This window comes from Rhodococcus sp. BP-160 (assembly GCF_019836205.1).
Lineage (GTDB): Bacteria > Actinomycetota > Actinomycetes > Mycobacteriales > Mycobacteriaceae > Rhodococcoides.
On record NZ_JABUEK010000004.1, the window covers coordinates 287,698 to 342,817 of the forward strand.

The following is a 55,120-nucleotide window of genomic DNA, read 5'->3' on the forward strand; positions in this document are numbered from 1 at the left end:
TCGAGGTTGTGCCAGTTCACCTGCGCAACAACTGAACACGGGGTGCTGAAGTACGCGACCCACGCTGTCGTCACCAGGGCCGTACCAGGTCGATCGTGCGGAGTGCGAGCATTCGACGTCAGTTGCCCCGCACACTCGATGCCGTTGAACTCCCCGAGCGTGAACGTCTGGCCGGGGAACATCGTGAAGTCCTGATGGTCTGCCGACGCCGTTCCCATCGTCGTTCCGACGGCGACCGCTGCGGACACGGCAACTACCGCTCCTCGAGCCGCCCATCGCCGTGAAGCACTGCCGCGTGGTGTCGCCATGAACCGACCTTCCGTTCGGGTATGCGTCCCCACGGACCGTAACAACGGCGACGGCCATTACTCATAAACATCCCATAACGATCGTTTCGGGTACGAATGGTCGAGTGGGACACGTGGCGAAGACCTTCAGCGGACGTCGTCACGTCCAGCGACACTTGATGGGCACTCGAGTACTACTTCATGTCTGTGCCAGCTCGCAGACGACCCCGGAGTGATCGCTCAGACGCAGGTCACCCGTCGTTCCCGGCCACGTTCGCAATGCGACACAGTCCACATTCGACGCTATGTGATCGATGAGCTGGCCGTCATCGGTCGTCCCAGCCGTGTGGCACGTCCACCGCGTCATCACTTCGGCGAGACGGTCCGCAACCAGAATGGGCTGCCTCGCACGCGGGATCTTCTGATTGAAGTCACCGGCAACGATGACCGGTACAGACGCCTCGAAACCGTTGACCAGATCCTCGATCTGGTCCAGACACGCAAGGTGTTCGGACCACGGCGCGGCGTCGCGGCGCCCAGTGCTGACGTGAGCGCGAGACCAGGGAATGCACACCGCGAGCAACCGGACCGCCCCGATGGGTGTGTCCGTCAATGCGGTCACGACACGTCCGGCGCCACCACCGCTCTCGATCCGAATCACGTCCGAGAAGGGCTGCCGGGAGTACGCCAATACTTTGCGACGGTCCGGTTCGATTGCATATCCCCAGTCGCCGCCATCGAGGGTGTACCCGTCGTCTGGGAGGAGACCGCGACGTCCCTCCGTCACGACGAGAATGTCGGCTGTCAGTCTCGCCAGACGGTCCCGCACCGTTGCACCTCGTCGACCGCGCGTGGTCGCCCACTCGACGTTCCAGGTGGCGACGGTGGTTCGGGTAGTGCTCACGCGGTGCAGCCTAGAAGGCTCGAATATGCAGTGGATCTTGGCACGCACACGTGGATGTCACGGCCTCTCGCTCTCTGCATCAGCCCACGATCAATACATCCAACCGCCTAGGCCCGTGGACCCCCTCCACCCTGTTCAGCTCGATGTCACTGGTCGCACTCGGCCCACTGATGAACGTCAGCGGCCGCGACGCATCGAGCACCGCGAACGCCTGCGGCACCGTGTCCACCACCTGCTCCGCCCTGACGATGCAGATGTGGTGATCGGGCACCAGCGTCAACGCTCGTCGCCCCTGGGCCTCGCCCGCGTCGAGCACGATGGTCCCCGTCGCCGCGATCCCCACCCTGCAGCCTGTGACGACAGCGTCGACGGCATCGAGTTCCTTCACCGACAGACCGTCGTCAGGCACGGTCGTGACTCCGTCGACCCACGCCGACGGCACGTCCGCAGGAATCACCACGCGCGCCCCGTCGGCCAACAATCCACGAATGGTCGCCGCGATCTCCGACTCCACCACCCGATATACCTGCGCCCGGTAGTCGTCGACCGTCTCGGCGAACCGCTCCACATCACCGCCGCCCGTCAGCGCAGCCCGGTCGTAGTCGCGCGGAACCTCGACACCCGTCGCGCCACCCTCGGTGGCCGATCGGATGCGTCGCAGAATCTCCGCCTTGGCACTCATGCGTCGTCCTCGTGTGTTCGTGCCCACCACTGGCGGAACGTCTCCTTCGGTGGCGCCGGCATGTCGCGGCTCGTCGTCCACAACGACCCGGGGAACGGAAGCGACTCGATGTGCCCCTTCTTGCCCGCCAGCAGTCGTCCGACTCCGGCGGCCTTCTCTGCCATCCCGAACCGCTTCGGCGAGTTCATCGCCCACCCCGCAGCCCGCATCGCGATCTCCTGACCGCCAGGAATCCCGCCGCGTTCGGAGTCGACCTGCTCGGCGCGCAGATGCACCAGGATCTCCGGGATATTGATGCGTACCGGGCACGCATCGAAACACGCCCCGCACAGTGACGACGCATACGGCAGTGAGGCATTGGGGTCGTCGTGGCCGGTCGTGCCGGTGAGCTGCGGCGAGAGGATCGCACCGATCGGGCCCGGATACACCGACCCGTAGGCGTGACCGCCGGTCCGCTCGTACACAGGACACACGTTGAGGCACGCGCTGCACCGAATGCAGTGCAGCGCGGCGCGACCCACCTCGTCGGCAAGCACGTTGGTCCTGCCGTTGTCGATGAGCACCAGGTGGAAGTTCTGAGGTCCGTCGCCCTCGTGCACCCCGGTCCACATCGAGGTGTACGGGTTCATGCGCTCGGCGGTCGACGACCGCGGCAGCAGTTGCATGAACACCTCCAGATCCGCGAACGTCGGCACCAGCTTCTCGATGCCCATCAACGTGATGAGGGTGTCGGGCAGCGTCAGACACATCCGCCCATTGCCCTCGGACTCGACGACGGCGAGCGTGCCCGTCTCGGCGACACCGAAGTTGGCGCCACTGATCGCGACCTTCGCCGACAGGAACTTCCGTCGTAAATGCTCCCGTGCGGCCATGGCCAGTTCGCGCGGCTCGTCGGTGATGGCCGGGTCGACACCGGGCATACGGCGCAGGAAGATCTCGCGAATCTCCGCGCGGTTGCGATGGATCGCGGGAACCAGAATGTGGCTGGGCTTGTCGTCGCCGAGTTGGACGATGAGCTCGGCGAGGTCCGTCTCGATCGCGGCGATCCCCTCGGCCTCGAGGTACTCGTTGAGCCCCGTCTCCTGGGTGGCCATGGACTTCACCTTGACCACCTCGTCACTGCCCGTGGCCTTGACGAGGTCGGTGATGATGCGATTGGCCTCGTCGGCGTCTCGCGCCCAGTGCACCACTCCCCCGCGGGCGGTGACGTTGGCTTCGAGCTGGTCGAGAAGCTCCGGCAGCCGTGACATCACGTCGGTCTTGAGGGCACTGCCTGCGAGGCGCAGCTCCTCCCAGTCGTCGCACTCCGCAACAGCACCCAGCCTCTTCTCACGAATGGTGCGAGTGGCGGCCCCGACGTTGCGGCGCATCTGTGTGTCCTGCAGTGCGCGCTTGGCGGCCTTCGGGAAGCTCTCCTCGCCGCGAATATTCCCGATACCGGGCGAGCCCAGGAACGTTGTCATCGTGCCTCCGTCGATGCCAGGATCTCCGCCAGGTGCACAGTTTTGACGCCGGTGCGCAGGCGGGACAGTCCACCACCGATGTGCATGAGGCAGGACGAATCGCCGGCGCTGCACACCTCGGCTCCGGTGGACAGCACGTTGGCCATCTTGTCCGAGAGCATCGCTGTCGACGTCTCGGAGTTCTTCAGCGCGAACGTGCCGCCGAAGCCGCAGCACGACTCGGCACCGGGCAGCTCGACGAGCGTCATCCCGCGCACGTTGCGCAGCAGTTCGAGGGGTTTGTCGCCGACCCGCAGCATCCGCAGCGAATGGCACGTCGGGTGGTAGGTGACCCGGTGCGGGTAGTACGCGCCCACATCGGTGACACCGAGGACGTCGACGAGGAGCTCGGACAGCTCGTACGTGCGGCCCGCGATGCCCTCGGCACGCGTGGCCAGGTCCTCGTCACCGGCTCGGCGCGCGACCATCGCGTGCTGGTGCCGCACCGACCCGACGCACGATCCCGACGGTGCGACGGCAACGTCCCACGTGGCGCGCTCGAAGACCTCGACATGGTGGCGCACCAGTGGCGCAGCCTCTTTAAAGTATCCGGTGTTGACGTGCATCTGACCGCAGCACGTCTGATCCGACGGGAAGACGACGGTGTGGCCGAGCCGTTCGAGCAGTGAGACGGTCGCCTTCGCCGACTCGGGGAAGAGAGCATCCGCCAGACAGGTGGCGAACAGAGCGATCCGCATGGAGCCTCCAGAGCGTGTGGTCTGACCACAGTAACCCCTGTGGTCGGACCACACCAGCTATTCTCCGACAATGCGCGCACACGAGGTGGTTCTCCACCGCATCGAACAGGACCTGGCGGCGGCCCGACTCCGTGTCGGCGACCGACTGCCGGCCGAGCGCGCACTCGCGGAGGAGCTCGGCGTCGGCCGCAGCTCGGTTCGCGAGGCCATTCGCGTCCTGGAGGCGATGGGCGTCGTGAAGACGTCGGTCGGGTCCGGCCCCGACGCGGGAGCAATCGTGGTGGCGGACCCTGCCACATCCATCGGCTCGGCACTGCGCCTGCACATGGCCACGCAGTTCCTGCCCATCGCGGACGTGGTGCAGACGCGCGTGCTCCTCGAGTCGTGGGCGCTACGCGAAGCCGCGGCACGCACCCCCGACCTCACAGCCATCGACGAGCTACTCGACCGAATGGACGACCAGAGCCTCGAACCCGATCAGTTCCACCGCCTCGACGCCGAGCTGCACGTACGGTTCGCCGGGCTGGCCGGCAACGTGCTGATCGAGGCGATGATGACCTCGCTTCGCGACTCGATTCACGGCTACGTCATGGACGCCGTGCCGATGCTGGACGACTGGTCGTCCGTCGCCGTGACGCTCCGATGCGAGCACCGTGGCATCGTCGACGCGCTGCGCCGGGGCCACGGCGCGAAGGCCGCCACCCTGGCGCGCGAGCATATCGAGGGGTTCTACGGGCTGATGCGGCTCGACTGAGTCACCGCATCGTGCGCCCGGCCGACCCCAGCATCTCCGTCGCCTCGACCACCCGTGCGGCCATGGCGGTCTCGGCGGGCTTGCCCCACGACCGCGGGTCGTAGGCCTTCTTGTTGCCGTAGGCGCCGTCGACCTTGAGCACCTGGTCGTACTTGCTGATCATGTGCCCCGCGATCGACCGGGTGAAGGCGTACTGGGTGTCGGTGTCGATGTTCATCTTCACCACACCGCTACGCACGGCGGACGCGATGTCCTCGGCGCTCGAACCGGACCCACCGTGGAACACCAGGTCGAACGGCTTGTCCTTGCCCGAGTCGGCGCCGATGACGGTCTGGATCTCGTCGAGGATCTCGGGGCGCAGGTGCACGGAGTCGGGGTTGTAGACGCCGTGGACGTTGCCGAAGGTCAAGGCCGTCAGGTAGCGGCCGCGCTCCCCCGCGCCCAAGGCAGCGATGGTGGCGCGGGCGTCGTCGACGGTGGAGTACAGCTTGTCGTCGATCTCTGCGGACACGCCGTCCTCCTCGCCGCCGATCACACCGACCTCGATCTCCAGGAGCGTGTTGGCTCTGACCGACTCGTCCAGCAGCTGACGCGCGATGGCGAGATTCTCGTCGAGCGGAACGGCCGACCCGTCCCACATGTGCGACTGGTACAGCGGATCCAACCCGCGGGCCCGACGCTCGATCGAGTCGGCCAGCAACGGACGCACCCAGTCGTCCAGGTTCTCCGCGGGGCAATGATCGGTGTGCAGAGCGATCGACACGGAGTAGTGCTGTGCGACCTCGTGCGCGTACAGCGCCAGCGCCTTCGACCCTGCGAACCGGTTCTGAACCTTGTTGCCCGACAGATAGAGCGCCGTCCCGACCGACACCTGGATGATGCCGTCGCTCTCCGCCTCGGCGAAGCCCTGCAGAGCGGCGTTGAGGGTCTGCGAGCTGGTGACGTTGATCGAGGGGTAGGCGAACCCGCCCTCCTTGGCGCGGTCGAGCATCGCCACGTACTGGTCGGGAGTTGCGATCGGCATGGTGAGTCCTGTCCTGGTGAGGGTGAATCAGGCTGTGAGGTGAATCAAGTTGTGGCGCAACCGCACGAGTTGCGGTGATGGAACGTGGTCGGCACGTACACGTGTCGCGGATCCCCGGTGTAACCGTCGATGCGCTGCAGCAACATGTCCACCGCCGTACTGCCCAGCCTCACGACGTCCTGTCCCGACGCCGTCAGGCGCGGCTCGAACAGGTCGGACCACTCGAAGTCGTCGTAGCAGACGAGGGCGACGTCGGACGGGATGGAGAAACCGAGGCCACGAAGCGCTTTCATGGATCCGATCGTCATGGAGTTGTTCATGGTCACGATCGCGGTGGGACGGTCCGGCCGCGTCATCAGCGCCCGCACCTCGCGTTCCGCGACGTCGACGCTGGACCGGCCGTCGAGCACCAACTGCGGGTCGACGTCGATTCCGCGATTCGTCAGTGCCCGTTCGTATCCCGCGTAGCGCTCGACCGAGGACGAGATGCCGGCCAGCCCGCGCACCACGGCGATGCGTCGGTGACCGAGATCGAGCAGGTGCTCGGTCAACTGGTACGCGGAGTGATCGTTCTCGGGGCCGACCTGATCGCACGCCACGTCCAACAGCCGGTCGATGAGGACGAGCGGGGTACCGGTGCTCGTGATCGCGGGGATGGTGTCGAGCTCGGAACCCGATGCGGGCGCGAGGATCATCCCGTCGACCTGACGGTCGAGAAGTGAATCCACCACGCGCCGTTCCGAGACGACGTCGTCGTGCGAGTCGCCGAGGAACATGACCAGCCCCGCGTCCGACAACATGGATTCGATCGTGTGCACGAGGCTGCCGAAGTACGGGTTGGTGAATGCCGAGATCGACAGGCCGACGGTGTGCGTACGACCCGCGGCCAACGACCGGGCGACGACGTTGCGGCGGTACCCGATCTCGGTGATCGCGGTCTCGACGCGTTCCCGCGTCGACGCGTTCACCTTCCGGGTGCCGTTGAGGACGTGCGAGACCGTCGACACCGACACGCCCGCGCGGCGAGCCACGTCGTCCATGGTCGCCATGTCAGGCCGGTCGCCGAGATGCAGTGCTCATCGAAGACGCAGCACTCGATCGGCACGCACGGCCGTCGAGGTGATGAGCTCGGCGTTGCGCTCGTCCGATCCCAGTGCCCAGAACGCGGCCTGCTCCGGCGTCTTGCCGTACGCCTCGTGGCGTCGGACAAGCCGGTCGTGCCGAACGTCCGTGTCGGGGGCCAGGAACCACACCTCGTCGATGTGGGCGCGGGCCCGAGGCCAGGCGTCGATCTCCATCAGCAGGTAGTTGCCCTCGGTGACCACCAGAGGCACGGACGGCAGCACCGGAATCGCCGACCCGATCGATTCCTCGATCTCGCGGCGGAACCGAGGCGCGTACACGATGGGCCCGTCGGGCGTCTGCCGGCGGACGGCCTCGATGAGCCGGGCATAGCCGTCGTCGTCGAAGGTGTCGTGTGCACCCTTGCGGTCGAGCCGCCCGAGATCGATCAACACCTCGTTCGCGAGATGGAAACCATCCATCGGTGCCAGCACTGCACGGTCGGTCCCGAGCGCCTCCACCAGATCGGCGGCGACGGTGGACTTGCCCGCTCCGGGCGCTCCGGTGAGGCCGAGAATGCGGCGCTGCCCCGGAATCGCCAGTGCACGTGCCCACTCGACCAACTCGTCGAACGTGGCGTCCTGCACACTCTGGCCGCTCATGACGGTCACCGCTTTCGGGTCTGGTCGGAAGGAAGATCCCGCAACCAGGACCGAGGTCCCACCACGGAACAGCGAAGTGCGGCCACGCGGGCCGACCGATCGAGGCGCTCGTTCATGCCGCTCTCGGCTCGCGTCGAGAAGTACGAGTAGGCCCCGTGGAACACATCTCCGGCACCCAATGTATCAACCGCTGTGACGGCCGGGACGTCCACGGAACCGGACGAACCACCGGTCCACCACCGGATCGGCCCACCTCCGTGCGTCGTCACGATGGTGGGAACACCGATCGCGACCAGCGCTGCGGCGGTGGCGTCCGAGCCGTCGGTGTCGGGCATCCGGAAGTCGGCGGAGCACACCATGTCCGAGACCCGGGGAGCGAGTTCGGCCATGATCGGCTTCCACCGTCCGGCGTCGACCACCGCCCGGATGCCGTGGGCGGCGGCACTCTCCGCCGCTGCTCGCGCCATCCGGGGGTGATGGCCGTCGATCAGGACGACGTCGGCCTCGGCGATCACCGCGTCCAGGTCGGCCGGTGGTGCCACCTCGGACGCGACCGCGTCGAGCGACACCACCGATCGATCACCCGTCGACTCGATCACCGACACCGCCGAGACGGGCACGGGCCTTGCCGTGCCCGCCGCGGCGTCGATCACCTCGACGCCGTACCGGTCGAGGTCGGCCCGGACCAGCCCGGCGACAGGATCGTCGCCCAGTGCGGTCACCAGGATCGCGCGACCGCCCAGCGCGGCGAAGGTGACGGCAGCATTCGCTGCCGGCCCTCCCGCCGCGACGAACTGATCCGTCGACGTGATCTTCTCGTTGACCGCCGGTGGTGCCTGGATCCGGTGAATCACGTCGAGCGTCGCCAAGCCTACGAAGACGCCGAGCGACGTCGATGTCATGACAGCCCGGCGCGTTCCGACTCGGTGGGCTCGGTGGCACCGGTCATCAGAGCCACCACCTCGGACATCGTCCGTTGCTTAGGATCGACGACGCCGGCGCGCTGCCCCAACCGATGGATGTGGATACGATCGGCCACCTCGAACACGTGCGGCATGTCGTGCGAGATGAGCACCACGGGGATACCGCGATCACGGATCGACCGGATCAGGTCGATCACCATGCCCGATTCACGCACGCCCAGTGCCGCAGTGGGCTCGTCCATGATGATGACGCCGCGACCGAAGGCCGCTGCGCGAGCGACGGCCACACCCTGACGCTGACCACCGGACAGCGTCTCCACGGCCTGGTTCACGGACTTGATGCCGATCTTGAGGTCGGCGAGGTGCTGCGACGCCTCCTCCCGCATGCGCGGCATGTCGAGCCGCCGAAAGAGGCTGCCCATCACGCCCTTCCGCTTGATCTCGCGTCCGAGGTACAGGTTGGACGCGATGTCGAGCGCCGGGATCACCGCGAGGTCCTGGTAGACGGTCTCGATGCCGGCAGCGCGCGCGTCCCGCGTGTTGCGGAACGACTGGACCTCGCCGTTCATCAGGATCTCGCCCGAGTCCGGGACGACCGCCCCGGCCAATGCCTTGATGAGACTGGACTTTCCGGCACCGTTGTCACCGATGACCGCGAGCACCTCGCCCGCTCGGAGCTCGAAGTCCGCTCCGTTGATGGCGGTGACGTTGCCGTATCTCTTGACCAGTCCGCGCGCTTCGAGAACAGGTGCGGTGCTCACTGTGACCTCCTGCGTGCGAACTGATCGACAGCCACCGCGACGATCACGAGGATGCCGGTCGCGATGTTCTGATAGAGACTGTCGACACCGGCCTGGGTGAGTCCGTTGCGCAGCACGCCCACGATGAGCGTGCCGACCAGAGTTCCGACGACGCCGCCGCGGCCGCCGAAGAGGCTGGTGCCGCCGATGACCACCGCGGTGATGGTCTCGAGGTTGGCGTTCTGATACGCGTTCGGATCCGCATTCGGGATGCGTCCCAACGCGGCCCACGCCGCGATGGCCGCGATGACGCCCGTGACGATGTAGACGGAGAACAGCACCCGCCCGGACTTGATGCCCGACAGGTCCGATGCCTGCGGGTTACCGCCGACGGCGTAGATGTGCTTGCCCCAGGATGTCTGGGACAGGGCGTACCACATGACGATGTAGACGAGGAGCATCGCGACCACGCCGTACGTCGTCGCGAAAGCCCCGATCTTGAACGACGTTCCGAGGAACGTGAGCGGGCCCTCCTCGACGCGGTACGTCTCGGAGCCCGCGAGCAGCCGGGTGGCCGCCTGGATCGCGGTGAACGTGCCGAGCGTGACGATGAACGGCGGCAGCCGCAGCACGGTCACGAGCCCACCGTTGATCGCACCGAACGCGACGCACACCAGGAGCGTCGATCCGAGGGCGACCACCGGGCCGTTGGCCCCCGCGCTCTGCGCCATGACGATGGTGCCGAACACGGCCACAGCACCGATCGAGAGGTCGATGCCCGAGGTGAGGATGATGAGAGTCTGTCCGACGGCGAGGATTCCGACGACGACGGACTGCTGGAGGATCAGGGAGACGTTCTGCGGATTGAGGAACGAGTCCGAGAGTGCGCTGAAGACGATGATCGCGAGGATCAACGCCGCCACCGGGCCGAGCAGCGGTTCACGCAGGATGTTGCTCGCAGTGAACCGGCTCGACACCGACGGCCGCGCTGTCGCAGGTGCGGCAGTGCTCATGGAATCGATCAGCCCCAGCAGTTGGCTTCGGCCCAGGTGGTGTCCTGGGACTCGAGGCCGTCGACGGGCTTGTCGGTGATGAGCTGCGAGCCGGTGTCGTTGAAGCCGCTCGGCTTGGTGCCGTCCTTGGCGAACGTCACGACGGCCTGCACACCCTGCTCGGCCATCTTGGCGGGGAACTGCATGACCGTCGCGCCGATCTTGCCGGACTTGACGTCGGCGACACCGGTGCAGCTGCCGTCGATCGACCCGATGGTGACCTGCGCGGTCTTGCCCGCGGACTGGATCGCCTGGTACGCACCCGCGGCCGCAGGCTCGTTGATCGTGTAGAGCGCGTTGGTCTGGGGTGCGCGCTGGATGAGGTTCTCCATCGCGGTCTGCGCCTTGGTCTGATCGCCGTTGGTGTTCTCCTGCCCGACGATCTCGGGCGAGCCGTCGGTGAGGCCCATGCCCTCGAGGAATCCGTCGTGACGGAAGGTGTCGACGGTGCCACCCGCGGTGCCGTCGAGCATGATGACCTGCGGCGCCGTCGTGCCGAGCGCTGCCTTCACCCACTTGCCCTGGCTGACGCCGGCGGCCTTGTTGTCGGTGGCGAAGGTGGCGTCGACCGCATCCTCGGGGTCGGTCGCGGTGTCGAGCGCGATGACGACGACGCCGGCGTCGCGTGCGTTCTGGATCGCGTCGAGCACGCCGGTGGAGCTGTTCGGGGTGATCAGGATTCCCTTGACACCCTGCCCGACCATGTTCTCGATCGCGGAGACCTGGCCCTCGTTGTCGCCGTCGAAGGCACCGGCCAGAGCGATGAGCTCGGCGCCGTCCTTGTCGGCCTGGGCCTGCGCCGCTTCGCGCAGCTTGACGAAGTACGGGTTGGAGTCGGTCTTGGTGATGAGCCCGACCTTGACGCTGTCCGAGCTGGAGCCGCCGCACGCGGTCAGGCCGAGGGCCAGCGAACCGGCCATCAGGAAGGTGCCGAGTGCGAGCGTGCTTCTGCTGCGATTTTCGAACATGTGGACTCCCTTGTCCCCATTGCGACGCCGACCGCATCGCGTGATGGCGGGAGCCTATGGGGGAGGAAAGCGCTTGCGCATGCGTTTTCGCGAAACTCGCACCGACCTTGTTCGGAATCGGACAAATCTGGCTAGCGCGGGGTCGCTGGCTCCGGCAGCGTCATTCCGCGCTGTCCCATCACCTCGCGGAGACGGTCCGGGTAATCGGTGATGATGCCGTCGACACCCATGTCCATCAGTGCCGCCATGGTCGCGGGATCGTCGACCGTCCACGGGACGACGCGGATGCCGTCGGCGTGCGCGGAGGCCACCATCTCCGGTGTCACGACGAACTCGAAGTCCGCGTCGCCCACGGCTCCCTTCTGCGGAATGCCCTGCACCGGCGAGAGGGCGTAGGCGCCGAACGAGCGCACCGCCGCGACCGGATCACCCTCGAACTCGTCGATGTCGAGGCCGCCCAACCATGGGGAGGCTCCCGGCTGGCCGACCTCGAGGAAGTCCGGTTCGGTGAGGGCGACCAGGCGCACCGACGGGTCCGCCTCCTTCACGGCGAGCAGGGTGCCCCAGTCGAAGCTTTGGATGGTGGTGCGATCGAGCAGTCCGGCTGCCCCGACGGAGGCGAGCACCACGTCGACGAACTGCTGACGCGGCGCCGTCTCGCTGGGCGCTGCCGCCTCCACCTTGGTCTCGATGTTCAGCTGCACGGTGGACTCGTACGCGTTCACCAGCGCCAGCACCTCGTCGAGCGTCGGAATGCCGGCATCAGTCGCCACGCGCTGATCGGGATGGCCGTCGAGCTGCGCCACACCACAATTGAGCGTTCGCACCTGCGCCAGTGTCAGGGTGTTCACGTACCTGCCGACGTAGGGGAACTCGGGATCGCCGTCGGTCGCGGGCCGAGTGTCACGGCACTTCGCGTCCGACACCTTCCGGTCGTGCGTGACGACGGCGATGCCGTCCTCGGTGATCTGGGTATCCATCTCGAGGGTGGTGACGCCGAGCTCGAGGGCGTTGGTGAACGAGGCGAGCGTGCTCTCGGTGACCAAGCCGAGGCCGCCGCGGTGCGCCTGCAGGTCGAAGCCGTCGAGCGGTTGCGCGGTCTCGGTCTCCTGCCCGGAACAGGCCGCCAGTGCCAGGCACATCGAGACGGTCAGCAGCCCTCGTCGCATCGCCATGACGACCACGCTAGGGCGCCGAGGTGAACGCCCGATGGCTCAGTGGGCGCGCCAGGACGGATCGGTCGACCCCCGCACCACCAGCGACGGATCGAAAGTGAGCTGCCGGAACTCGTGGTCGCCGGACGTCGACACCTGCTCCAGCAGCAGTTCGGCTGCAGCGCGGCCCAATTCGGCTCGCGGCTGCGAGATGGAGGTCAGCGGAACGGCAGCACCGGCGGCGTAGTCGATGTCGTCGTAACCGACGATGGCCAGCTCCTCCGGTACCCGGACACCACGGTGCACACATTCCTGCAGCACTCCCAGCGCAAGCAGGTCGTTCGCGCACACGACGGCGGTCGGCGGGTCGTCCGTCATGTCGAAGATCTGCGCGGCCGCGCGGGCACCGGCCTCGATGGACAGCGAGGTGGCCCACACCGTCGACATCCGGGTGCTCGCGGACTCGGCGACCGCGGTGAGGGCACCGGACCGTCGGTCACGGACCTGACGAATGCTGTCCGGGCCGCCGACGTACACGAGGGTGCGGTGCCCCAAGTCCATGAGATGCCGTGCAGCCAGACGTCCCCCGAGAACATCATCGACCGCGACGGACGAGCGACCCGGCGCGCGCGAGCCGCGATCGAGGAGCACCACGGGGGTGCCCTGGCGGTCGAGGTTGTCGAGCATCGGCACATTCTCGCCGACCGGGCTGAGCAGAATCCCCTGCACGCGTTGCTCCATCAGCAGCCGCAGCTGGCGGTTCTCGCGTTCCTCGGACTCCCCACTGCCGACGATGACGGTGAGCAGATCGTTCCCGTCGGCGACCGATTCGGCTCCGGCCGCGACGTCGAGGAAGAACGGGTTGCGGGCGTCGAGGACCACGACGGCGAGCATGCGTGACTGGCCGGCCCGGAGCTGGCGAGCCGCGTCGTTTCGCACGAAACCGAGCTGCGCGATGGCCGCCTCCACACGCTCACGGGTGGCGGCGGAGACCATGTCGGGTTTGTTCAGAACGTTGCTGATGGTGCCCATGGACACGCCGGCGAGAGCGGCGACCTCGCGCATACTCGCGGCCACGGTCACATCCCTCCTGCTCACCACGGCACCCCACCGATGTGCACATTGAATCGGTTTACTCGACGTGACGCAACCGATGTCGATCACGCACACCTCGACGCCGCCTCGTGACGAGAGGACAGCGGCCGTGAGCAGATCGTCGCAGCTGACAGCGTCAATGGTAACAATCCGATAACGCTCAGCCGTGATCCGGGTCACGGGGTTGACCAGTGGCCCCGGTCACTTCTATGTTCAGCGAGCTTAATGAACCGATTCAATTCGAGCGGTTCGGCCCGACGGAGGTCCCATCCATGAGCGTCCCCAGTGCGACGACGCCCAGCGCAGTTCCCCTGCTCGAAGTCCGTGACGTCACCAAGTCGTTCGGAAGCGTCGCCGCCGTCTCCGGTGTGTCGTTTCCGCTCTACGGCGGTGAGGCGCACGCACTCGTGGGCGAGAACGGTGCCGGCAAGTCCACCATCGTCAAGATGCTGGCCGGTGTGCACAAGCCGGACACCGGCACGCTGCTCTCGGGCAGCACCCCGATCACGCTCGACTCCCCCGCCGCCGCGAAGGCCGAGGGCATCGCCGTCATCTACCAGGAGCCGACGCTCTTCCCGGATCTGACCATCGCCGAGAACATCTACATTGGCGCGCAGCCCACCTCGCGCGGCCGAATGATCGACCGCGGCGCCATGAACACGGCGGCCGAGGCGCTGTTCACCCGCCTGGGCGTACCGATGGATCCGAACCGGCTCGCCAGCGGGCTCTCCATCGCCGACCAGCAGCTCGTCGAGATCGCCAAGGCCCTGTCGGCCGAGGCGTCGGTCATCGTCATGGACGAGCCCACCGCCGCCCTGTCCGGCAACGAGGTCGCGCGCCTGTTCACGGTCGCGCGCTCACTGTGCGCCGACGGCGCCGCCGTGCTGTTCATCTCGCATCGCTTCGAAGAGATCTTCGACCTCTGCCAGCGCGTCACCGTCATGCGCGACGGACGCCACATCTCCACCGCGCCGCTGGCGGGACTCACCGTGGACGATCTGATCAGGCAGATGGTGGGCCGCGAGCTCGGCGCGCTGTTCCCCAAGCTCGACGTCGAGCCGGGCGCCGTCGTTCTCGAGGTCGAGAACCTCACGCGGGCCGGGGTGTTCACCGACGTCAGCTTCCAGGTGCGCGCCGGCGAGATCGTCGCGCTGGCCGGCCTGGTCGGTGCCGGACGCTCCGAGGTCATGCAGGCCGTCTTCGGAGTGGACCCCCGCGACTCCGGCATCGTCAAGGTACGCGGCAAGGAGCTGAAGTCCGGCAGCCCGAAGGCTGCCATGCGCGCCGGTATCGCCCTCGTGCCCGAGGATCGCCGCCAGCAAGGCCTCATTCCCGAGATGTCCATCGAGCGCAACGCGACGCTGACCCGCTCGGCGGCGCTGTCCCGCTTCGGTTTTCTCGTCGGCGGCGGCGAGCGTCGCTCGGCCTACGAATGGACCCGCACGCTGCAGACGAAGTTCTCGCGCATCAGCGACCCCGTCGGCACGCTGTCGGGCGGCAACCAGCAGAAGGTGGTGCTGGCGAAGTGGCTCGCCACCGAGCCGATCGTTCTCATCGTCGACGAGCCCACCCGCGGCATCGACGTCGGGACCAAGGCCGAGGTGCACAAGATCATCTCGCGACTCGCCAGTGAGGGCGTGGCCGTCGTCATGATCTCGTCCGAGCTGCCCGAGGTGCTGGGCATGGCCGACCGCGTGCTCGTCATGCGTGAGGGCCGCATCGCCGCCGAGATCGACCGCGACCACGCCACCGAGGAATCGGTCATGTTCGCCGCCATGGGATCGGAGTCCGCAGCATGAGCATCACCATCCAGCCCGCCCCCGCGGCCGATCCTCTGAAGCCCGTCGCGCCGGACGGCGGCTCCCTCGTGGAGAAGATCCTGCGGATGCGCTCTCTCGGCATCCTCGGTGCGCTCGTGGTCCTCGTTGCCGTCACCGCGGCGACCAACAGTTCGTTCCTGTCCGGTCAGAGCGTGCGTGACCTGATGCTCGCCGCGTCGATCATCGCCGTGCTGGCCGTCGGCCAGACCGTCGTCATGATCACCAAGAACATCGACCTGTCCGTCGGATCGGTCCTCGGACTGTCCGCCTTCGCGGCGGGGTCGGTCATGAAGGCGGGCGCACCGATCGTGCTCGGCATCCTCGCGGGCATCGTCGTCGGCACGCTGTGCGGAGTGTTCAACGCGCTGCTCGTGCGCTACGGCGGCGTCCCCGCACTGGTGGTCACGCTGGGCACCATGTACATCTTCCGCGGCATCGCCTTCTTCTGGGCGGGTGGCGAGCAGATCACCGCCGACGAGATGCCCCGCTCGTTCCTCGACCTGGGCACGGCCGCGGTGCTCGGAGTGCCGACCCTGGTGATCGTCGCCGTCGTCGCCCTCGTCGGTGCCGGCGTCTACCTGGCCCGCTACCGCAGCGGCCGCGACCTCTATGCCATCGGATCCAACGGCCACGCAGCCGAACTCGCCGGAATCGCGGTGGGCAAGCGCACCCTCGGCGCCTTCGCCTTCTCCGGTGCCATGGCCGGCATCGCGGGCGTCATGTTCGCCGCGCGCTTCGGCACCGTCGACGCCGCAGCCGGAACCGGCTACGAGCTCAACGTCATCGCGGCCTGCGTGGTCGGCGGCGTGGCCGTCGTCGGCGGTGTCGGCACCGTGTGGGGTGCAGCTCTCGGTGCTCTGCTGCTCACCACCATCAACAGCTCGCTCCCGGTCCTGCAGATCGACCAGTTCTGGCAGCAGGCCATCGTCGGCGCGCTCATCCTCGTCGCCATCGCGGCGGATCGCATCGCGGCCGTGCGTGCCGCCCAGCAACTTCGGAAGAGGAGCGCTCATGTCGAGTGATCTCGCCACCCGTCCCGATGCCCCCGCACCAACGGTGCAGCAGGGCGGTCGTATCCGGGAGCTGCTGGCCACCTGGGACACCGCGATCATTTTCCTGACCATCGTCGTCGTGCTCGGCGCGTCGGTCATGAACCCGGACTTCGGCAGCGCCACCAACTTCACGTTCCTGGTGCTCGACCTCGCGCCGATCTTCCTCATCGCCCTGCCGATGACGCTGATCATCGTCACCGGCGAGATCGATCTGTCCGTCGCCAGCACTCTCGGTCTGAGCGGCGCTGCGATGGGGTGGATGTGGAACAACGGCTTCACCATCGAGGCCATCGTCCCGATGTGCATCCTGCTCGGCGCGCTGCTCGGAGCCCTGAACGGCTTTCTCGTCGCCACGCTCGGACTACCGTCGCTCGCCGTCACCATCGGTACTCTCGCGCTCTTCCGCGGACTCGCCTTCGTGCTGCTCGGCGACACGGCTGTGTCCAACTTCCCCCGGGCCTACACCTCGTGGGTCACCGGCACGCTGGGCGACTCCTCGATCCCCAATCTCGCCGTCCCGCTGATGTTTCTGGCAGTGATCTTCGGCGCGGTGCTGCAGTTCACGTCGCTGGGCCGCAACATCTACGCCACGGGCGCCAGCGCCACGGCCGCGAAGTTCGCCGGCATCAACGGCAACCGCATCAAGTTCTGGCTCTACGTCGTCGCCGGAGCGGTCGCCGCCCTGGCCGGTGTTCTCTGGAGCCTGCGGTACTCGAGTGCCCGCGCCGACAACGGTGCCGGACTCGAACTGTCCGTCGTCGCCGCGGTACTCCTCGGTGGCGTCTCCATCTTCGGAGGCAAGGGGCGGCTCGTCGGCGTCCTCGCCGCCGTCGTCCTCCTCGCCGCGCTGCAGAACGCGCTGCGTCTCGAGGACATCTCCAACGAAGCGCTCACCGTCGTCACCGGCGTCCTGCTCATCGTCGCCGTCCTCCTGCCCAACCTGATCAAGGCCGTCCGCACCTCGTCGGACCGCCGCAAAGCCGTCGCACGACTCTGATCCACCCCCTTCCCGAAAGGTCCACCATGTCCCGCACCTCCCGGCGCCTCGCGCTGGCGCCGTTGGCCGGCATCGCCGCACTGTCACTCATCCTCACCGCCTGCGGTGGCACGACGCAGGAGTCGGCTTCCGAGTCCTCCGACAGCGGAAGCCGCGTCACCGGCACCGCCAACCCCGACGCCGAGATCCAGGACGGCCTCAAGATCGGCTTCCTACCCAAGCAGCTCAACAACCCGTACTCGGACATCGAGGTCGCCGGTGGCGAGAAGGCCGTCGGCGAGTTCGGTGGCGAGTACAAGCTCGTCGGCCCCAACGACGCCAGCGCATCGTCGCAGGTGTCCTACATCAACACCCTGATCCAGCAGAGCCAGGACGTCATCGCGATCGCCGCGAACGACCCGAACGCTGTGTGTCCCTCGCTGAACCAGGCGCGCGACGCCGGCGTCAAGGTGGTCACGTTCGACTCGGACGCCTCCAAGGACTGCCGCGACCTGTTCATCAACCAGGCCACCACCGAGGGCGTCGGCGAATCGCTGGCGAGGATGACCAGCGACCAGATCGGCGGATCCGGCAAGATCGCCATCCTGTCCGCAACTCCCAACGCCACAAACCAGAATGCCTGGATCGAGGTGCTGAAGGAGCAGCTCGCCTCCAACCCGGAGTACAAGGACATCGAGCTCGTCACCACTGTCTACGGCAACGACGACGACCAGAAGTCCTTCCAGGAAACCCAGGGTCTGCTGCAGACCTACCCGGACCTGAAGGCCATCGTCTCCCCCACCACCGTCGGCATCTCCGCTGCCGCCCGCTACATCTCGGGCTCGTCGTACAAGGACAAGATCGTCCTCACCGGACTCGGCACGCCGAACCAGATGCGTGAGTACGTCAAGAACGGCACCGTGAAGCAGTTCGCGCTGTGGGATCCCACCGACATCGGCTACCTCGCCGCCTACGCCGGTGCAGCCCTGTCGTCCGGTCAGATCACCGGCGCCGAAGGTGAGAAGTTCACCGCGGGCGAGCTCGGCGAGTACACCATCGGCGTCGACGGCGAACTGGTCCTCGGACCGCCCACGGTCTTCGACTCCGCCAATATCGACCAGTACAACTTCTGACATGTACCGGTACTGCTTCACGCTGCAGCTCAGGCCGGAATCGGTTCCCGAGTACTCCCGTCGTCACGCCGAGGTGTGGCCCGAGATGCTCGAGGCGCTGAAAGCGAACGGCTGGAACAACTATTCTCTGCACATCCGTGACGACGGCCTGATCGTCGGCTACGTCGAAAGCCCCGATCTGGGCGCGGCGCAGGCAGCGATGAGCAGTACCGACGTCAACGCACGGTGGCAGGCCCAGATGGCTCCGTTCTTCACGGGCCTCGGGTCTGCCACCCCCGACGAAGGATTCGTGCTGCTGCGCGAACTCTTCCACCTCGAGACTCAACTCCGCGAAGGTCACCCATCATGAGCACCACAGCAGTTCAGGACATCTCGGCCCTCGCCGACTTCGGTATCGAGGTGCCCAGCTGGGCCTACGGAAACTCCGGAACCCGCTTCAAGGTCTTCTCCACCGCCGGCGTGCCCCGCACTCCGTTCGAGAAGGTGGCCGACGCCGCCGAGGTCAACCGCGTCACCGGCGCAGCCCCCCGCGTCTCGCTGCACATTCCGTGGGACAAGGTCGACGACTACTCCGCGCTCGCCTCGTTCGCCACCGAGAACGGCGTCGCACTGGGAGCCGTGAACTCGAACGTCTTCCAGGACGACGACTACAAGCTCGGGTCACTAACCAACGCCGACAAGCGAATTCGTGCCAAGGCCGTCGCCCACCACCTCGAGTGCATCGACGTCATGCGGGCGACCGGCTCGAAAACACTCAAGCTGTGGCTTCCCGACGGCACCAACTACGCCGGGCAGGACTCCATCCGCGCGCGCCAGGACCGCCTCGCCGAGTCGCTGCAGGAGATCTACGCCGGCCTCGACGACGACCACACACTGCTCATCGAATACAAATTTTTCGAGCCGTACTTCTACACCACCGACATCCCCGACTGGGGCACGTCGCTGCTGCACTGCCTCGCCCTCGGAGACAAGGCGAAGGTGGTCCTCGACACCGGGCACCACGCGCCGGGCACCAACATCGAATTCATCGTCACGCAGCTCATCCGGCAGAACAAGCTCGGCGCCTTCGACTTCAACTCCCGCAACTACGCCGACGACGACCTCATCGTCGGTGCCGCGGACCCGTTCCAGCTGTTCCGCATCATGCACGAGATCGTCGCCTCCAATGCCCACCTCCCCTCGTCGGGCATCAACTTCATGCTCGATCAGTGCCACAACATCGAGCCGAAGATCCCCGGTCAGATCCGGTCCATCATGAACGTGCAGGAAGCCACGGCGAAAGCGTTGCTCATCGATGCGTCGGCTCTCGAGAAGGCGCAGATCGACGGCGACATCCTCGGTGCCCACGCGGTGCTCATGGACGCCTACAACACCGATGTCCGCGGGCTGCTCGGCGATCTGCGGGAATCCCGCGGCATCGACCGTGACCCCGTCGCCGCCTTCGCCCGCTCCGGTTACATGGAACGCGTCGAAGCCGAGCGCGTCGGCGGACAGCAAGCGAGCTGGGGAGCCTGACCGGCTCCGCCCCTTCATACCCCTCGACAGGAAGAACACTCTCGTGACGACGATCGACGATCTGATCGCCCGGTCCAACAGACTCGGCGCCGATGCGCGCAACACCAACTACGCGGGCGGCAACACCTCCGCGAAGGGAACCGAGACCGACCCGGTCACCGGTGAGGACGTGGAACTGCTGTGGGTCAAGGGATCCGGCGGTGACCTGGGCACGCTGAAGCCCGCCGGGCTCGCCGCGTTGCGACTCGACCGCGTCCGCGCACTGAAGGACGTCTACCCCGGCGTCGACCGCGAAGACGAGATGGTCGCCGCCTTCGACTACTGCCTGCACGGCAAGGGCGGTGCGGCACCGTCCATCGACACCGCGATGCACGGACTGGTCGAAGCGGCTCACGTCGACCATCTGCACCCTGACTCGGGCATCGCCCTCGCGACCGCCGCCGACGGGGAGGAGCTGACGCGCAAGTGCTTCGGCGACCGTGTGGTGTGGGTGCCGTGGCGACGCCCGGGCTTCCAGCTCGGCCTGGACATCGCCGAGATCGCCGAGAAGAACCCGCAGGCCATCGGGTGCATCCTTGGAGGACACGGGATCACTGCCTGGGGCGCGACCAGCTCCGAGAGCGAGGAGCGGTCGCTCGAGATCATTCGCACCGCCGAGCAATTCCTTGCCGACCACGGTCGCTCGGAGCCCTTCGGATCCCCGCTGACGGGCTTCGAAGCATTGCCAGCTGACGACCGCCGCACGCGTGCGGCAGCGCTGTTCCCGCTGATTCGCGGGCTCGCGTCGACCGACCGCCCGCAGGTGGGCCACTTCGACGACAGCGACCCCGTCCTCGACTTCCTCGCCTCGTCCGAGCACCCGCGCCTCGCCGCACTCGGAACGTCGTGCCCCGACCACTTCCTCCGCACCAAGGTGCGCCCGATGGTGCTCGATCTCCCGACGACTGCATCAATGGAGGATGTGTCGGCTCGACTCCGTGAGCTCCACGTCGCGTACCGAGAGGACTACGCCCGCTACTACACCGAGCACGCCGAGGCCGACAGCCCCGCGATGCGCGGCGCCGATCCCGCCATCGTGCTGATCCCCGGAGTCGGCATGTTCTCCTTCGGCGCCAACAAGCAGACCGCCCGCGTCGCCGGCGAGTTCTACATCAACGCCATCAACGTGATGCGCGGAGCTGAATCCGTCTCGACCTACGCCCCCATCGACGAGCGGGAGAAGTTCCGCATCGAGTATTGGGCACTCGAGGAGGCGAAGCTCGCCCGGATGCCCGCACCCAAGCCGCTGGCCACCCGGATCGCACTGGTGACCGGTGCCGCGTCGGGCATCGGCAAGGCCATCGCCCAGCGTCTGGCAGCCGAGGGTGCGTGCGTGGTGATCGCCGACCTCGACGCGTCGAAGGCCGCGGCAGCCGCCGCCGAGATCGGCAATTCGGACGTGGCCGTGGGCATCGCGGCCGACGTCACCGACGAAGGACAGATCGCAGCCGGGTTCGCCGATGCCGTGCTGGCTTTCGGCGGTGTCGACCTCGTCGTGAACAACGCGGGTCTCTCCATCTCAAAGCCGCTGCTCGAGACCACCGTCAAGGACTGGGATCTGCAGCACGACGTCATGGCGCGCGGATCCTTCCTCGTCTCCCGCGAGGCGGCTCGCATCATGATCGAGCAGGGACTGGGCGGCGACATCGTCTACATCTCGTCGAAGAACTCCGTGTTCGCCGGACCGAACAACATCGCGTACTCGGCGACCAAAGCGGATCAGGCCCATCAGGTTCGGCTACTGGCCGCCGAGCTCGGTGACCACGGGATTCGCGTCAACGGCATCAACCCCGACGGCGTGGTCCGCGGTTCGGGCATCTTTGCCGGCGGCTGGGGCGCCAAGCGTGCCGCGGTCTACGGCGTCGACGAGGAGAAGTTGGGCGAGTACTACGCGCAGCGCACGCTGCTCAAGCGCGAGGTGCTGCCCGAGCACGTCGCCAACGCCGTGTTCGCGCTGACCTGTGGCGAACTGACCCACACCACCGGGCTGCACATCCCGGTCGATGCGGGTGTCGCGGCCGCGTTCCTGCGCTGATGGGGGCATTCGCGGCGGTGGATCTGGGGGCGTCGAGCGGTCGAGTGATGCTGGGGCGCGTGGTCGACGGTCGAGTAGATCTGACCGAGATCGCGCGGTTCGAGAACCGTCCTGTGCGCCTCGGTGGATCGCTGCACTGGAACATTCTCGCGCTGTACCAGGGTGTGCTCGACGGATTGCGGTCGCTGGTCGACCGGTTGGACGGCGAGCCGTTGACGTCCGTCGGCATCGACACGTGGGCGGTCGATTACGCCCTCCTCGATACCGACGGGCGCATGCTCGGCGTCCCGTTCCACTACCGCGACTCCCGCACCGACGGTGAGCACGAGGACCTGTTCTCTCGCAACGGCATTGCTTCGTTGCCATTCAATACGGTGTACCAGCTGCTGGCCGAGACGCCGGAGATACTGGGGATTGCGCAGCGGCTCCTCATGGTCCCGGATCTGTTGGCGTACTGGCTCACCGGCGTCGCTCGAGGCGAGGTGACCAATGCGTCGACAACCGGGCTCCTCGACCCGCATGCCCGCGTGTGGGATCGCGACTCGATCGCGTCACTCGGCCTGAAGGCAGACCTACTGCCGGATCTGGTCGCACCTGGAACGACGATCGGGCAGCTATCCCCGGACGTCGCGAACATGATCGGTGCCGACGCGTCGGTGGTCGCGGTGGGAACCCACGACACAGCGTCGGCCATCGTGGCGGTTCCGGCTGCGACACCGAACTTCGCGTACATCGCGTCGGGCACCTGGTCGCTGGTGGGAGTCGAAACGCAGGAGCCTGTGGTGACGTCTGCGGCCCGAGACGGGGGGTTCACCAACGAGGCGGGTGTCGACGGCACCGTGCGACTGCTCCGCAACGTCATGGGTATGTGGTTGGTGCAGGAGTCGTTGCGGCAGTGGTCGCGTGACGGTCTCGAGCTGTCCCTCGGCTCCTTGCTCGACGAGGCTGCCGGTCTCCCTGCGTCATCGGTCATCGACCCCGACCTCCCCGTGTTCCTGCCGCCGGGTGACATGCCGACGCGCATTGCCGCCGAGTGCCTCGCGGCCGGGGTGCCGGTTCCGACGTCACCCGCTGCGTTCGTGCGCTGCATCGTGGACAGCCTCGCGGCGGCATACGCCCGGTCGGTGGCGCTGGCCGGAAACCTTGCAGGCATCGACGTCGAGGTGGTGCACATCGTCGGAGGCGGTTCGCAGAACGCGCTGCTGTGTCAGCTGACCGCTGATGCCACCGGGCTGCCGGTGGTCGCGGGACCGGTCGAGGGATCCGCCCTGGGCAACGTGCTGGTGCAGGCCCGGGCGGCCGGTGTGGTGAGCGGCGGTCTCGCCGACCTGCGGCGGGTGGTGCGGAACTCGTTCGAGTTGGTGGAGTACCTGCCGCGACGGTGATCGTGTGCAGTGATCCGCGCTCTCCGCGGATTACTGCACAGGTTCCGTGGTGCGGAATTGGTTCGAGTTGGTCGAGTACGTGCCGCGGTTCCCCTGGTTAGGGAGTATCGGCCGAGGTTGCGGCGTCGATCCAGACCTGCAGGTCATCGTCGGACTCCAGTACTGACGCGTTCACCGAGATCCACCCCTGTCCCATGGACCTGCCCGCGCCCATCTGCGCACGACGAGCGCCCGGGCGTCCGACGTAGTCGTCATCGCGCTCGCGCGGTACTCGGACCAGCAAGGCGCCGCCGCCGTTCCCGACGGACACGACCATCTTCCCGTCGACCATGAACGCAAGACCGCCGAACATCGCCTTCTCGGTCACCGCCGATGCGGCGGACAGCGCCGCGCGAACCCGGTCTTCGAGGTCGGCGTCACGAGCCATGGGGAAACTGTACGACGCCTCCCGACGTGTCGGAAGGTGCGCGGAGCCGCGGAATGCGCGGGTGAGCGCACCGTCGCGACGAATGCGGTGTAGAAACCTTCGCCTAGCGACGCTTTCTGCACCGGATCTCACAGCAGTCCGCTCCGAGTCTCGAACGGGCCGATCGTGTTGTCCCACGTCATGCCCTGCGCCTCGAGCTCCGCAAGGCGTCGCTCACCCTTTTCGGTGATGTTCGCACGAAAGACTTCACACCAGACCAGGTCTTCACGTTTCGTAGCGTGCAGGTAACCCTGACTGGTCCCGTGTCCCTCTGCGATTCGGCGCATCGACTCGTCGATGTCTACGTTCCACTCTTCCCACCCGACGTCGTTGTTCGCCAGCGCTCCGAACGTCATCAACCCGGACTCAGCGAACCAACGAATGACGCCGGCAACGGTGTCGATCGTGGTGTTCCATCCCCGGAAACCGGAAACCATGGCCACGAAGCCCCACAGCGGCATCCAGTCGTCATCGAGTTCGTCGAGCAGTCGAAACTCCAGGCCCTCTTCGACATTCATCGCACATGCACCTTGATCACTTGAGTACCTTTCGGCTTCACGATGTCGATCACTGATCCCCCAGACTTGCTGTCGACTCGCAACTGGATTCCCGTACCGTCCGGCAATTCGTATCGCTCGATAATTTTGACACTGTCACCTGTTCCGACCGCCCTACCCTGCTCAGTGAGTTCGTCGAATACGGTTCGTACGTCCTCTTCCGACTCCACTTGTCTGTTGACACCGCGTCGGCCCGGCTCCGTCAGATCGTTCAACACGTCGTCGACACCCGCCGCATCGACCGGCCCCGCATCCTGGAAGAAGCTGTCCGGCAGCGCGTCGTGGATCGCATCCCACGCGTCGATGCCGAACCGGTCGACCAGTGCGAAGGCCATCGCGCCGACGGACAGCACTCCGGCCGCGATCATCGCGTGCACGGCCGCCTCCACCGCCCAGGCCAGGCCGATCGCGAGGGGAACGAAGCGCCGTGGTTCGCCGTCGAGAAGTGCAGCGGACGCGTCGTCGATGGACCGGGCGGCGGACTCGTCCGCGTCGATCAGCGCCTGCACATGCGCCGCAATGACCCCCGTGTGGGAGACACCGTTGCTGACCACCGACCAGTCCGGTGCGACGAGGCAGCCGTCCGCCTCGGCCACGACGACAGCGTCGAGGAGCGCCTCGCGAGCAACGGCGATGGCAGAAGCACCATCCACTACAGCGCGCTCCAGCACCCGAAGCTGAGTCGTCCGACGTTGCGCTGCAGCAAGATCCCGTCCGAGGCGTTCACAGCAGCATCGCCTGCCGCACCCTGCCACGCCTCGCGCAGATCGACGCGGCTCCTGTCGATTGCCGCCGCGCGAGAGTCGAGAACTGAGGCGCCGTCACCGATCCACGTCGCGTCGATCCGGACGGCGTCGGGATCCCACGACGCCACCACCTCACGACGCGGCGCGAGTTCAGCGACCTCCATGCCCGACCCCCTCGAGTCGAGCAGCGTTGGCCGAGTCCGCGTCGGCGTACCCGACGGCAGCGACATCCAGCGATCGCGCTGTCGCAGAGAAGCCCGCGACGAGATCGTTCAGTGCCGAGACGGCTCGCTCTTCCGCTCGAGCGAGTGCGGCCGCGGTCGACGCACCGGGGAGCGCGACCACACCTCGCGGCGCTACACCGACCTGCTCCGCCTCACCGAGCACAGCTCGGCTCGCGGCCCGCACGGCCCCCACATCAGCGACGACGAACATCGTTCCCACCCCCTCGCGGGGTAGGACGCGTCAGTCGCGCAGCCCGTTCCACTGTCAGCGTTTGCGCTGTTCACGCCGCATCAGGCGTAGTGTTCGCCGTATCGGAGCCATTTGGTTCCCTTGATCAAGGGGCTGACACCATGGCTGACAAGTCTCCGCGCAACTCGATGACTCAGAAATCGGGCAAGTCGCTGAAGGAAAAGCGACTCGACAAGAAGACGAAGGCCGCGGGGAACATCGCCGCCGACGACGCCTCCGCCGCGGTGAACAAGAAGAAGCGCTGACCACCCGGTAGCGACTGACCACGCGGGGTACACCGTGGGATGAGCGAAGAAGCGCGCCGTAACGACGGTGACAACGACGGTCCCGTCGAGGAGGAGCTCGAAGAGAGCTTCGACTCGGTGGTCACCGAGGGTGCCGAGCGTCTGCACCGCACCGTCCGAGCCGTGATCGTCACCGGACTGTTCGGCGGACTCGAGGTGGCGCTGGGCGTGATGGCCTACCTCGCGGTGCTGGACGAGACGGGCAGCCACCTCCTTGCCGGACTGGCGTTCGGAATCGGGCTCGTCGCAATCTATCTCGCGCACAGCGAGCTCTTCACCGAGGACTTCCTCATGCCCATCGCCGCGGTGGTCTCGAAGGACGGCACCCCGGCACAACTCGCGAAGCTCTGGATCGGCACTCTTCTGGCCAACCTGGTCGGCGGGTGGGCGGTGATGTGGCTGGTCGCGCAGGCGTTCCCGCAGTGGCTGATGGTGCTGTCCGAATCGGCACACCATTTCGTCGACGCGCCCTTGAACACACAGTCGATCTGTCTGGCGATCCTCGGCGGCAGCACCATGACGCTACTGACCAGGATGCAGCAGGGAACCACGTCGGACGTCGCCCGCATCATCGCGGCCATGGCGGCCGGCTTCCTGTTGGCGGGGCTGCAGCTGTTCCACTCGATCCTCGACTCGCTGTTGATCTTCGGCGCGATTCACGCCGGCGCGGACGTGGACTACCGGCAATGGATCGAGTGGTTCGGATACACGGTCGGTTTCAACATCGTCGGTGGAGTGATGCTCGTGACGGTTCTTCGCCTGGTCCGTACCAAGGAGCTGGTGAAGGAGGAACGCCGGTCGTGAACCGTCAGGTGAGCTCACTGAAGCGCTCGGTGTCGCGCACCTGACCCGAGACGATCACCATGTCGTCGGCCTCGATCACGGTGTCGGCCGTGGCATAGGTGAAGCCTTCGCCCGGCCTCTTCACAGCCACGACGGTCACCTTGTACTTGGTACGCACGGCAGTGTCTCCGAGCCGATGGCCGACGAGGAACCGAGCGGGAGTCGTCTTGACCATCGCGAACCCGTCATCGAACTCGATGTAGTCCATCATGCGACCGCGCACCAGATGCGCGACGCGCTTGCCCATGTCGTGTTCCGGCCGCACGACGTGGCTGACACCGATCTGCGTCAGGATCTTGGCATGCGCATTGCTGATCGCCTTGGCCCACACGTTGCCGACCGACAGGTTGATCAGCGCGGAGGCGGTGAGCAGACTTGCCTCGAGATCGGACCCGATACCCACGACGGCGCGATCGTATTCATGCACCGACAATTGCCGTAGCGCTTCCTCGTCGGTGGTGTCCGCGACGGCGGCATGGGTGAGACGATCGGAGACCCGCTGCACGACGGCCTCGTCCGAATCGATGCCGAGCACCTCGGCACCCTGCGCCATCAGTTCGAGCGCCAGGGACTTACCGAAGCGCCCGAGCCCGAGGACCACGACGACGTCGGATGACGGCTTCTTAGCCAATGAACGGCCTCTCTGTGGGGAGTGTGTATCGCCGATCGCGTTCGCGCGCCGCCAGCGCACTCACCAGTGTGATGGAGCCGATGCGGCCCAGGTACATGAGGACGACCAGTATCAGTTGCCCCCACCCCGGCAGTTGCGCGGTGATGCCTGTCGAGAGTCCCACGGTGGCGAAGGCCGACACCACCTCGAACAACAGGACGTCCAGGTCGAACGGGGTCGCGGCGAGAAGGACCACGACCGGCACCATCACCAGCGCAACGCCGACGAGGGCGACGGTCAAGGACTGACGCTGCACCCGCGAGTCGATTCGTCGGTCGAAGACCGTGACCGAGCGATCGCCGCGTACCTCGGCGATGATGACGAACAGCAGAATGGCGAAGGTGGTGACCTTGATGCCGCCCGCGGTTCCGCCACTACCGCCGCCGATGAACATCAGCACGTCGGTGACGAGCAACGTCGCGTTGTCGGCGTCGGCGTAGTCGATGCTGTTGAAACCGGCGGTTCGCGGCATGATGCCCTGGAACGCGGCCACCAGCAGCTTGCCGCCGACTCCGCGCTCGGACAAAGTGTTCGACCATTCCAGTACGAGTACCAATGCGGGGCCGAGCACGAGCAGGACCGCTGTGACCGTGACCGTCAGCCGCGTGTGCAGCGTCCATCGTCGACGAGTGCGTCCCCGAACGTGTCGGGCCACCTCGAAGAGGACGGGGAAGCCGATGCCGCCCAGGACCACGGCGACGAGGAGCGGCACACAGATCCACGGATCGGTGGCGAAGCTGATCATGTTGTCGCTGAACAACGCGAAGCCGGCGTTGTTGAACGCGGACACGGAGTGGAAGATGCCGAGCCACACGGCCCGTCCGAGCGGCTCGTCGTAGCCGACGGCGAAACGGCCCGCCAGACACGCCGCGACCGCCGTCTCGATGAGAAGGCTGGTCCTCACGACACCCACCACGACGCTCCGCACGTCGCCGAGTCCGGACGTGCGGAGTTCGGCCGCCGCATTGAGACGTCCGCGAAGACCGATGCGGTCGGCAAGGACGAGACCCACCAGCGACGCCATCGTCATGATGCCGAAGCCGCCGATCTGGATGAGCGCGAGAATGACGCCTTGACCGGCGCCGGACCAGTGCGTGGGAGTGTCCACCACGATCAACCCGGTCAGACACATCGCCGACGTTGCGGTGAACAGGGCGCCCAGCAGATCCGTGCTCTTGCCGACCTGCGTCGCCGCGGGCAGCAGCAGGAGAACAGTGCCCACTGCGATGGCGGCGGCGAAACCCAACGCCACCAGGCGCAGCGGGGTCAGCACGGCCTTCGCGGCCCGACGAGGTGCCGGGCTCGAGCTCATCGTCACCGGAGGCACGTTACTGCAGCGCTGCGCGCACCCGCTGCAGACTGCAGCGGGTGCGCACCTCGGCTCTCAGCCGCCGACTCCCACGCGCACGTCGGGAGCCCCGAGCCGTGCGGCATCGGCGGTCTCGTCGTCCGGCTGCGCCTGCGATTCACGCTCTGCCGCAACGCGCTTGCGGTAGTGCTCGATCTCGTCGGACACGTGCTGCTCGTCCCACCCGAGGATGGGTGCGACCAGTCCGGCGACCTCGGCTGCGGCAGCTTCGCCGCGGTCGGCCAACTCGATCGACACGCGGATGCGCCGCGTCAGGATGTCGTCGAGGTGCTGCGCACCCTCGTGGCTCGCGGCGTAGACGGCCTCGGCCTTGAGGTAGTCGGGTGCGTTCTCCAGCGGCTTGCCGAGCTCCGGGTTCTGATCGATCAGGTCGAGGACCTCACCGACCAGGGTGCCGTAGCGACCGAGCAGGTGCTCCATGCGTCCGACGCGCATCCCTGCGCGGTCGGCTGCGAGCTGGCGCGCGTTCCAGGCGCCGTAGTACCCGTCGGCACCCACGAGCGGGATCTTCTCCGTGACGCACTCTGGAACCTTGCGCTCCATATTGTGCACCGCGGAGTCGACCGCGTCCTTCGCCATGACCCGGTACGTCGTGTACTTGCCGCCGGCGATGACGGTGAGGCCACGTACGGGGCTGGAGACAGCATGCTCGCGGGACAGCGTGCTGGTGGAGTCGGATTCGCCGTACAGCAACGGACGCAGACCGGCGTAGACACCGACGACGTCCTTGTGGTCCAGCGGATCCTGGAGCAGCTTGTTGACGTGCCCGAGGATGTAGTCGATATCGCTCTTGCTGGCCGCGGGATGCGCCAGGTCGAGCTTCCAGTCGGTGTCGGTGGTGCCGATGATCCAGTGGCTCCCCCACGGGATCACGAACAGCAGCGACTTCTCGGTGCGGGTGATGATGCCCGTCGAACTGTTGATGCGGTTACGGGGCACCACCAGGTGCACGCCCTTGGACGCGCGAACCTGGAACTGCCCGCGACCGCCGACCATCTCCTGGACCTCGTCGGTCCACACACCGGCAGCGTTGATGACCTGCTTGGCGTGGATCTCGAACGACTCCCCCGACTCGAGGTCCGTCGCGACGACGCCGATCACGCGGTCGTCCTCACGCAGGAAGCCGGTGACGCGAGTGCTGTTGGCGCACAACGCTCCGTAGGCCGCGGCAGTGCGGGCGATCATCATGGTGTGGCGGGCGTCGTCGACCTGGCCCTCGTAGAAGCGCACGGCACCGCGGATGGCGGAGCGCTTGCCCGACGGGAAGGATTCCAGCGTCTTCTTCTTGCCCAGGTGCTTGTGGTGCGAGGGCACACCGCGGCCGGCACCCATCACGTCGTAGACGCCGATACCGAGGCCGACGTACGGCCGGTCGATCAGCTTCTCGAGGGGGTAGATGAACGGCACGGGGCGGGCGAGGTGCGGGCACAGGTCGTTGAGGACCAGCGACCGCTCCTTGAGCGCCTCGAAGACCAGCGCGAAGTTGAACTGCTCGAGGTAGCGCAGGCCACCGTGGAACAGCTTGCTGGACCTGCTGGACGTCCCGGCGGCGTAGTCACGCGCCTCGACCAGGCCGACCTTCAGGCCGCGGGTGACCGCGTCGAGGGCAGCTCCGGTACCGACGACACCCCCGCCGATGACCAGAACGTCCATCTCCTCCGTGGCGAGACGTCGGAGTGCTTCCTTGCGTGCTTCGGGGCTGAGAGCTGTTGTGGTGGAATTCATTCGGCATCGACCCAATCGAGTGTTCGTGTGACGGCTTTCTTCCAACCGGCGTAGAGCTTGTCTCGCTCCGCGTCATCCATGGACGGTGTCCATGTCTTGTCCTCGGCCCAGTTCTCGCGGATCTCGTCCTCGCTCGCCCAGAAACCGACGGCCAGGCCCGCTGCGTACGCCGCGCCCAGTGCGGTGGTCTCGGCGACCACCGGCCGGACGACATCCACGTTCAGAATGTCGGACTGGAACTGCATCAGCAGCTCGTTCACCACCATACCGCCGTCGACCTTGAGCACCTCGAGGTCGACGCCCGAATCGGCGTTCATGGCCTCGATGACCTCGCGGGTCTGGTAGGCGGTGGCCTCGAGCACGGCCCGCGCCAGGTGGCCCTTGTTGACGAAACGGGTGAGTCCGACGATGGCGCCGCGGGCGTCGGAGCGCCAGTGCGGGGCGAACAGACCGGAGAACGCGGGCACGAAGTAGGCGCCGCCGTTGTCGTCGACGGAGCGAGCGTCGGTCTCGATATCTGCTGCGGTGGAGATCATTCCGAGGTTGTCACGCAGCCACTGCACGAGCGATCCGGTGACGGCGATGGAACCCTCCAGGGCGTACACCGTCGGCTGGTCGCCGATCTTGTAGCAGACCGTGGTGAGCAGTCCGTTCTTGCTCATCACCTTGTCGGTGCCTGTGTTCAACAGCACGAAGTTGCCTGTGCCATAGGTGTTCTTCGCCTCACCGGGCGACAGGCACGCCTGACCGAACGTGGCGGCCTGCTGGTCGCCCAGGATGCCGGCGATGGGAACACCGCTGAGCGAACCGCGCTCGCGGACATTGCCGTACACCTCGGAGGAGCTGCGGATCTCGGGGAGCATGGACATCGGGATGCCCATGTCCGCACAGATGCCCTCGTCCCAGGACAGGGTGTCGAGATCCATCAGCAGCGTGCGCGAGGCATTGGTGGGATCGGTGTAGTGCAGACCGCCGTCGACACCGCCCGTCATGTTCCACAGGACCCAGGTGTCCATGTTGCCGAAGCACAGCTCGCCGGCGTCGGCCTTCTCCTGCGCGCCCTCGACGTTGTCGAGGATCCACTTGACCTTGGGGCCCGAGAAGTAGGTCGCGAGCGGCAGGCCGGTCTTCGCGGTGTACTTGGTGGCGTCGCCCCCGCCGAGCTTGGTGACGATGCGGTCGGTGCGAGTGTCCTGCCAGACGATCGCGTTGTAGACGGGCTTGCCGGTGGCGCGCTCCCACACCAGCGCGGTCTCGCGCTGGTTGGTGATGCCCACGGCCGCGATGTCCGACGGGGTGAGGTCGGCCGCGGCGAGTGCGCCGGCGGAGACGCTGCGGACGTTGTTCCAGATCTCCACGGCGTCGTGCTCGACCCATCCGGCCTGCGGGAAGATCTGCTTGTGCTCGCGCTGATCGGCGGCGACGACGGTGCCCTTGTGATCGAAGATCATGCACCGAGTCGAGGTGGTGCCCTGATCGATCGCTGCGACGTAACGGGTTTCGGTCATGAGTGGTTCCCCTGGGTAGTGGAGTGGACGATCATGCGGACTTCTCGGGCAGACGGCTGGGCTCTTGCTCGTCGTCGCCGTCGGGATCGGCCGGCAGGAACCGACCCACCAGGTTGTCGTACAGCAGGACGCCGATGGGGCCGCCGATGATGGGCCCGAGGATCGGCACCCAGAAGTAGAGGCTGCCGTACTGATCTCGCCATGCCCCACCGTATCCCGTGATGAACGACGCCAGGCGGGGTCCGAAGTCACGAGCCGGGTTGATCGCGTAGCCGGCGTTGGTGCCCCATGCGAAGCCGATGGCCACGACGATGAGTCCGACGATCAACGGGGCCATGTTGGACAGCGGCGGGCTGTTGCGCGAGTCGGACACGGCGACGATGAGGAATAGCAGGATCGCGGTACCGATGATCTGGTCGATCAGCGCGGAGCCGAGGCTGACGGGCAGCGTGCCGTTGCCGGGCAGCGTCGAGAAGATCGTCTGCGTCGCGGTGGTGTGCTCGGGATCGATCGCGTTCAGCATGTCGTTGTAGTTCCACCGCACCAGCAGCGCGGCGACGAAGGCACCGAGAGTCTGCGCGAGCGCGTACGGCGCGACCTTCGACCACGCGAAGCCTCGGAACAACGCGAACGACAGCGTCACAGCCGGATTGAGGTGCGCACCGGTGGCGCGGCCGGCGACGTAGATGCCGAACATGACGCCGAGGCCCCAGGCCCAGGCGATCGAGTCGTGGTCACCGAGGCTCCCGGACTCACCGCCGGAGACCACCTGCGCCACGACGCCGGCACCGAACAGAATCAGAATCATCGTTCCCGCGAACTCGGCTGCCATCTCTGCGGGCAGCCCCCACTTCGCGCGTTTGTCCGTCACGCCATCTCCCTCGTGTTTGTGATCCAGGCCATAAAGAGCAACTGGGAGCCATGCTAGGTGACATGCACGTTGTCGCAAACCGCGTGCACATATGTGCAATTCGGACCGGATCGCGATACCGCGGCGGTCCCGATGTGGTTTAGCGTGGGCTCATGTCGGAGCTGCAGATGATCTACGGGGAACACCTGCTCCCCGACGCGACGGATCCGCGCACGATCGACGCGGTGCAGGCGGCGCGGCTCTACTACTTCCAGGACTTGACGATGGCCGCGATCGGCCGCGAGATGGGCGTCTCCCGCAGCACGGTCTCCCGCCTCATCACCTTCGCCCGCACGTCGGGACTCGTGGAGATCAAGATCAGCACCGCTCTCGGCCAGGCACCCGGGCTCGAGCGCGCCTTCGCCGATCGGTACGGCGTCCGTGCCCACGTCGTGCCTGTTCCGGAGACCGTCAGCGACGTCGATCGCCTGGACCGGGTCGCCATGTTCGCGGGCCGCCTGCTGACGACGTTCTTCGCCTCCGACATGGTCATGGGCGTCGCGTGGGGCACGACGGTGAGCGCGGTCAGTCGACACCTCGCCCCGAAGCGCACCCACAACTCGCACGTGGTTCAACTCAACGGCGCAGCCAACACGCGCACCACCGGAGTGTCCTACGCGACGGACATCGTCCGCACTGTCGCCGACGCGTACGGCGCTCTCCCCCAGGGCTTTCCGGTTCCCGCGTTCTTCGACTACCCGGAGACTCGGCAGATGCTGTGGCGCGAACGCAGCATCAAACGCGTGCTCGACCTGCAGGACCGGATGGACCTCGCCGTGTTCAGCATCGGCGTGCACGGCGGCGCTGTACCGAGCCACGTCTACAGCGCGGGTTACCTGGAGAAGTCGGATCTCGAGGAACTCGACCGGGACGGTGTCGTCGGCGACATCGCCACCGTCTTCCTCCGCTCCGACGGCAGCTACGACCGCATCGCGCTGAACGAACGTGCAAGCGGCCCACGCCTGGACCGACTCAAAGCCGTGCCGCGACGCGTGTGCATCGTCGCCGGCGAGTACAAGCTCACCGCGCTGCGAGCGGCCCTCGCGGGAAAGATCGTCACCGATCTCGTGATCGACGACCTCAGCGCGGCGACCCTGCTGCAGGCGTAGGTCAGCCCTCCTTCTTCGTTCCCGGCAGGATGCCCGCGGAGATGACGGCCTTGACGTAGGGGCGCGCGGAGGAGATGAGCTCCTCCGCGTCGTCGACACCGCGCCACGCGGCGGCGGCCATCGCATCAGTGCGGTCCTCGATGTGGCGGTCGAGTGCGACACCGTCGTCCGTCAGCGTCTCGACGCCGTCGGCTGTCGTGACGAGACCGCGCGCGGCGAGACGCTCGGCCGCCGAGTCCCACTGCTCGTCCGACCACTCGCGCGTCAGCTGGGTGATGCGACGCCCGAGCACCCGACGAGCACCGGGCTCGGGGTGCTGGGCCTCGTGGAAGACACCGGCCTCCGTCGGATCGAGGTCTGCGTCGAGGAGAGCCGCGAGGTGGCCGTCGCCGCGCCATTCCCGCAGAACCGCGATGGCGTGCCACAACTGCAGGTGCGGGACGTCGGGCGCCGACGACTGATGCCATGCTGCGGACAGTGGGCGGCCGGCGAAGGTGAGCGTGTCGCCGATGCCGTGCAGGCGGTCGGCCAGCGACGTGAGGCCCGGGTCGGACACCGACTCACCCAGCGCACCTCCGAGGACGGTGTCCAGCGCGTCCCATCGGCGCCGAGCCACGGTGTCGAGGCCGGCGGCGATCGCCGCGGGCCAGGAGCGCTCGATCAGCGTGGTGTTGAAGCTGTAGAACGCGGCGGCGACCACCCCGGCGGCACACGGCCCCATCGGCTCGGCGCGCGAGCCCACGTACCAGGCGTGTCCGTCGAGACCGGTGTCCCGGCCCGCCGCTCCGAGTTCGAGATTGAAGTACGCCGAGATGTGGAAGGGCTCGAACGTGCGGTACGCGGCGCGGGCATGGGCGGCTGCCGTGGAGTCGGTCATGGGTCGAACCTACTGGCTTCGAGCACTCACGGACTGCGATCTCCTACCGGAGTAGGAGACCATCCTCCCACCCGAGGGTGGCGGAGGACATGACCTCCTCCGTTCGGCGTCCCGGAAATACGTCCGTCGCACGACGACGTGAGTCGCTCCAGCGAGCACAGTGGTTGCCATGCCGATGACACGAGAGAACGAGACGACGGTCGCACTCGATCCGCGAGGTCGTTCCTTCGTCGTGGTCCTCCCCGACGATCCCCGTTCGGACGCAGTCGCCGCCGCTGTCGGTCCCGTTGCGACGCACGAGGTCCGACACCCTAGCGGCCGTCCCCTGCTGCTCGCTCACACCACGACCGACCGTATCGTCGAGGGACGCACACATGACGGAGCCCTCGCCGTCGTCGGCCGGTCCGACGCGACGGTCGGCGCTCTGCAGCGAATCCTGTTCGGTGCCACCAGATCCGAGGACCTGGCCGCCGCGTCGAGCGCATTCCACGGCAGCCATCTCACCATCGGGTCCATGAACGGCGAGATCTATGCGTCGGGCACCGCGATGGAGACGCGGCGGCTCCACTCCGCCGTCGTCGGTGGCATCACGATCGTGTGCGACCGCGCCGATGTGCTCGCCGAGATCGGCCGATTCGACCTCGACGACGACTCGCTGATCCTCGCGCTGGCCGGCACCCTGCCACACCCGTGGAATCGGTACTCGATGTGGACGGGCGTGACTCCTCTTCCGGGAGACCAGTGCGTGATCGTGGACGCGACCGGACGGGCGCGCCGGGGAACATGGTGGCATGCTCCGGACGCGGTACTCGACCGCGAGGAGGGGGCACGACAGCTCCGTACGGCGCTGCGGGACAGTGTGTCCGCACACATGACCGGAGCTGAGGGAACCGCGGTCGATCTGTCCGGAGGTCTCGACTCGACACCGTTGTGCTGGTTCGCCTCCCGCGAACCAGGAGGTGTGCTCGCCCGCACGATGTACAACGACGATCCCGGAGGCACAGAGGACCTGCAGTGGGCGCGGAAGGCATTGGCCACCATGCCCGGCGTGCACACACACCTGACACTGTCGACCGACGACCTCCAGGACTTCTACGAGGGAATCGACCGGATCGACGCCCCGCTCGACGACGTCACCCAGGCGGCGACGGCCGGGCCGCGGATCGTCGCTCTGCTGCAGGACGATCGCGCCCGCGGGCTGACCACTCACCTCACCGGGCTCGGTGGTGATCACATCCTGCGTGGGCTGCCCTGCTGGGACCACACACTCGCACGCACCCGCCCGTGGGCAGCCTGGCGGCGAGCGCGGTCCGAACACGTTCCCGCCGGTGTCTCTCCCCTGACGACGTTGCGCGAGCTGCTCGATCGGCGGTCGTACGACCGCTGGCTCAGGGACTCGCTCGCCGCGGCACTGGACCGTTCGAGCACGAGAAGCGCACCGGGTCTGAACGACTGGTCCGCTCCGGCGTCGCTCCCACCGTGGTTCAGCGACGACGGCCGCGCCCGTCTCCGCGAGCTTCTCGCGCATTCGCCCGCACCACTGGGCGCCACGAGGGCGGACCACGCCGACCTGTTCTACGTCCGCGACGCGGCCCGCCTGACACGGGGAACCGCTCAACTGGGACAGCCACTCGGCGTCGCCTACGAATCACCGCTGCTGGACGATCATGTCGTCGAGGCGACGCTGGCCGTGCGCCGAGACGAGCGTGACACTCCGCTGGAGTGGAAGCCGCTCATGAAGGCCGCGATGCGCGAACTTCTCCCCGACGAATACCTCCTGCGCACCAACAAGGTCGGCGGCGGACCGCAATCGGTTCGCGGGTATGCAGCGCACCACCATGCCCTGGTCGCGCTCGTCGAGGATGCCCACCTCCTCGACACCGGGATCATCGACAGTGCCTCGTTCAGGGGCACGAGCGCACCGAGTGAGCGAGAGGCGCCGCCGCCGCACATCCATCCTGCTCTCAATCTCTCGGTCTTCCTTCGCAACCGAACGGCGACGCTCGAGCGCGTCACCGTCTGACACCCCGTTCCGCACACCGACGAGTAGGAGTTACGACGATGCTTCGCACCCGACGACCGTCCGTGACGGCCGTTCCCACCGAGTTCGGCCAGGTCCTCCTCGACCGGCGCAAAGGTCGGTACTTTCACCTGAACGGCACGGCGACCACCATCGCGGACAGCCTGCGCGGCGGAGTCGGCATCGAGGACACGGCTCGCGAGATCTCGCGGCGATACGAGATCGACGACGCCACGGCGCGAACCGATGTCGAGACCGTCGACGCGCAGCTCCGAGAGGCGGGCCTGCTGTGAGTGACGTCCTCCCCCGCACACCTGCCGATCTCCACCTCCTCGAGCGAGTCGCCGTCGGGACCGCGGTGGCGCTCGCCCGGATGCTGGCACACGCATCGCCGGACACGACGCGGCGCATCCTCACTGCGACGGCCCGGGGCGCGCGCCCCGCGTCGTATGCGGATGCACGCGACGCCCGCGACGCCGTTCTGACGGTCAGCGCATTCTGTCGTGGCGGTTCGTCCTGCCTTCCGCGCTCGCTCGCCACCGCGCTCGTGTGCCGCACTCGCGGAACGTGGCCGGACTGGTGCGTCGGAGTCCTGACGGCGCCGCCGTTCACCGCCCACGCGTGGATCGAAGCGGACGGCCGCATCGTCGACGAACCCATGTCCGGTGCAGATTTCGCGACGTTCTTCCGCGTCCGATCCGGCCGTACCGAGCCGGACCACCCCACTGTTCCGAGGGCCTCACAGCAGGCCGCGTAGGAACCCACAGACACGGTGGCGGAACCGATACCGCCATCGGACGTGGTGAGCCACCGCGGTTCACCATGCACGATCGAACACCCCGGAAAGGAGATTCACCATGACCGACCGTTACGAGACCCCCACGATCGTCGATCTCGGCGAATTCCGCACCGAGACCGGATACGGAATCGGCGGCCAGGCCGAGGGATGGAACCCGATCGCCGATCGCAAGAACTGACCACACGCTCACACCGATCCAGCACACGAGAAGGAGACACTCATGATCAAGACCTACCAGGCACCCGTCGTCGCAGACCTCGGCCGCTTCCAGGACGAGACCGGCGAGTTCATCGGCCCGAACACCGAGGCCATCCTTCCGTTCGAGGACCACTCCAAGGAGTGACCACGTTCGAGCGGACCCCTGACGGGGTCGTGTAGCACGGGTCGGGAATCCGGATGCCGTCCGGATTCCCGACCCGCTTCCCCTCTCCGGATCGACGGAAGGCCCAGCGATGACCCACCCGACCGCGCTTGCACTCGCTCGTGACGAACGGCTCCCGCTGACACCCGACACTCGCGAGCCGGCTGTGCTGACCCGCGACCTCCGCATGCGCTACGGCGACACGGACGTGCTGCGCGGAGTCGACCTCCGCATCGAGGCCGGTGAGGTCACCGCACTGCTCGGACCGAACGGTGCAGGGAAGACCACCACCATCGAGATCCTCGAAGGAATCCGACGCCGGTCGAGTGGCGACGTCCGCGTGCTCGGCATCGATCCCGACGACGCCACGGAAGAGTGGCAGTCGCGTATCGGCGTGGTACTCCAGTCCTGGCGCGATCATCGACGCTGGCGCGCGGGCGATCTCCTCACACACATCGCGTCGTACTACCGACCCTTCGCACGGCGGGACCGCGCCACGCCGTTCGAGCCGGACGAGCTCCTCGACGCCGTCGGCCTCACGGACAAGGCGACCACGCGAGTCGGGCGCCTGAGTGGCGGCCAGCGGCGCCGACTCGACGTCGCCATCGGCTTGGTGGGGAACCCGGAACTTCTGTTCCTCGACGAGCCGACCGTGGGCTTCGATCCCGAAGCGAGACAGGAGTTTCACGCGCTGCTCCAGTCGATCGCCCGCACACGGGACACGGCCGTAATACTCACGACGCACGATCTCGCGGAGGCGGAGCTCCTGTCCGATTCGGTGGCGATCCTGGTGGGCGGGCGGATCGTCGCGCGCGGCAGCACCGCAGACATCGCCCGCGAACACGCACGTGGAACGAGGGTGACCCACAGAGTCTGCGGTGACCTCCGATCCACCGTCGTCGACGGGGACGCGACCGACCACGTCCGCACCCTGCTGCGCGACTCCCGCATCACCGACCTGGCGGTACGACCCCGGTCACTCGAGGACGCGTACCTGCAGATGATCGACGCACTGGACGAGAAAGGATCGCCGGCATGATCATGTCTGTCGCACGCATCGGCTTCGACCGTGGCCGCGAGGAGTTCCGTCAGGGTCTGCCTCTCGTCTTCAACTACGTGTTCTTCCCATCGGTGGCGCTGGTGGTGATGTTCTTCCTGCGGGGTGTCAGGCTGGGCGACTCCGGTGCGTCGTTGAGCACCTACGCGATACCCGGGATCCTTGCGATCAACGTGGTGTTCAGCGGTCTCATGGGACTGGCCACCATCCTCATCACCGAACGCGAGGACGGCACCCTGCTGCGCGCACGGTCCCTGCCCTACGGCATCCACGCCTACCTGATCGGGAAGCTGGTGTCACAGACAGCGATCACGCTCGTGACGGTCGCGGTGATCATCGCGGAGGCAACACTGCTGTTCGGCGGGTTCGTCGCCACAGATCTGTCGAATCTCGCTCACCTCCTGTGGATCCTGCCGCTCGGGCTGGCCGCGACCCTGCCCTTCGGTGCCGCGCTGGGGGCGGCCGTGAAGAACCCGCGAAACCTCAGCTTCGTCTCACTGTCGCTCATGGGTGTGGTCAGCGTGTCGGGTGTGCTGTATCCGCTTGGGCAGCAGGCGCTCTGGATGCAGTGGCTCGGACAGGCCACCCCGCTGTACTGGCTGGGACTCGCGTTCCGCGGCGGACTTCTGGGCGACGGCGCCGCCTCGGCGGAGATCGGCGGAACCTGGCGGTTGGCGGAAACCGCTGCGGTGCTCGGAGTTTGGAGCATCGTGGGAACGGGCACGGCGGTACTGGTGCTGCGACGTACCTCGCGCCGACGGGGCGGCAGTCGAACGAGCAGGCCGCGTCACTCCTCGCCTGCCATCACCCCGGCCTCGTAAGCGAACACGACACATCGGATGCGGTCTCGGACCTCCAGTTTGCGGAGGATGTGGCCGACGTGAGTCTTGACCGTCACCTCGGCGATGACCAGCTCGGCGGCAATCTCCGCGTTGTTCATACCCCGCCCGATCAGGGTGAGGACGTCCCTCTCCCGTTCGGTCAGCGAGTCGAGCTTCGCAGAGCGCGCCGCCGACGCGGACGGTGTCGCCCGCGGCGTCTGCGATGCGAGCAGTCGGCGCGTCATCTGGGGCGAGACCACCGCTGTGCCGGCATGGGTGGAGACGATGGCGGCGAGTAACGACTCCGGTGGGGTGTCCTTGAGAAGAAAGCCGCTCGCACCTGCCATGATCGCGTCGTAGACGTAGGTCTCGACTGCGAAGGTGGTGACTATCAGCACTTTCGGTGCGTTCTCCATCTCGACGATCTTGCGGGTGGCGTCGATGCCGTTCATCCCGGGCATGTCGATGTCCATCAGGACGACGTCGACCTCGCCGGGCATGTCACGGACGACGGCCACCGCGTCGGCACCCGCGGACGCCTCCGCCACCACCGTGGTGTCCGACCCCGAATCCACGATCATGCGCAGACCCGCCCGCACGAGCTCACTGTCGTCGACGACGACCGTGCGGATCATCGGGCCGCTCCGGCCGCCACGGAACTGCAGGACGGCAGAACCACACGCAGTGCGAAACCGCCGGTGCCGGAACGGGCGACGGCGACGGTACCGCCGAGGGACGAGACCCGCTCACGCATCCCGCGCAGGCCGTAGCCTCCGGTCTGTGTGGACGACGCCCCGCACCCGTCGTCCTCGACCGTCACCGCGAGCGCCCCGTCGCCGCTCACGACGGCGACTGCGACCTCGCTGACATGGTCTCCCGCGTGCTTGTGAATGTTGGTCAGCGCTTCCTGCACCACCCGAAACGTGGTCTCTTGCACATCGACCGGTACGGTCCGCGGATCTGCGGCCAGATCCAGGGTCACGGTCAACCCCGACGCGCGCGCCCGCTCGACGAGCGATGCCACATCACAGAGCCGCGGCGCGCTTCCCGCGCACCCGTCGTCCCTCAGCATCGTCAGGACGGTGCGGAACTCGTCGAGTGACGTTCGGCAGTGCTCGGCGATGGTGCGTACCGCGCGGCGATGCACCGGGGAGAGGTCGCCGGCCCGTCCCATTCCCTCGGCCAGCGTCAGCACACCGGCGAGACTGTGCGACACGACGTCGTGCATGTCCCGAGCGATGCGTTCGCGCTCCTCGGCGGCAGCGAGTCGAGCGAGGTGGACCTTCTCCCGCTCGAGTTGTGCGGCGCGGTCCGCCAGGGTGTCGCGGTAGGCCCGGTCCACCGCCGCGCTCCTACCCCACGTGTACGCGGCGCACGTCGCCGCGCCGACGGCGGCGAGCGGGACGATCACGTCACGTACCGAATCGCCCCACACGATGCCGCCGATCACGGCCCCGACGAGGACACACCCGGCGCTGACGAGTGCGGATCGCTGCGACGCGTACAGGGCGACAGCATGGACACCGGCGAGCAGCACGAGATCGGCCGGCACCGGCCCGCTCAGGAAAGCCAGCTGAGCCGCGCCGGCCGAGGCCATGATCGCGAAAGTCGTGCGTGGCCGGACGTGGGACCAGATCCAGGGGAGACACAGGCCGACGGTCACAGCGAGGGCGACCACGGTTCGATACCCGTTCCAGATCGTGCCGACCGACACTGCCGACGAGTACAGACACAGCAGTACCGCCACCGCTGCCCGCGCGCCCGTGTGGTCGCGATCATGGACATGGCTGCGGCCCTGCAGTGGTCCCCCGGTCACTCAGGAAGTATAAGAAACCTTTCGGTCGGCTGCTACCCGAGCGTGTGTCGGGCCGTCACTCGCGGGTCAGGAGAGGAGCCCGTCGACGAGACGTCGCAGATCGGAATTCTGCGTGATGGCCGGGTCGACGACCATGACAGTCCAGAACACCGCCGCAACGATGCACACCGCGGTCACCACGAGGGCGACGACGAAACCGGTCGCCGTCGCCCCACGCCCCGGGTCACCGGGCACGGTCTCGTGCAGGCCACGCCATCCCGCGACGATCCCGACGACACCCACTGCGGCCGAGACGAAGCCGCCCAGGGGGACGAACACGAGAACGGGCAACGACACGAGGGCGATCGCGGCGCAGACGAGCGCTCTGGTGGCGCGGGCACGCGCGGCCGGTGCTGTCCGATCGGCATCGGGTGCGTTCCGTGTGTACATGACGTCTCCTTCGTGTCGATGAATCGGTGTGTGTCGAGTCAGGTCATCGCGTGTGCACGTCGCGGCGATCGAGCAATCGGGTCGTGGCCGCCACCAGGACCCCCGTGAGCAGAACGGCGGCAGTGACCACTGCGGTGGCTGCGCCGGTCGTCAGCGCCCCGGGGTCACCGAAGGCACCCGACGCGAGCTGGCTCGCCCGCGTGGTCACGGCGTAGGGAAACACGAACACGGCAGCGTGCCACTCGGCCGTCATCGCGACGACGGCAACACCTGCACCCACCATCGCCACCGCGATGGGAGCGGCGAAGGACCTCATCGTCATCGACAACGTCGACTGCAGTGCAGCGAGTGGGATCACGGCGATCGCGGTCAGTGCACCGACCGCGACGTACTGCGTCGGCAGCATGCCCGGCAGCCCGAACACCAGCTTGCCGAGAATCACGACGGCCACCAGTTCCACTGCCAGCATCGCAATTCCGAGCAGTGCCACCGCGACGGTCTTGGCCACCACGATGCGTCCAGTCGGTGTCGCACTCGCCATCAGCGCGTTCCAGTTGCCACCTCGGTGTTCCGGTCGCCACACCAGCGATGCCAGCACGGCGACTCCGAGCGCGAGGGGGAAGAGTCCGAAGAAGACGGTGGTCCGGAGCCACAACGTGTTCCAGCCGTCCTCGAGACCGGCGCCGGACGCCGCGGTGTTCACGACGCCGAGTGCCGCCATGACGAGTGGGAGGACGACCACCACCGCCCACACCTGAGAACGTTTGAGCTTGAGCACTTCTGCCCCCAGAATCTCTGCATAGCGCATGATCTTCATCCCTCCTGCCGGTCGAGCCGACGAGTCGCAAGTGTGAACACCACCGATGCGAGTACCGCGAGGACAGCGACGCTGCCGTAGGAGGGCGTGAGCGTGACCACCGCGTCGCCCTGGTAGTCCGCGGACGCGATGAGCGACCAGTACCCCCACGGGGTCAGGTGCGCCGCCCACACAGGCAGCCCGAACGAGCACAGCGCGACGACGGTGCCGACGATGCCGTTCCCCAGCGCGACGAGTTGATTGTCGAAGCGCGCCGAGACCAGCACCTGCAGGGCCAGCACCGCCAGCGCGACGACGAGAGCGGACACGGTCTGACCGAGCCACAGTCCGGCGGGCGGTGTGTCCGAGATGCCGCCGAGAACTCCGAGTGCGAGAGCGCCGATGCTTCCGAGGGAGGTCGCGACGACCACGTGCACCGCCGTGCACCAGAACTTGGCGCGGCACAGTCGCCCGGGTGTCACACCCGACGTCCGCGCGAGCAACCACCCGTTTCCCTGATGCTCGATCTCCACTGCGCGGCTGGCGATCACCGCGATGAGCAGAGGAGACGCGAGGGGAAGTGCCAGCGACAGTCCTGCAAGGGGAAGGCCCCATGTCAGCGGTTCCCCCTCACCCTGTGGGGCGCCGCCGAGCATGCCCACCATCGTCAGGGCGATGATTCCCAGCGCGAGCGCGGCACTGACTACGCCCAGGCGCAGGTGGCGATACTTCGCGAACTCGTTGCGCACCGACGACGTGCCGGACGTCGTCGACGGTGACAGTGTCGTGGTCACAGCCGACCCCCGCTCGTCAGGTTCATGAAGACGTCCTCGAGGGACTGCTCGTCACGGCGCACGCCGTACACGCCGGCCCCCGCCCCGACCAGGTCCTCCACGACACGCGCCGTCGTGCGATCGTCGATACCCGTCACCCGAACGGTGTGGCCGTCGACACGGGTCGGAAGCTTCTCTCGCAGAACCGCTCCGGCACGATCCGGGTCGACGGTGTCGATCAGCACGTCCGGTGTGGCCGCGCTCGTCAGATCGGAACGCGATCCCTGGAAGATCATGCGCCCGCCACTGAGAATCCCGAGTACGTCGGCGGTCCGGTCGATCTCACCGAGTAGATGACTCGACACCATGACAGTCACTCCGTGTGACGCCAGATGACGCAGGAGCTCACGGATCTCCTCGATTCCTGCGGGGTCCAGTCCGTTCGTCGGTTCGTCGAGGACCAGCAGGCGCGGTTCGCGTGCGAGCGCCATGGCGATACCGAGGCGTTGCTTCATGCCCAGGGAGTAGTTGCGGACCTTCTTGTCGAGCTGGTCCTGCAAGCGCGCCGTCCGGACAGCCCGGTCGATCTGGTCCGCGCGCAGTCCGAGACTGCGCTGGACGACGCGCAGATTCTCCGCACCCGTCAGGTGCCCGTATCCCGGCGGTGCCTCGATCAACGAACCGACCTGCGCGAGCTGGTCGCGTCGCGTCTCCCGCGTGAGAGGGCGGCCGAAGAGTGATATCTGACCCGACGAGGGCGTCACCAGCGACAACAACATCTTCATCGTCGTCGACTTACCCGAACCGTTGGGCCCGAGGAAGCCGTAGACGCAACCCTCGGGAATCCGCAGGTTCAGGTCGTCGACGACGGTGGTCGATCCGTACCGCTTGCCGAGGCCCTGTGTGTTGACGATGTCCATGACCCACACTCTGCCGACGGTGGGCGCGAAAATCGTCAGTCCGGGGGCGGATATTCGGAGGTATACCTGAGTAGGAGATCAGGCCGGACAGTGCATCGGCCAGGGCGTCGCATCAGCGGGGGCGCTGCATCAGTCCGGCCTCGTACGCGACGATCACCGCCTGCGTCCGATCGCGCAACCCAAGCTTGGCGAGGATCCGTCCCACGTGTGCCTTGACGGTCACCTCGGAGACCCCCAGCGACGCGCCGATCTCGGCGTTCGACAGCCCGGAGGCGATCGCGTACAGCACCTCGGTCTCCCGCGCGGTCAACTTCTCGAGGTCGGCCGACCTGGTGAACGACGGCGCCGACCCTCGGGTCACGTGTTCCACCAGGCGCCGCGTGGTCGACGGTGCCACGACCGCGTCGCCGTCCCGGACGTGGCCGAGCGCGGCGACGAGTTCGTCGACCGGGCCGTCCTTGAGCAGGAAGCCGCTCGCGCCGCACCGCAGCGCCTCGAAGGCGTACTCGTCGAGGTCGAACGTGGTCAGTATCAACACCTTCGGAGAACCGTGATTCTGGCAGAGTGCACGCGTGGCGGCGACACCGTCCATGACGGGCATGCGCACGTCCATCACGACGACGTCCGGCTTCGCCGAGCGTGCGACCTCCAGGGCTTCCCGACCGTTCGACGCCTCGCCGACCACCTCGACTCCTCGGGACTGCAGAACCATGCGCAGGCCCGTCCGGACGAGTTCCTGGTCGTCGACGAGGACGACACGCATGGTGGTCACCTCGGCACCGGCAGACGCGCGTGGACGCCGAACCCGGAGTCCGTGGGGCCGACCTCGAGGTCCCCTCCCTGAGCCTCGACTCGTTCGCGCATCCCGATCAATCCGAGTCCCCCGGTTCCGGTTCCGCTCTTCCCATCGTCCACCACGCGAATGTCGACTCCGTCGTCGTTCCAACACAGCGACACACGAACATCGTGCACCTCGCCGGCGTGCTTTCGGACGTTGGTGAGTGCTTCCTGGATCACACGGTAGACGACCGCGGCGGCACCCGCACCGAGCTCGCGCGGTGTCCCTTCGTCCACCCGTACGACCGGGATGCCCACGGCGCGTGACTCGTCGAGCAGCGCGTCGATTCGATCGAGACCCGGTTGCGGGCCGACGGGGTCGTCGTCGGATCTCAGCACGGTCAGCATGGACCGCATCTCACTCATCGCACCGCGGCTGGTGTCGCGCACCGAGCGCATCGCCTCGGCCGCACGGTCCGGATCCGCGTGAGCGATCGATGCCGCACCCTCCGACAGCAGCACGATCGCACTGAGACTGTGCGAGACGACGTCGTGCAGTTCTCGTGCGATGCGGGTGCGCTCACCCAGAACGGCCATGCGGGTGCCGGTCTCGCGCTCGCGCTCGGCCTGCGCCGCACGCTCCTCCAGAGACTGCACGTACAGGCGCCGGGTTCGGGCCAACGTGCCGATGAGCCACGCGACGGCCATGGTTGCGACGAACAGTCCGACGTCTCCCGGCGACAGGTCGTTCGCCTCTCGGTCCGGCAGCGTCACGAGAAGAGTCCACCCGGCAGCGACGACTGCCGCCGGTAGCGAGATCTGCCAGGCGCGAGCGGACGCGACGGCGAACAGGGAGAACACCACCATCACGTCCGCCACCAGGGGCCCGAGGCCGAGGAGTACCTGCAGGTGAGCTGCGGCGATCACGACGGCGAAAGAGCCGACAGGATGGCGACGACGCCACACGAACGGCAGACACAGCCCCACCGGCACGATCAGCTCGAGGGGACTCGATGTGCCCTGAACCGGCAGGTTGTAGGCGAACACCGCCGCGGCGATCGCGATGTCGGTCGCGCGCCGTCGTCGTCCGGATGTCGTCTCCGTCGCCATCGGTCTCGACACTACGACATGGGCACTCACGACGAACGCCGTGCGCCCCTACCGAGGTGCACGGCGTTCGCCAGCGTCGAGTGCTCAGGACGCCGAGGCCTCCAGTGTCGTCTGTCCGCCGGTGTTCTCGGACTGCGCGATGCTGATCTTGCGCGGGGCGGCACGCTCCGACAGCGGGATGTGCACGGAGAGAACACCGTTGTCGTACGACGCGGTGATGCGCTCGGTGTCGATGCCGTCACCCAGCGCGAGCTGGCGACGGTAGGTGCCCGTGAAGCGCTCCGAGGTGAGCCACTGCCGGGAGTCGCCGCTCGGCGCCGAACGGTGGGCCGTCACCGTGAGGGTTCCACGGTCGACGTCGAGGTCGATCGAGCCCGGATCCACACCGGGGAGGTCCGCGTCGAGGACGTAATGGTCGTCGACCTTGTACAGATCCATCGGCATGAACCGCGGCGAACGGTCGGTGCCCGACCCGGCTCCCAGCAAGCTCGAGGTCACGGCGTCGAGGTCACGGAAAGGATCGAAGCGAAGCACAGCAACACACCTCCTGTATCTCGTGGACACCGAGCCCATCATGCTCGGCTCCTCTGTGCGTGACACCGAATTTAGCACTCTCCACCCGAGAGTGCCAAGTACCCTCCAGAAAAATTTCTGGCCGAAGTTGCTCTCGCAGTGCAGGACTGGTCGACGGTAGGTGCGGCCCCCTCACGGCGACTACGCTGAGGGAAGTGCGCGAAACGGACACCGCCGTTTCCGGAAGAAAGGCCTCCCATCCATGGCGATCGACTACACCAAAAGGCCGTCCACCCCCGCCCCGACAGCGGGCGGTGTCAATCTGAGCAAGGTGACGCTGTCGAAGGCCGCGCCGACGGTGAATCTGGCCAAGAAAGGCGAGAGCCAGGGCGCGATGCGCGTCAACCTCAACTGGTCGCAGGGCGCGGCCGCACCCGAGCCGAAGAAGAAGGGCTTCCTCGCGAAGCTCGCCGCCGCGTCGTACGGCACCGGCGGCGTCGACCTCGACCTCGGCTGCCTGTACGAGCTGGCCGACGGGTCGAAGGGCGTCATCCAGGCGCTGGGCAAGAGCTTCGGCGCCCTCGAGAGCGCACCGTTCATCCAGCTCGACGGCGACGACCGCTCCGGATCCGTCACAGGCGGTGAGAACATGCACATCAACCTCGCGCGGCCCGACGCCTTCAAGCGCATTCTTATTTTCGCGATGATCTACGACGGCGCCCCGAACTGGGCCGCGGTCGACGGCGTCGTCACGCTGTTCCCCACCAGCGGCCCGCAGGTGGAGGTGCGTCTGGACTCCGACAACAACTCCGCCCGCATCTGCTCCATCGCGCTGATCCAGAACACCGGCCAGGGCATCACGGTCACGCGCGAGGTCGAGTACATCCAGGGCAGCCAGGCGGACCTGGACAAGAAGTACGGCTGGGGCATGCGCTGGGCAGCCGGGCGCAAGTAGCCGGTCACGCGGTCAGGCACCGCACGAAGTTCTTCACGCTCGCCGTCTCGTGTCGGCCCTCGACCCGCACGAGCGAGATGGTCCGCTCGACGGTCGGTGACAACGGGGCGTGACGCAGCCCCGCGAACTCCATCATGGGCAGGACCAACTGCGGAACGGCGGTGACACCGAGACCCGCCGCGACCAGACCGGCGACCGCACCGACGTTCTGCGCGTGCATCACCGGCCCCGTGCGGACGTCGGCGTCGCCGAGCGCACGGGCGACGGGTCCGGCGATGCTGCTCTGGGACCCGAACGCGATGAACGGCTCGCCGGCCAGTTCCGCCCAGTCGATGTGCTCCCGGCCGTCGAAGGGGTGGCCGGCTGCGAACGCACAGTGAAACGAGTCCGCGGTGAGAGTTCGGTGGACCAGTCCAGGTTCGGTCGTCGGCGCCGAGACGAGTGCCATGTCCACGGTGCCGGTCAGCAGGGCGGTCAGCGCTTCCTGACGCAGCCCGTCACGGATCTCGAGTAGAACATCCGGGTGGTCGCGGCGGAACTGCACCACATAGGGCGGAAGGAAGGTGGCGGCGAGCGAGGGCAGGCAGGCGACCGACACGGTGCCGCGATCCCCAGTGACGAAACGGCCGATCTGCGCGAGCCCCTCGTCGAAGTCCTGCACCATCTTCCGGGCGTATTGCGTCACGGCGACACCGTCGGGTGTCACGACGACCCTGCGCGTCGTGCGCTCGAACAGCGTGACGTCCAGTCGGCGCTCCGCCTCTGCGACCGATCTGCTGAGCGAAGACTGCACCATGCCCAGTGCCGACGCTGCGGCCGTGAAGCTCTCGTGGTCGGCAATCGCGACGATGCAACGAAGGTGCGTCATCCCCAGGTTGAGGTTCACCCGCCAAGTCTATGCATGGGCGCCATCAATGCATCGGCAATTGATATTGGACTTGCAATTGTGATGTGAGCAACATGTGACGAAGTCCTTGTAGGAGGTCACATGGTTGCCGCGCTCGGCTTCGCCACGATCATCACGTTTCTGGCCTTGACATTCACCCGCCGGGTGTCGGTGTTGGTCGCACTCGTGCTGGTACCCATCGGTTTCGCGCTGGTCGGCGGCTTCGGCGCCGACCTGGGCGACATGATCGCGGAGGGGCTGATCAAGGTCGCGCCGGTCGCGATAATGATCGCCTTCGCGGTGCTGTATTTCAGCCTGATGGTCGACCAGGGGCTTTTCGATCCCGCGATCCGCCGCGTCGTGCGGTGGGCCGGAGGCAGCCCCACCAAGATCGCTGTCGGCACCGCGGTGCTCACCCTCATGGTCGCTCTCGACGGCGACGGCACCTCGACCTTTCTCATCATGGTGTCCGCGATGCTGCCGATCTATCAGCGCATCGGCATGCGGCCGCTCGCACTCACCGGCATCATCGCCCTGTCCGCCGGCATCATGAACATCATCCCGTGGGGCGGCCCGACGGTGCGCGCCATGGCGGCCCTCGACGCGACGAGCGCCGACATCTTCACGCCCGTCATCCCGGCCATGGCCGCGGGCATCGTGTGGGTGCTGTTCTCCGCGTTCATGATCGGCCGCATGGAGAGCAAGCGGATCGGCGCCCTGACGGAGACCGCCACGCCCGTGAAAGCCGGCCCCGGTACGCCCCATGTCGACGACTTGCCGGTCCGCGCCACAGTGCATCCCGCCGTCATGGCATTCAACGTCGTGCTGACACTGGTGCTGCTGGTCATCCTCCTGTTCCAGTTGGCCCCGCTGCAGGTGGCGTTCGCCATCGCCTTCGCCCTGGCGGTCCTGGTCAACAAGCCGAGGTGGTCGGCGCAGCAGGAAGTGTTCGCCAAGCACGGCGGCAACGTCACGATGGTGGTCGTCATGATCCTCGCTGCGGGCGTGCTCACCGGAGTCCTCAACGGCACCGGCATGATCACCGCGATGGCGGAAACCTTCGTGTCCTGGATCCCCGACTCCTTCGGTTCCTCCATCCCCGTCATCACCGCGATCACATCGATGCCGCTGAGCCTGGTCTTCACGCCCGACGCCTACTACTTCGGTGTGCTCCCGGTTCTCGCCGAGACCACGGCCTCGTTCGGCGGCGACCCGATGGAGACCGGCCGCGCCGCCATCCTCGGCCAGATGACCACCGGCTTCCCGCTCAGTCCGCTGACCGCCGCGACGTTCGTGCTGATCGGCATGACGAAGGTGGAACTGGGCAAGCACCAGCGCTTCATCTTCGGGTGGGCGTTCGGCACCACCATCGTCATGACCGTGGTGGCCCTCCTGACAGGAGCGATCTCGCTGTGAAAAAGACGATTCGCCTCGGCGCCGGTTCCGGCTTCTCCGGCGACCGCATCGACCCGGCCGTGACCCTCGCCGATCGCGCTGACCTCGACTACCTCGTCTTCGAGTGCCTCGGGGAACGCACCGTCGCCGCGGGCAACGCGAGACGGCTCGCCGATCCCGACACCGGGTACGACCCCCTCCTGCTCGCCCGCATCAGAGCGGTGTTGCCGCACGTGCTTCGCCGCGGAACCACAGTGGTGACCAACGGTGGCGCAGCACATCCCCTCGCAGCGGCGCGGCGCATCGCGGACCTCGTCGGCGGTCGGGCTCGAGTCGCCGCCGTGACCGGCGACGACGTCCTCGACGCCGTCCGCACACTCGATCCCCTCGTGTGGGAGACCGGCAAGGCCCTCTCCGCTCATCCCGAGAAGTTGGTGTCCGCCAACGCCTACATCGGAGCGGACGCGGTGCTTCCGGCACTGAGCGCCGGTGCCGACATCGTCGTGACGGGCCGACTCGCCGACCCGTCGCTGTACGTCGCGCCGCTCGTCCACGAGTTCGGCTGGGACCTCGACGACGCCCGCACCATCGGTGCCGCGACCGCGGTGGGGCACTTGCTCGAGTGCGCCGGTCAACTGACGGGCGGTTACTACGCCGACCCCGTCACCAAACCGGTTCCCGGCATGGCCGACCTCGGCTTCCCGTATGCGGACGTGTCCGCCGACGCGGACGCCGTCTTCGGCAAGGTGGACGGCACGGGCGGGACCCTCACCACGCGCACGGCCATCGAGCAGCTGCTCTACGAGGTCGGCGACCCCACCACGTACCTCACACCCGACGTCACGGCCGACTTCGGGGCGGTGACCTTCGAGCAGGTCGGCCCCGACAGGGTGTCCCTCACCGGCGCCACCGGTCGCACCCGACCGGACGAGCTCAAGGTGACGCTCGGCTTCCTCGACGGGTGGATCGGCGAGGGCCAGATCAGCTACGCGGGACCTCGCGCGTACGAGCGCGCCCGACTCGCCGCGGACATCGTCACGCAGCGCCTCGCCGACGTCCACGGACTCGACCCCGACGGTGTGACCGTCGAATTGATCGGTGCCGGAGCGGCTTTCCGTGGCCTCGCCACCGACACCGCACCGACCGAGGTGCGGCTCCGCGTCACCGGGCGGGCGGGGTCACGGGAGGATGCCGACGTGGTCGGGTGGGAGGTGGAGAGTCTGTACACCAACGGTCCTGCCGGAGGAGGCGGTGCACGGCGATCCAGTTCGGAGGTCCTGTGCATTCGATCGACATCGCTTCCACGGCACCTCGTACACACCGAGGTTCACCTGATGGAGGGCACACGATGATCGTCGACGACCTGGCCGACGTTCGAACCGGAGACAAGGGCGACACCCTCATCCTCTCCGTCTTCGCGAGGGATGCAGCGTCGTTCGACATACTGGCCCGGGATCTCACCCTCGATGTCGTCGTCGCGCATTACGGCAACCGCACCATCCGAGCGCCACGACGAACCGTGCTGGCGACCGTTCTGGCCGTAGTCTTCGAGCTACCGGGACAACTCGGCGGCGGAGTCACCGGCTCGGCGGAACTGGACGGGCACGGCAAGGCGCTGAGTTACCACCTGTTGGGCCTCGAGATCTGATCGCGCCGTCAGGGCGCGGGCAGCACCTGAGTGAACAGCACGGCACCGGTACCGTCGCACAAGTTCACCGTCAGCGACCTCGAGTCCTTGTCGATCAGCACCTCACCGAAGTGCTGGAAGGTATCGAGCGGTGAGGCGTTCGGCTCCGGCGGTGCGTGCACGAACACAGCCTCCGGGCCGAAGGTGGGATCGAGGTCGTTCGGCCCGAACGCACCCGCGTTGAGGGGCCCGCTGACGAACTCCCAGAATTCGCGGAACTCCTGGTAGGCGGCGCGCTCGGGTGAATACCGATGCGCCGCCGTGTAATGCACGTCGGCGGTGAGCCACACGGTGCCGGTGACGTCGTTCCGGTCGATCGCGGTGAGTACCTGCGCGATGTCGGTCTCCCGGCCGAGCGGGGCGCCGGGATCACCGTTGCCGACGCCCTCCTGCGCCGTCTTCCCGTCCGGCACCACCAGTCCCAGCGGGAGGTCGTTGGCGATGATCTTCCACGTGGCCTTCGAGCGCGACAGCTCGTCGATCAGCCACCGTCGCTGTGCATCTCCGAGAATCTCCCCGGTCGGGGCGGTGTTGGCACTGTTCGCATCCTTGTAGCTCCGCATGTCCAGGACGAAGACGTCGAGCAGCGGACCATAGGCGATCTTCCGGTACACCCGCCCGTCGACGGCCTCCGCGGGAGCGACCGGGAGCCACTCGTGAAATGCCTGCAAGGCCCGTTGCGACAACAGGTTCACATCTTTCACGGTGTACTGCTTGAGGTCGAGAATCTCACCGGGATACCAGTTGTTGACGGTCTCGTGATCGTCCCACTGCACCACCTGCGCGACCGAGGAATTGAAGAGCCGGTAGTTGTCGTCGGTGAGGTTGTACGCGTACTGCCCGCGATACTCGTCGAGAGTCTCCGCGACCTTGGACTTGGCCTCGGACATCGTGTTCCGCCACACCCGGCCGTCGGGCAACGTGACACTCTCCTCGAGCGGCCCGTCGGCATAGATGACGTCGCCGCTGTGCAGGAACAGGTCCGGTTCCCGATCGGCCATCGCTCCGAAGATGGTCATGCCGCCGATGTCGGGGTTGATCCCGTAACCCTGGCCCGCCGTGTCACCGCCCCACAGGAGACGAATGTTCGACGGCCTGTCGGGAGCCGTGGAGAACACCCCGGTGACGGGCTCCGACGTGGCGCCGTCCTCGCCCTCCAGTGTCACGCGGTAGTGCACTCGCTGTCCCGCAGGCAGACCCGTGAGGCGCAGCACTCCGGTGCCGTCGGACTGCGGTGTGAGGAGAGGTCCCCGCGTCGTCGTGACGGAGGAGAACGCGTCGGTGGCCGACGTGTCGACGATCATCGTCGCGGGCGTGTCCGACCGTGCCCAGACGAGCGCACCATCGGCACGGACGTCGCCGCTCGCGACGCCGTGGGTCAGCGACGGGCGCGCCCGCACCAGGGTGGGCCCGGTGCTGCAGGCGAGCAACGGCGTGGCCGCGGCACCGAGCGCGGCGTAGCGGAACAGGGAGCGTCGCGAGAGCTGCATGCTCCGCACCGTGCCGCACGGACTTGAACGGGGCATGACTCTCAGGAGGACAGCCGGGTGCCCGATCGGTCGAACTCGGCCCGGTGCGTTCCGTCCGCTCCTGTGACCAGGATGGACGCCGCCGAGTCCCGGTCCTGCGGAAGAAGACGCACCGTCACCGCGCTGGTGGAGTCGCTCTCGAGGGCGGTGATCACCGAGGTCACGATGTCGCGATCGACCACGCCGGTCGCGTCCGCGCCGCGGTCGTCGAGCAGGACCACGTCGACTCCCCGACTCCGCGCTGCCCGCGCCGCACTGCTCACCTCGGAGTCGGCCAGTCCGGCAGCACGCAGGGTGTCCCGCAGATGGAACTCGAGAAGACGGCAGGACAGTCGCTCGTCGTCGGACAGCGGCTCGCCCGAGGCGATCCTGGTGAGGAGGGGGCGGGCCAGCTCGTCGAGCCGGGTCAGTTGAAGGTCCCGCTCGTGCAGTGCCGCGGCGGCCGCGGCTTCCTCCGCTGCCTGTCTCGTGGACTCCTCCCGTAGCCGGAAGATGTCCGTGACGGGTGAGCGCAGCGCGAACGCGAAGAACGTGCCCATCAACACCAGCGCGCCGCTGGGCAGCACGTACAGCACGGCGTCGACCGCGCTCTGCTCGGTCAGCAGGCACCAGACGAGCGTGACGACGAAGATGCCGAGGAACCCGGCCCACGCCCACCACGTGCGCCCGCGGACACAGAGGAAGGTGTAGATCCCGGCCGCCGTCCCGATCGGCCACATCTGCAGAGGGTTCCCGATCGGCACCGGAAGCGCGGCGAGGACGATCGCAGACGACAGCGGGCCGGTGAGCGTGACGGCTGCCGTCGCGCCGAAGGGGATCGGATCGCCCGGGACGCGGAGGAGTGCCGCTACGGACACGGCATGCAGGACGACCGCCACCGCGACGAGCGCCGGCTCGGTGACGCCCTCGAGTGTCGAGGCGGCGGCCAGAACGACACCGGCGACGTTGAAGGCGACCACCACGAAGGCTGCACGCGTGTGCATGCCCAGCAGAGTCGTGACATCGTTCGTTCTGCTCACTGTGCCTCCCACCGCAGTTCGACGACGGTGCCCCGACCCACCGCGGTGTGGAGCGCGGCGGAGCCGCCCGGAAGCCGGTGCATGCGGTCGAGAATGCTGACCCGGACGCCCAGGCGATGTGCCGGTATCGACGACAGATCGAAGCCGGGGCCGTCGTCCGTCACCGTCACCCGGAGTCCGAGTGGGGAGAGCGCAGCCACGACCGACCGGTGGGCATCGGGGCCCGCGTGCCGCAGGCTGTTCCGCATCGCCTCGGCCATGGCGGCGCCCACGGTGCGGACGGTCTCGGCCGGCACCGTCCGTTCCGCCGCATCGGCCTCGAACCGGAAGCTCAGTGTCGCCGATGCGTCCACTGCCGCGGCCGCGGCACGAAGGTGCGCGACCACGTCCTGCACCTCGAAGTCCGAGACCGGCAGCGCGTCCCGTCGCAACGTGTCGAGCTCCGCCAACGCGACGC

General features: G+C 67.2%; 61 protein-coding genes (2 of these 61 running past the window's edge). 23 read left to right on the forward strand and 38 right to left on the reverse strand.

Annotated features, from left to right (window positions below; all coding sequences use genetic code 11):
- The 5 genes from HQ306_RS17470 to HQ306_RS17490 form a co-directional block, all read right to left on the reverse strand.
- Positions 1–248, reverse strand: partial view of a hypothetical protein gene (locus tag HQ306_RS17470; RefSeq protein WP_222632873.1) — the 5' portion only. 187 nt of this gene lie to the left of the window's left edge; only the first 248 of its 435 coding nucleotides appear in the window; it begins with the start codon at positions 246–248; the stop codon falls past the left edge of the window.
- A 238-nt stretch (positions 249–486) separates the two neighbouring features.
- Entirely contained in the window at positions 487–1,239 is a 753-nt protein-coding gene (locus HQ306_RS17475) for an endonuclease/exonuclease/phosphatase family protein (RefSeq protein WP_308115459.1), read from the reverse strand.
- A gap of 31 nt (positions 1,240–1,270) precedes the next feature.
- The gene (locus HQ306_RS17480; RefSeq protein ID WP_222632875.1) at positions 1,271–1,873 is read right to left on the reverse strand and encodes a lactate utilization protein C; all 603 of its coding nucleotides are present in this window, start codon (positions 1,871–1,873) and stop codon (positions 1,271–1,273) included.
- Entirely contained in the window at positions 1,870–3,336 is a 1,467-nt protein-coding gene (locus tag HQ306_RS17485) for a LutB/LldF family L-lactate oxidation iron-sulfur protein (protein ID WP_222632876.1), read from the reverse strand. Before HQ306_RS17485 ends, HQ306_RS17480 begins: the two co-directional genes overlap by 4 nt.
- Positions 3,333–4,073 (reverse strand): (Fe-S)-binding protein, encoded by a 741-nt coding sequence (locus tag HQ306_RS17490; protein ID WP_222632877.1) that lies wholly within the window; start codon positions 4,071–4,073, stop codon positions 3,333–3,335. The genes HQ306_RS17485 and HQ306_RS17490 overlap by 4 nt, the downstream gene beginning before the upstream one ends.
- A gap of 70 nt (positions 4,074–4,143) precedes the next feature.
- Here HQ306_RS17490 and HQ306_RS17495 point away from each other — a divergent pair, with 70 nt between their 5' ends.
- On the forward strand, positions 4,144–4,827 hold the full coding sequence (locus HQ306_RS17495) for a FadR/GntR family transcriptional regulator (RefSeq protein ID WP_222632878.1): 684 nt from the start codon (positions 4,144–4,146) through the stop codon (positions 4,825–4,827).
- Between the two features lies 1 nt (position 4,828).
- Here HQ306_RS17495 and fbaA read toward each other — a convergent pair whose 3' ends face one another.
- From fbaA to HQ306_RS17540, 9 genes are all read right to left on the reverse strand, one after another.
- Positions 4,829–5,851 (reverse strand): class II fructose-bisphosphate aldolase, encoded by a 1,023-nt coding sequence (gene fbaA, locus HQ306_RS17500; RefSeq protein WP_222632879.1) that lies wholly within the window; start codon positions 5,849–5,851, stop codon positions 4,829–4,831.
- Between the two features lie 44 nt (positions 5,852–5,895).
- Positions 5,896–6,900, reverse strand: a complete 1,005-nt coding sequence (locus HQ306_RS17505) for a LacI family DNA-binding transcriptional regulator (RefSeq protein WP_222632880.1) — start codon at positions 6,898–6,900, stop codon at positions 5,896–5,898.
- A gap of 27 nt (positions 6,901–6,927) precedes the next feature.
- Positions 6,928–7,575, reverse strand: coding sequence for a nucleoside/nucleotide kinase family protein (locus HQ306_RS17510; RefSeq protein WP_222632881.1), 648 nt, complete (start codon positions 7,573–7,575; stop codon positions 6,928–6,930).
- 5 nt (positions 7,576–7,580) lie between these two features.
- Entirely contained in the window at positions 7,581–8,477 is an 897-nt protein-coding gene (locus HQ306_RS17515) for a PfkB family carbohydrate kinase (RefSeq protein ID WP_222632882.1), read from the reverse strand.
- Positions 8,474–9,259 carry an ATP-binding cassette domain-containing protein gene (locus tag HQ306_RS17520; protein ID WP_222632883.1) on the reverse strand — a complete coding sequence of 262 codons (786 nt, stop codon included), beginning with the start codon at positions 9,257–9,259 and terminating at the stop codon, positions 8,474–8,476. Before HQ306_RS17520 ends, HQ306_RS17515 begins: the two co-directional genes overlap by 4 nt.
- Positions 9,256–10,251, reverse strand: a complete 996-nt coding sequence (locus HQ306_RS17525; protein WP_222632884.1) for an ABC transporter permease — start codon at positions 10,249–10,251, stop codon at positions 9,256–9,258. The genes HQ306_RS17520 and HQ306_RS17525 overlap by 4 nt, the downstream gene beginning before the upstream one ends.
- Positions 10,252–10,259: 8 nt before the next feature.
- The gene (locus HQ306_RS17530) at positions 10,260–11,258 is read right to left on the reverse strand and encodes a substrate-binding domain-containing protein (RefSeq protein ID WP_222632885.1); all 999 of its coding nucleotides are present in this window, start codon (positions 11,256–11,258) and stop codon (positions 10,260–10,262) included.
- A 131-nt stretch (positions 11,259–11,389) separates the two neighbouring features.
- A complete protein-coding gene (locus HQ306_RS17535; RefSeq protein WP_222632886.1) occupies positions 11,390–12,433 on the reverse strand; it encodes a glycerophosphodiester phosphodiesterase family protein in 1,044 nt (347 codons plus the stop codon).
- 39 nt (positions 12,434–12,472) lie between these two features.
- Positions 12,473–13,489, reverse strand: a complete 1,017-nt coding sequence (locus HQ306_RS17540; protein ID WP_222632996.1) for a LacI family DNA-binding transcriptional regulator — start codon at positions 13,487–13,489, stop codon at positions 12,473–12,475.
- A 290-nt stretch (positions 13,490–13,779) separates the two neighbouring features.
- Here HQ306_RS17540 and HQ306_RS17545 point away from each other — a divergent pair, with 290 nt between their 5' ends.
- From HQ306_RS17545 to HQ306_RS17580, 8 genes are read left to right on the forward strand one after another with little or no spacing between them, the layout of a single operon-like run.
- The gene (locus tag HQ306_RS17545) at positions 13,780–15,306 is read left to right on the forward strand and encodes a sugar ABC transporter ATP-binding protein (RefSeq protein ID WP_222632887.1); all 1,527 of its coding nucleotides are present in this window, start codon (positions 13,780–13,782) and stop codon (positions 15,304–15,306) included.
- Entirely contained in the window at positions 15,303–16,349 is a 1,047-nt protein-coding gene (locus tag HQ306_RS17550; protein ID WP_222632888.1) for an ABC transporter permease, read from the forward strand. Before HQ306_RS17545 ends, HQ306_RS17550 begins: the two co-directional genes overlap by 4 nt.
- A complete protein-coding gene (locus tag HQ306_RS17555; protein WP_222632889.1) occupies positions 16,339–17,376 on the forward strand; it encodes an ABC transporter permease in 1,038 nt (345 codons plus the stop codon). Before HQ306_RS17550 ends, HQ306_RS17555 begins: the two co-directional genes overlap by 11 nt.
- Positions 17,377–17,402: 26 nt before the next feature.
- Entirely contained in the window at positions 17,403–18,488 is a 1,086-nt protein-coding gene (gene rhaS, locus HQ306_RS17560; protein WP_222632890.1) for a rhamnose ABC transporter substrate-binding protein, read from the forward strand.
- Between the two features lies 1 nt (position 18,489).
- Positions 18,490–18,837 carry an L-rhamnose mutarotase gene (locus HQ306_RS17565; protein WP_222632891.1) on the forward strand — a complete coding sequence of 116 codons (348 nt, stop codon included), beginning with the start codon at positions 18,490–18,492 and terminating at the stop codon, positions 18,835–18,837.
- A complete protein-coding gene (rhaI, locus tag HQ306_RS17570; protein WP_222632892.1) occupies positions 18,834–20,003 on the forward strand; it encodes an L-rhamnose isomerase in 1,170 nt (389 codons plus the stop codon). The genes HQ306_RS17565 and rhaI overlap by 4 nt, the downstream gene beginning before the upstream one ends.
- A gap of 43 nt (positions 20,004–20,046) precedes the next feature.
- Positions 20,047–22,077 carry a bifunctional aldolase/short-chain dehydrogenase gene (locus HQ306_RS17575; RefSeq protein ID WP_222632893.1) on the forward strand — a complete coding sequence of 677 codons (2,031 nt, stop codon included), beginning with the start codon at positions 20,047–20,049 and terminating at the stop codon, positions 22,075–22,077.
- Positions 22,077–23,462 carry a rhamnulokinase family protein gene (locus HQ306_RS17580; protein WP_222632894.1) on the forward strand — a complete coding sequence of 462 codons (1,386 nt, stop codon included), beginning with the start codon at positions 22,077–22,079 and terminating at the stop codon, positions 23,460–23,462. The genes HQ306_RS17575 and HQ306_RS17580 overlap by 1 nt, the downstream gene beginning before the upstream one ends.
- A 97-nt stretch (positions 23,463–23,559) precedes the next feature.
- On the opposite strand, the gene HQ306_RS17585 is transcribed toward HQ306_RS17580, so the two are convergent.
- From HQ306_RS17585 to HQ306_RS17605, 5 genes are all read right to left on the reverse strand, one after another.
- A complete protein-coding gene (locus tag HQ306_RS17585; protein WP_222632895.1) occupies positions 23,560–23,889 on the reverse strand; it encodes a TfoX/Sxy family protein in 330 nt (109 codons plus the stop codon).
- A gap of 128 nt (positions 23,890–24,017) precedes the next feature.
- Entirely contained in the window at positions 24,018–24,446 is a 429-nt protein-coding gene (locus tag HQ306_RS17590; protein ID WP_222632896.1) for a hypothetical protein, read from the reverse strand.
- A complete protein-coding gene (locus HQ306_RS17595) occupies positions 24,443–25,081 on the reverse strand; it encodes a hypothetical protein (RefSeq protein ID WP_222632897.1) in 639 nt (212 codons plus the stop codon). Before HQ306_RS17595 ends, HQ306_RS17590 begins: the two co-directional genes overlap by 4 nt.
- Positions 25,082–25,137: 56 nt before the next feature.
- Positions 25,138–25,395 (reverse strand): hypothetical protein, encoded by a 258-nt coding sequence (locus HQ306_RS17600; RefSeq protein ID WP_222632898.1) that lies wholly within the window; start codon positions 25,393–25,395, stop codon positions 25,138–25,140.
- Entirely contained in the window at positions 25,382–25,666 is a 285-nt protein-coding gene (locus HQ306_RS17605; protein WP_222632899.1) for a hypothetical protein, read from the reverse strand. The genes HQ306_RS17600 and HQ306_RS17605 overlap by 14 nt, the downstream gene beginning before the upstream one ends.
- A 140-nt stretch (positions 25,667–25,806) precedes the next feature.
- Between HQ306_RS17605 and HQ306_RS17610 the strand changes: the two genes are divergently transcribed.
- Together HQ306_RS17610 and HQ306_RS17615 are read left to right on the forward strand one after the other, a co-directional pair.
- The gene (locus tag HQ306_RS17610) at positions 25,807–25,950 is read left to right on the forward strand and encodes a hypothetical protein (protein WP_197027742.1); all 144 of its coding nucleotides are present in this window, start codon (positions 25,807–25,809) and stop codon (positions 25,948–25,950) included.
- A gap of 39 nt (positions 25,951–25,989) precedes the next feature.
- Complete coding sequence (locus HQ306_RS17615) at positions 25,990–26,793, forward strand: formate/nitrite transporter family protein (RefSeq protein WP_222632900.1); 804 nt, start codon at positions 25,990–25,992, stop codon at positions 26,791–26,793.
- A 4-nt stretch (positions 26,794–26,797) separates the two neighbouring features.
- Here HQ306_RS17615 and HQ306_RS17620 read toward each other — a convergent pair whose 3' ends face one another.
- The 5 genes from HQ306_RS17620 to HQ306_RS17640 form a co-directional block, all read right to left on the reverse strand.
- Positions 26,798–27,463 (reverse strand): TrkA family potassium uptake protein, encoded by a 666-nt coding sequence (locus HQ306_RS17620; protein ID WP_222632901.1) that lies wholly within the window; start codon positions 27,461–27,463, stop codon positions 26,798–26,800.
- The gene (locus HQ306_RS17625; protein WP_222632997.1) at positions 27,456–28,814 is read right to left on the reverse strand and encodes a TrkH family potassium uptake protein; all 1,359 of its coding nucleotides are present in this window, start codon (positions 28,812–28,814) and stop codon (positions 27,456–27,458) included. The genes HQ306_RS17620 and HQ306_RS17625 overlap by 8 nt, the downstream gene beginning before the upstream one ends.
- Positions 28,815–28,886: 72 nt before the next feature.
- Positions 28,887–30,596, reverse strand: coding sequence for a glycerol-3-phosphate dehydrogenase/oxidase (locus HQ306_RS17630; protein ID WP_222632902.1), 1,710 nt, complete (start codon positions 30,594–30,596; stop codon positions 28,887–28,889).
- Complete coding sequence (glpK, locus tag HQ306_RS17635; RefSeq protein ID WP_222632903.1) at positions 30,593–32,104, reverse strand: glycerol kinase GlpK; 1,512 nt, start codon at positions 32,102–32,104, stop codon at positions 30,593–30,595. The genes HQ306_RS17630 and glpK overlap by 4 nt, the downstream gene beginning before the upstream one ends.
- Positions 32,105–32,135: 31 nt before the next feature.
- Positions 32,136–32,936 carry an MIP/aquaporin family protein gene (locus HQ306_RS17640; RefSeq protein WP_051613174.1) on the reverse strand — a complete coding sequence of 267 codons (801 nt, stop codon included), beginning with the start codon at positions 32,934–32,936 and terminating at the stop codon, positions 32,136–32,138.
- 191 nt (positions 32,937–33,127) lie between these two features.
- Between HQ306_RS17640 and HQ306_RS17645 the strand changes: the two genes are divergently transcribed.
- On the forward strand, positions 33,128–34,123 hold the full coding sequence (locus HQ306_RS17645; RefSeq protein WP_261770189.1) for a sugar-binding transcriptional regulator: 996 nt from the start codon (positions 33,128–33,130) through the stop codon (positions 34,121–34,123).
- Between the two features lies 1 nt (position 34,124).
- Here HQ306_RS17645 and HQ306_RS17650 read toward each other — a convergent pair whose 3' ends face one another.
- Positions 34,125–35,000, reverse strand: coding sequence for a hypothetical protein (locus HQ306_RS17650; RefSeq protein WP_222632904.1), 876 nt, complete (start codon positions 34,998–35,000; stop codon positions 34,125–34,127).
- 169 nt (positions 35,001–35,169) lie between these two features.
- On the opposite strand from HQ306_RS17650, the gene HQ306_RS17655 reads away from it, so the two are divergent.
- The 7 genes from HQ306_RS17655 to HQ306_RS17680 all read left to right on the forward strand — a co-directional run bounded on the left by HQ306_RS17655 (position 35,170) and on the right by HQ306_RS17680 (position 40,058).
- Positions 35,170–37,023 (forward strand): asparagine synthase-related protein, encoded by a 1,854-nt coding sequence (locus HQ306_RS17655; protein WP_222632905.1) that lies wholly within the window; start codon positions 35,170–35,172, stop codon positions 37,021–37,023.
- Between the two features lie 38 nt (positions 37,024–37,061).
- Positions 37,062–37,313: a lasso peptide biosynthesis PqqD family chaperone gene (locus HQ306_RS17660; protein ID WP_222632906.1), complete on the forward strand. Its 252-nt coding sequence runs from the start codon at positions 37,062–37,064 to the stop codon at positions 37,311–37,313.
- Positions 37,310–37,777 (forward strand): lasso peptide biosynthesis B2 protein, encoded by a 468-nt coding sequence (locus HQ306_RS17665; RefSeq protein ID WP_222632907.1) that lies wholly within the window; start codon positions 37,310–37,312, stop codon positions 37,775–37,777. Before HQ306_RS17660 ends, HQ306_RS17665 begins: the two co-directional genes overlap by 4 nt.
- Positions 37,778–37,877: 100 nt before the next feature.
- A complete protein-coding gene (locus HQ306_RS17670) occupies positions 37,878–37,997 on the forward strand; it encodes a keywimysin-related RiPP (RefSeq protein WP_222632908.1) in 120 nt (39 codons plus the stop codon).
- A gap of 42 nt (positions 37,998–38,039) precedes the next feature.
- A complete protein-coding gene (locus tag HQ306_RS22315) occupies positions 38,040–38,162 on the forward strand; it encodes a hypothetical protein (protein WP_261770191.1) in 123 nt (40 codons plus the stop codon).
- Between the two features lie 109 nt (positions 38,163–38,271).
- Positions 38,272–39,219 (forward strand): ABC transporter ATP-binding protein, encoded by a 948-nt coding sequence (locus HQ306_RS17675; RefSeq protein ID WP_222632909.1) that lies wholly within the window; start codon positions 38,272–38,274, stop codon positions 39,217–39,219.
- Positions 39,216–40,058: an ABC transporter permease gene (locus tag HQ306_RS17680; protein ID WP_222632910.1), complete on the forward strand. Its 843-nt coding sequence runs from the start codon at positions 39,216–39,218 to the stop codon at positions 40,056–40,058. The genes HQ306_RS17675 and HQ306_RS17680 overlap by 4 nt, the downstream gene beginning before the upstream one ends.
- On the opposite strand, the gene HQ306_RS17685 is transcribed toward HQ306_RS17680, so the two are convergent.
- From HQ306_RS17685 to HQ306_RS17725, 9 genes are all read right to left on the reverse strand, one after another.
- Positions 40,025–40,693 carry a response regulator transcription factor gene (locus HQ306_RS17685; RefSeq protein WP_222632911.1) on the reverse strand — a complete coding sequence of 223 codons (669 nt, stop codon included), beginning with the start codon at positions 40,691–40,693 and terminating at the stop codon, positions 40,025–40,027. The two genes, HQ306_RS17680 and HQ306_RS17685, sit on opposite strands and share 34 nt — an antisense overlap.
- On the reverse strand, positions 40,690–41,874 hold the full coding sequence (locus HQ306_RS17690) for a histidine kinase (protein WP_222632912.1): 1,185 nt from the start codon (positions 41,872–41,874) through the stop codon (positions 40,690–40,692). The genes HQ306_RS17685 and HQ306_RS17690 overlap by 4 nt, the downstream gene beginning before the upstream one ends.
- Positions 41,875–41,940: 66 nt before the next feature.
- Entirely contained in the window at positions 41,941–42,303 is a 363-nt protein-coding gene (locus HQ306_RS17695) for a hypothetical protein (RefSeq protein ID WP_222632913.1), read from the reverse strand.
- Positions 42,304–42,346: 43 nt separating this feature from the next.
- On the reverse strand, positions 42,347–43,111 hold the full coding sequence (locus HQ306_RS17700; RefSeq protein WP_222632914.1) for an ABC transporter permease: 765 nt from the start codon (positions 43,109–43,111) through the stop codon (positions 42,347–42,349).
- 5 nt (positions 43,112–43,116) lie between these two features.
- Positions 43,117–43,893: an ABC transporter permease gene (locus HQ306_RS17705; RefSeq protein ID WP_285184484.1), complete on the reverse strand. Its 777-nt coding sequence runs from the start codon at positions 43,891–43,893 to the stop codon at positions 43,117–43,119.
- Positions 43,890–44,792: an ABC transporter ATP-binding protein gene (locus HQ306_RS17710; protein ID WP_222632915.1), complete on the reverse strand. Its 903-nt coding sequence runs from the start codon at positions 44,790–44,792 to the stop codon at positions 43,890–43,892. Before HQ306_RS17710 ends, HQ306_RS17705 begins: the two co-directional genes overlap by 4 nt.
- A gap of 112 nt (positions 44,793–44,904) precedes the next feature.
- Positions 44,905–45,555 (reverse strand): response regulator transcription factor, encoded by a 651-nt coding sequence (locus tag HQ306_RS17715; protein ID WP_222633000.1) that lies wholly within the window; start codon positions 45,553–45,555, stop codon positions 44,905–44,907.
- Positions 45,556–45,560: 5 nt separating this feature from the next.
- Positions 45,561–46,679 carry a sensor histidine kinase gene (locus HQ306_RS17720; protein WP_222632916.1) on the reverse strand — a complete coding sequence of 373 codons (1,119 nt, stop codon included), beginning with the start codon at positions 46,677–46,679 and terminating at the stop codon, positions 45,561–45,563.
- Between the two features lie 84 nt (positions 46,680–46,763).
- Positions 46,764–47,213, reverse strand: coding sequence for an Hsp20/alpha crystallin family protein (locus tag HQ306_RS17725; protein WP_056442946.1), 450 nt, complete (start codon positions 47,211–47,213; stop codon positions 46,764–46,766).
- Between the two features lie 241 nt (positions 47,214–47,454).
- On the opposite strand from HQ306_RS17725, the gene HQ306_RS17730 reads away from it, so the two are divergent.
- Positions 47,455–48,147, forward strand: a complete 693-nt coding sequence (locus tag HQ306_RS17730) for a Tellurium resistance (protein ID WP_027504781.1) — start codon at positions 47,455–47,457, stop codon at positions 48,145–48,147.
- 4 nt (positions 48,148–48,151) lie between these two features.
- Here the strand turns inward: HQ306_RS17730 and HQ306_RS17735 are convergent, their stop codons facing one another.
- Positions 48,152–49,033 carry a LysR family transcriptional regulator gene (locus HQ306_RS17735; RefSeq protein WP_235578888.1) on the reverse strand — a complete coding sequence of 294 codons (882 nt, stop codon included), beginning with the start codon at positions 49,031–49,033 and terminating at the stop codon, positions 48,152–48,154.
- 102 nt (positions 49,034–49,135) lie between these two features.
- On the opposite strand from HQ306_RS17735, the gene HQ306_RS17740 reads away from it, so the two are divergent.
- Genes HQ306_RS17740 through HQ306_RS17750 form a run of 3 tightly spaced genes read left to right on the forward strand, consistent with a single transcriptional unit; the run spans position 49,136 to position 52,076 of the window.
- Complete coding sequence (locus HQ306_RS17740; RefSeq protein ID WP_222632917.1) at positions 49,136–50,449, forward strand: CitMHS family transporter; 1,314 nt, start codon at positions 49,136–49,138, stop codon at positions 50,447–50,449.
- Positions 50,446–51,780: an acyclic terpene utilization AtuA family protein gene (locus HQ306_RS17745; RefSeq protein ID WP_308115461.1), complete on the forward strand. Its 1,335-nt coding sequence runs from the start codon at positions 50,446–50,448 to the stop codon at positions 51,778–51,780. The genes HQ306_RS17740 and HQ306_RS17745 overlap by 4 nt, the downstream gene beginning before the upstream one ends.
- Entirely contained in the window at positions 51,777–52,076 is a 300-nt protein-coding gene (locus tag HQ306_RS17750) for a hypothetical protein (protein WP_222632918.1), read from the forward strand. Before HQ306_RS17745 ends, HQ306_RS17750 begins: the two co-directional genes overlap by 4 nt.
- An 8-nt stretch (positions 52,077–52,084) precedes the next feature.
- Here the strand turns inward: HQ306_RS17750 and HQ306_RS17755 are convergent, their stop codons facing one another.
- The 3 genes in view from HQ306_RS17755 to HQ306_RS22660 are tightly spaced (at most 41 nt apart) and all read right to left on the reverse strand, a layout consistent with a single transcriptional unit that may run on beyond the window.
- A complete protein-coding gene (locus HQ306_RS17755; RefSeq protein ID WP_222632919.1) occupies positions 52,085–53,605 on the reverse strand; it encodes an alkaline phosphatase in 1,521 nt (506 codons plus the stop codon).
- 41 nt (positions 53,606–53,646) lie between these two features.
- Positions 53,647–54,663, reverse strand: coding sequence for a hypothetical protein (locus tag HQ306_RS17760; protein WP_222632920.1), 1,017 nt, complete (start codon positions 54,661–54,663; stop codon positions 53,647–53,649).
- Positions 54,660–55,120 carry the end of an ATP-binding protein gene (locus HQ306_RS22660; protein ID WP_222632921.1) on the reverse strand. 718 nt of this gene lie beyond the right edge of the window, so the window shows 461 of its 1,179 coding nt (coding positions 719–1,179); its start codon lies off the right edge, out of view; it ends in the stop codon at positions 54,660–54,662. The genes HQ306_RS17760 and HQ306_RS22660 overlap by 4 nt, the downstream gene beginning before the upstream one ends.

Excerpts from the sequence above, each read along its gene's own strand:
- HQ306_RS17480 (WP_222632875.1), bottom strand. The coding sequence starts at position 1,873 with ATGAGTGCCAAGGCGGAGATTCTGCGACGCATCCGATCGGCCACCGAG.
- HQ306_RS17485 (WP_222632876.1), bottom strand. The coding sequence starts at position 3,336 with ATGACAACGTTCCTGGGCTCGCCCGGTATCGGGAATATTCGCGGCGAG.
- HQ306_RS17490 (WP_222632877.1), bottom strand. The coding sequence starts at position 4,073 with ATGCGGATCGCTCTGTTCGCCACCTGTCTGGCGGATGCTCTCTTCCCC.
- HQ306_RS17495 (WP_222632878.1), top strand. The coding sequence starts at position 4,144 with ATGCGCGCACACGAGGTGGTTCTCCACCGCATCGAACAGGACCTGGCG.
- fbaA (WP_222632879.1), bottom strand. The coding sequence starts at position 5,851 with ATGCCGATCGCAACTCCCGACCAGTACGTGGCGATGCTCGACCGCGCC.
- HQ306_RS17505 (WP_222632880.1), bottom strand. The coding sequence starts at position 6,900 with ATGGCGACCATGGACGACGTGGCTCGCCGCGCGGGCGTGTCGGTGTCG.
- HQ306_RS17510 (WP_222632881.1), bottom strand. The coding sequence starts at position 7,575 with ATGAGCGGCCAGAGTGTGCAGGACGCCACGTTCGACGAGTTGGTCGAG.
- HQ306_RS17515 (WP_222632882.1), bottom strand. The coding sequence starts at position 8,477 with ATGACATCGACGTCGCTCGGCGTCTTCGTAGGCTTGGCGACGCTCGAC.
- HQ306_RS17525 (WP_222632884.1), bottom strand. The coding sequence starts at position 10,251 with ATGAGCACTGCCGCACCTGCGACAGCGCGGCCGTCGGTGTCGAGCCGG.
- HQ306_RS17530 (WP_222632885.1), bottom strand. The coding sequence starts at position 11,258 with ATGTTCGAAAATCGCAGCAGAAGCACGCTCGCACTCGGCACCTTCCTG.
- HQ306_RS17535 (WP_222632886.1), bottom strand. The coding sequence starts at position 12,433 with ATGGCGATGCGACGAGGGCTGCTGACCGTCTCGATGTGCCTGGCACTG.
- HQ306_RS17545 (WP_222632887.1), top strand. The coding sequence starts at position 13,780 with ATGAGCGTCCCCAGTGCGACGACGCCCAGCGCAGTTCCCCTGCTCGAA.
- HQ306_RS17550 (WP_222632888.1), top strand. The coding sequence starts at position 15,303 with ATGAGCATCACCATCCAGCCCGCCCCCGCGGCCGATCCTCTGAAGCCC.
- HQ306_RS17555 (WP_222632889.1), top strand. The coding sequence starts at position 16,339 with ATGTCGAGTGATCTCGCCACCCGTCCCGATGCCCCCGCACCAACGGTG.
- rhaS (WP_222632890.1), top strand. The coding sequence starts at position 17,403 with ATGTCCCGCACCTCCCGGCGCCTCGCGCTGGCGCCGTTGGCCGGCATC.
- HQ306_RS17565 (WP_222632891.1), top strand. The coding sequence starts at position 18,490 with ATGTACCGGTACTGCTTCACGCTGCAGCTCAGGCCGGAATCGGTTCCC.
- rhaI (WP_222632892.1), top strand. The coding sequence starts at position 18,834 with ATGAGCACCACAGCAGTTCAGGACATCTCGGCCCTCGCCGACTTCGGT.
- HQ306_RS17580 (WP_222632894.1), top strand. The coding sequence starts at position 22,077 with ATGGGGGCATTCGCGGCGGTGGATCTGGGGGCGTCGAGCGGTCGAGTG.
- HQ306_RS17585 (WP_222632895.1), bottom strand. The coding sequence starts at position 23,889 with ATGGCTCGTGACGCCGACCTCGAAGACCGGGTTCGCGCGGCGCTGTCC.
- HQ306_RS17590 (WP_222632896.1), bottom strand. The coding sequence starts at position 24,446 with ATGAATGTCGAAGAGGGCCTGGAGTTTCGACTGCTCGACGAACTCGAT.
- HQ306_RS17600 (WP_222632898.1), bottom strand. The coding sequence starts at position 25,395 with ATGGAGGTCGCTGAACTCGCGCCGCGTCGTGAGGTGGTGGCGTCGTGG.
- HQ306_RS17605 (WP_222632899.1), bottom strand. The coding sequence starts at position 25,666 with ATGTTCGTCGTCGCTGATGTGGGGGCCGTGCGGGCCGCGAGCCGAGCT.
- HQ306_RS17610 (WP_197027742.1), top strand. The coding sequence starts at position 25,807 with ATGGCTGACAAGTCTCCGCGCAACTCGATGACTCAGAAATCGGGCAAG.
- HQ306_RS17615 (WP_222632900.1), top strand. The coding sequence starts at position 25,990 with ATGAGCGAAGAAGCGCGCCGTAACGACGGTGACAACGACGGTCCCGTC.
- HQ306_RS17625 (WP_222632997.1), bottom strand. The coding sequence starts at position 28,814 with ATGAGCTCGAGCCCGGCACCTCGTCGGGCCGCGAAGGCCGTGCTGACC.
- HQ306_RS17630 (WP_222632902.1), bottom strand. The coding sequence starts at position 30,596 with ATGAATTCCACCACAACAGCTCTCAGCCCCGAAGCACGCAAGGAAGCA.
- glpK (WP_222632903.1), bottom strand. The coding sequence starts at position 32,104 with ATGACCGAAACCCGTTACGTCGCAGCGATCGATCAGGGCACCACCTCG.
- HQ306_RS17640 (WP_051613174.1), bottom strand. The coding sequence starts at position 32,936 with ATGGCAGCCGAGTTCGCGGGAACGATGATTCTGATTCTGTTCGGTGCC.
- HQ306_RS17645 (WP_261770189.1), top strand. The coding sequence starts at position 33,128 with ATGTCGGAGCTGCAGATGATCTACGGGGAACACCTGCTCCCCGACGCG.
- HQ306_RS17650 (WP_222632904.1), bottom strand. The coding sequence starts at position 35,000 with ATGACCGACTCCACGGCAGCCGCCCATGCCCGCGCCGCGTACCGCACG.
- HQ306_RS17655 (WP_222632905.1), top strand. The coding sequence starts at position 35,170 with ATGCCGATGACACGAGAGAACGAGACGACGGTCGCACTCGATCCGCGA.
- HQ306_RS17660 (WP_222632906.1), top strand. The coding sequence starts at position 37,062 with ATGCTTCGCACCCGACGACCGTCCGTGACGGCCGTTCCCACCGAGTTC.
- HQ306_RS17670 (WP_222632908.1), top strand. The coding sequence starts at position 37,878 with ATGACCGACCGTTACGAGACCCCCACGATCGTCGATCTCGGCGAATTC.
- HQ306_RS22315 (WP_261770191.1), top strand. The coding sequence starts at position 38,040 with ATGATCAAGACCTACCAGGCACCCGTCGTCGCAGACCTCGGCCGCTTC.
- HQ306_RS17675 (WP_222632909.1), top strand. The coding sequence starts at position 38,272 with ATGACCCACCCGACCGCGCTTGCACTCGCTCGTGACGAACGGCTCCCG.
- HQ306_RS17680 (WP_222632910.1), top strand. The coding sequence starts at position 39,216 with ATGATCATGTCTGTCGCACGCATCGGCTTCGACCGTGGCCGCGAGGAG.
- HQ306_RS17685 (WP_222632911.1), bottom strand. The coding sequence starts at position 40,693 with ATGATCCGCACGGTCGTCGTCGACGACAGTGAGCTCGTGCGGGCGGGT.
- HQ306_RS17695 (WP_222632913.1), bottom strand. The coding sequence starts at position 42,303 with ATGTACACACGGAACGCACCCGATGCCGATCGGACAGCACCGGCCGCG.
- HQ306_RS17700 (WP_222632914.1), bottom strand. The coding sequence starts at position 43,111 with ATGCGCTATGCAGAGATTCTGGGGGCAGAAGTGCTCAAGCTCAAACGT.
- HQ306_RS17710 (WP_222632915.1), bottom strand. The coding sequence starts at position 44,792 with ATGGACATCGTCAACACACAGGGCCTCGGCAAGCGGTACGGATCGACC.
- HQ306_RS17715 (WP_222633000.1), bottom strand. The coding sequence starts at position 45,555 with ATGCGTGTCGTCCTCGTCGACGACCAGGAACTCGTCCGGACGGGCCTG.
- HQ306_RS17720 (WP_222632916.1), bottom strand. The coding sequence starts at position 46,679 with ATGGCGACGGAGACGACATCCGGACGACGACGGCGCGCGACCGACATC.
- HQ306_RS17730 (WP_027504781.1), top strand. The coding sequence starts at position 47,455 with ATGGCGATCGACTACACCAAAAGGCCGTCCACCCCCGCCCCGACAGCG.
- HQ306_RS17740 (WP_222632917.1), top strand. The coding sequence starts at position 49,136 with ATGGTTGCCGCGCTCGGCTTCGCCACGATCATCACGTTTCTGGCCTTG.
- HQ306_RS17750 (WP_222632918.1), top strand. The coding sequence starts at position 51,777 with ATGATCGTCGACGACCTGGCCGACGTTCGAACCGGAGACAAGGGCGAC.
- HQ306_RS17755 (WP_222632919.1), bottom strand. The coding sequence starts at position 53,605 with ATGCAGCTCTCGCGACGCTCCCTGTTCCGCTACGCCGCGCTCGGTGCC.